The organism is Streptomyces sp. NPDC058674 (assembly GCF_042716505.1).
In the GTDB taxonomy this organism is placed as follows: domain Bacteria; phylum Actinomycetota; class Actinomycetes; order Streptomycetales; family Streptomycetaceae; genus Streptomyces.
The window spans coordinates 1-55,115 of record NZ_JBHXSC010000043.1; the positions used below are offsets into that span (position 1 = coordinate 1).

55 protein-coding genes, 1 rRNA gene and 2 pseudogenes (1 of these 58 running past the window's edge) are annotated in these 55,115 nt (G+C 71.8%); 36 read left to right on the forward strand and 22 right to left on the reverse strand.

Annotation, left to right across the window (positions count from 1 at the left end):
• The 9 genes from rrf to ACFWU6_RS21690 all read left to right on the forward strand — a co-directional run.
• Nucleotides 1-93, forward strand: a 5S ribosomal RNA gene (rrf, locus tag ACFWU6_RS21650); the annotation flags it as partial.
• A gap of 123 nt (nt 94-216) precedes the next feature.
• Nucleotides 217-870 carry an HAD family hydrolase gene (locus tag ACFWU6_RS21655; RefSeq protein ID WP_383803535.1) on the forward strand — a complete coding sequence of 218 codons (654 nt, stop codon included), beginning with the start codon at nt 217-219 and terminating at the stop codon, nt 868-870.
• Between the two features lie 102 nt (nt 871-972).
• Nucleotides 973-2,187 carry an MFS transporter gene (locus ACFWU6_RS21660; protein WP_383982508.1) on the forward strand — a complete coding sequence of 405 codons (1,215 nt, stop codon included), beginning with the start codon at nt 973-975 and terminating at the stop codon, nt 2,185-2,187.
• A complete protein-coding gene (locus tag ACFWU6_RS21665) occupies nt 2,138-3,307 on the forward strand; it encodes an acetoin utilization protein AcuC (protein WP_383982511.1) in 1,170 nt (389 codons plus the stop codon). The genes ACFWU6_RS21660 and ACFWU6_RS21665 overlap by 50 nt, the downstream gene beginning before the upstream one ends.
• 78 nt (nt 3,308-3,385) lie before the next feature.
• Nucleotides 3,386-4,216, forward strand: coding sequence for a phosphatase (locus ACFWU6_RS21670; protein ID WP_383803541.1), 831 nt, complete (start codon nt 3,386-3,388; stop codon nt 4,214-4,216).
• Nucleotides 4,217-4,330: 114 nt separating this feature from the next.
• Nucleotides 4,331-4,540 (forward strand): helix-turn-helix domain-containing protein, encoded by a 210-nt coding sequence (locus tag ACFWU6_RS21675; protein ID WP_008738568.1) that lies wholly within the window; start codon nt 4,331-4,333, stop codon nt 4,538-4,540.
• A 132-nt stretch (nt 4,541-4,672) separates the two neighbouring features.
• On the forward strand, nt 4,673-4,771 hold the full coding sequence (locus tag ACFWU6_RS21680; RefSeq protein WP_003948845.1) for a 30S ribosomal protein bS22: 99 nt from the start codon (nt 4,673-4,675) through the stop codon (nt 4,769-4,771).
• A gap of 102 nt (nt 4,772-4,873) precedes the next feature.
• Nucleotides 4,874-5,953 (forward strand): NAD-dependent epimerase/dehydratase family protein, encoded by a 1,080-nt coding sequence (locus ACFWU6_RS21685; protein ID WP_383982514.1) that lies wholly within the window; start codon nt 4,874-4,876, stop codon nt 5,951-5,953.
• Nucleotides 5,953-6,969 carry a lysophospholipid acyltransferase family protein gene (locus ACFWU6_RS21690; protein ID WP_383982516.1) on the forward strand — a complete coding sequence of 339 codons (1,017 nt, stop codon included), beginning with the start codon at nt 5,953-5,955 and terminating at the stop codon, nt 6,967-6,969. Before ACFWU6_RS21685 ends, ACFWU6_RS21690 begins: the two co-directional genes overlap by 1 nt.
• A gap of 88 nt (nt 6,970-7,057) precedes the next feature.
• Here the strand turns inward: ACFWU6_RS21690 and ACFWU6_RS21695 are convergent, their stop codons facing one another.
• From ACFWU6_RS21695 to ACFWU6_RS21705, 3 genes are all read right to left on the reverse strand, one after another.
• On the reverse strand, nt 7,058-8,272 hold the full coding sequence (locus ACFWU6_RS21695; RefSeq protein WP_383803525.1) for a DUF5667 domain-containing protein: 1,215 nt from the start codon (nt 8,270-8,272) through the stop codon (nt 7,058-7,060).
• A 231-nt stretch (nt 8,273-8,503) separates the two neighbouring features.
• Nucleotides 8,504-9,319 (reverse strand): ECF subfamily RNA polymerase sigma factor, BldN family, encoded by an 816-nt coding sequence (locus tag ACFWU6_RS21700; protein WP_383803523.1) that lies wholly within the window; start codon nt 9,317-9,319, stop codon nt 8,504-8,506.
• A 361-nt stretch (nt 9,320-9,680) separates the two neighbouring features.
• Entirely contained in the window at nt 9,681-10,649 is a 969-nt protein-coding gene (locus ACFWU6_RS21705) for an HAD family hydrolase (protein ID WP_383803522.1), read from the reverse strand.
• A gap of 106 nt (nt 10,650-10,755) precedes the next feature.
• Here ACFWU6_RS21705 and ACFWU6_RS21710 point away from each other — a divergent pair, with 106 nt between their 5' ends.
• The 5 genes and pseudogenes from ACFWU6_RS21710 to ACFWU6_RS21730 all read left to right on the forward strand — a co-directional run.
• Nucleotides 10,756-11,034, forward strand: a complete 279-nt coding sequence (locus ACFWU6_RS21710; protein WP_383803520.1) for a glutaredoxin family protein — start codon at nt 10,756-10,758, stop codon at nt 11,032-11,034.
• A gap of 295 nt (nt 11,035-11,329) precedes the next feature.
• The gene (locus tag ACFWU6_RS21715) at nt 11,330-12,136 is read left to right on the forward strand and encodes a redox-sensing transcriptional repressor Rex (RefSeq protein ID WP_383803518.1); all 807 of its coding nucleotides are present in this window, start codon (nt 11,330-11,332) and stop codon (nt 12,134-12,136) included.
• A complete protein-coding gene (locus tag ACFWU6_RS21720) occupies nt 12,133-13,833 on the forward strand; it encodes a glutamyl-tRNA reductase (protein WP_383803516.1) in 1,701 nt (566 codons plus the stop codon). Before ACFWU6_RS21715 ends, ACFWU6_RS21720 begins: the two co-directional genes overlap by 4 nt.
• The gene (hemC, locus tag ACFWU6_RS21725; RefSeq protein WP_383803514.1) at nt 13,830-14,795 is read left to right on the forward strand and encodes a hydroxymethylbilane synthase; all 966 of its coding nucleotides are present in this window, start codon (nt 13,830-13,832) and stop codon (nt 14,793-14,795) included. Before ACFWU6_RS21720 ends, hemC begins: the two co-directional genes overlap by 4 nt.
• Nucleotides 14,792-16,462, forward strand: a pseudogene (locus ACFWU6_RS21730) (uroporphyrinogen-III synthase); the annotation flags it as partial. The gene hemC and the pseudogene ACFWU6_RS21730, both read left to right, overlap by 4 nt.
• A 155-nt stretch (nt 16,463-16,617) precedes the next feature.
• Here the strand turns inward: ACFWU6_RS21730 and ACFWU6_RS21735 are convergent.
• A complete protein-coding gene (locus tag ACFWU6_RS21735) occupies nt 16,618-16,863 on the reverse strand; it encodes a DUF397 domain-containing protein (protein ID WP_383982519.1) in 246 nt (81 codons plus the stop codon).
• Nucleotides 16,860-17,684, reverse strand: a complete 825-nt coding sequence (locus ACFWU6_RS21740; RefSeq protein WP_383982523.1) for a Scr1 family TA system antitoxin-like transcriptional regulator — start codon at nt 17,682-17,684, stop codon at nt 16,860-16,862. Before ACFWU6_RS21740 ends, ACFWU6_RS21735 begins: the two co-directional genes overlap by 4 nt.
• Nucleotides 17,685-18,082: 398 nt before the next feature.
• Between ACFWU6_RS21740 and hemB the strand changes: the two genes are divergently transcribed.
• The 3 genes from hemB to ACFWU6_RS21755 all read left to right on the forward strand — a co-directional run bounded on the left by hemB (nt 18,083) and on the right by ACFWU6_RS21755 (nt 20,907).
• On the forward strand, nt 18,083-19,084 hold the full coding sequence (hemB, locus tag ACFWU6_RS21745; RefSeq protein WP_383803507.1) for a porphobilinogen synthase: 1,002 nt from the start codon (nt 18,083-18,085) through the stop codon (nt 19,082-19,084).
• Between the two features lie 197 nt (nt 19,085-19,281).
• Nucleotides 19,282-20,523, forward strand: a complete 1,242-nt coding sequence (locus ACFWU6_RS21750) for a S8 family serine peptidase (protein WP_383803505.1) — start codon at nt 19,282-19,284, stop codon at nt 20,521-20,523.
• Between the two features lie 111 nt (nt 20,524-20,634).
• On the forward strand, nt 20,635-20,907 hold the full coding sequence (locus ACFWU6_RS21755) for a DUF1876 domain-containing protein (protein WP_383803503.1): 273 nt from the start codon (nt 20,635-20,637) through the stop codon (nt 20,905-20,907).
• Nucleotides 20,908-20,955: 48 nt separating this feature from the next.
• Here ACFWU6_RS21755 and ACFWU6_RS21760 read toward each other — a convergent pair whose 3' ends face one another.
• Complete coding sequence (locus ACFWU6_RS21760) at nt 20,956-21,702, reverse strand: ABC transporter permease (RefSeq protein WP_383803539.1); 747 nt, start codon at nt 21,700-21,702, stop codon at nt 20,956-20,958.
• Between the two features lie 5 nt (nt 21,703-21,707).
• Complete coding sequence (locus ACFWU6_RS21765; protein ID WP_383982526.1) at nt 21,708-22,643, reverse strand: ATP-binding cassette domain-containing protein; 936 nt, start codon at nt 22,641-22,643, stop codon at nt 21,708-21,710.
• A 101-nt stretch (nt 22,644-22,744) separates the two neighbouring features.
• Here ACFWU6_RS21765 and ACFWU6_RS21770 point away from each other — a divergent pair, with 101 nt between their 5' ends.
• A complete protein-coding gene (locus ACFWU6_RS21770) occupies nt 22,745-23,503 on the forward strand; it encodes a TetR/AcrR family transcriptional regulator (RefSeq protein WP_383803499.1) in 759 nt (252 codons plus the stop codon).
• 131 nt (nt 23,504-23,634) lie between these two features.
• On the opposite strand, the gene ACFWU6_RS21775 is transcribed toward ACFWU6_RS21770, so the two are convergent.
• The 4 genes from ACFWU6_RS21775 to argS form a co-directional block, all read right to left on the reverse strand.
• A complete protein-coding gene (locus ACFWU6_RS21775) occupies nt 23,635-24,432 on the reverse strand; it encodes a VOC family protein (RefSeq protein WP_383982578.1) in 798 nt (265 codons plus the stop codon).
• 120 nt (nt 24,433-24,552) lie between these two features.
• The gene (locus ACFWU6_RS21780; protein WP_383982529.1) at nt 24,553-24,843 is read right to left on the reverse strand and encodes a hypothetical protein; all 291 of its coding nucleotides are present in this window, start codon (nt 24,841-24,843) and stop codon (nt 24,553-24,555) included.
• Entirely contained in the window at nt 24,840-25,187 is a 348-nt protein-coding gene (locus ACFWU6_RS21785; RefSeq protein WP_383803495.1) for a DUF6247 family protein, read from the reverse strand. The genes ACFWU6_RS21780 and ACFWU6_RS21785 overlap by 4 nt, the downstream gene beginning before the upstream one ends.
• Nucleotides 25,188-25,309: 122 nt before the next feature.
• Nucleotides 25,310-27,088, reverse strand: coding sequence for an arginine--tRNA ligase (gene argS / locus ACFWU6_RS21790; protein ID WP_383803493.1), 1,779 nt, complete (start codon nt 27,086-27,088; stop codon nt 25,310-25,312).
• A gap of 133 nt (nt 27,089-27,221) precedes the next feature.
• Here argS and lysS point away from each other — a divergent pair, with 133 nt between their 5' ends.
• A complete protein-coding gene (lysS, locus tag ACFWU6_RS21795; protein WP_383803491.1) occupies nt 27,222-28,985 on the forward strand; it encodes a lysine--tRNA ligase in 1,764 nt (587 codons plus the stop codon).
• Nucleotides 28,986-29,067: 82 nt separating this feature from the next.
• Here the strand turns inward: lysS and ACFWU6_RS21800 are convergent, their stop codons facing one another.
• The 3 genes from ACFWU6_RS21800 to ACFWU6_RS21810 form a co-directional block, all read right to left on the reverse strand.
• Nucleotides 29,068-30,534 (reverse strand): DUF2637 domain-containing protein, encoded by a 1,467-nt coding sequence (locus ACFWU6_RS21800; RefSeq protein WP_383982532.1) that lies wholly within the window; start codon nt 30,532-30,534, stop codon nt 29,068-29,070.
• A 179-nt stretch (nt 30,535-30,713) separates the two neighbouring features.
• Nucleotides 30,714-31,580, reverse strand: a complete 867-nt coding sequence (locus ACFWU6_RS21805) for a DUF3558 domain-containing protein (protein ID WP_383803487.1) — start codon at nt 31,578-31,580, stop codon at nt 30,714-30,716.
• Nucleotides 31,581-31,694: 114 nt separating this feature from the next.
• Nucleotides 31,695-32,555, reverse strand: a complete 861-nt coding sequence (locus ACFWU6_RS21810; protein ID WP_383982535.1) for a DUF3558 domain-containing protein — start codon at nt 32,553-32,555, stop codon at nt 31,695-31,697.
• Nucleotides 32,556-32,745: 190 nt separating this feature from the next.
• On the opposite strand from ACFWU6_RS21810, the gene ACFWU6_RS21815 reads away from it, so the two are divergent.
• On the forward strand, nt 32,746-33,939 hold the full coding sequence (locus ACFWU6_RS21815) for an RtcB family protein (RefSeq protein WP_383982538.1): 1,194 nt from the start codon (nt 32,746-32,748) through the stop codon (nt 33,937-33,939).
• 78 nt (nt 33,940-34,017) lie between these two features.
• Here the strand turns inward: ACFWU6_RS21815 and ACFWU6_RS21820 are convergent, their stop codons facing one another.
• Together ACFWU6_RS21820 and ACFWU6_RS21825 are read right to left on the reverse strand one after the other, a co-directional pair.
• Nucleotides 34,018-34,782, reverse strand: a complete 765-nt coding sequence (locus ACFWU6_RS21820; protein WP_383982541.1) for an SDR family NAD(P)-dependent oxidoreductase — start codon at nt 34,780-34,782, stop codon at nt 34,018-34,020.
• Nucleotides 34,783-34,835: 53 nt separating this feature from the next.
• Complete coding sequence (locus ACFWU6_RS21825) at nt 34,836-35,171, reverse strand: YnfA family protein (RefSeq protein ID WP_383982544.1); 336 nt, start codon at nt 35,169-35,171, stop codon at nt 34,836-34,838.
• Between the two features lie 125 nt (nt 35,172-35,296).
• Here ACFWU6_RS21825 and ACFWU6_RS21830 point away from each other — a divergent pair, with 125 nt between their 5' ends.
• The gene (locus tag ACFWU6_RS21830; protein ID WP_383803479.1) at nt 35,297-35,851 is read left to right on the forward strand and encodes a hypothetical protein; all 555 of its coding nucleotides are present in this window, start codon (nt 35,297-35,299) and stop codon (nt 35,849-35,851) included.
• Here ACFWU6_RS21830 and ACFWU6_RS21835 read toward each other — a convergent pair.
• Together ACFWU6_RS21835 and ACFWU6_RS21840 are read right to left on the reverse strand one after the other, a co-directional pair.
• Entirely contained in the window at nt 35,839-36,597 is a 759-nt protein-coding gene (locus ACFWU6_RS21835; protein ID WP_383982546.1) for a Mut7-C RNAse domain-containing protein, read from the reverse strand. The genes ACFWU6_RS21830 and ACFWU6_RS21835 overlap by 13 nt on opposite strands.
• A 165-nt stretch (nt 36,598-36,762) precedes the next feature.
• Nucleotides 36,763-37,434 carry a DUF4097 family beta strand repeat-containing protein gene (locus ACFWU6_RS21840; protein WP_383803476.1) on the reverse strand — a complete coding sequence of 224 codons (672 nt, stop codon included), beginning with the start codon at nt 37,432-37,434 and terminating at the stop codon, nt 36,763-36,765.
• A gap of 240 nt (nt 37,435-37,674) precedes the next feature.
• Between ACFWU6_RS21840 and ACFWU6_RS21845 the strand changes: the two genes are divergently transcribed.
• Nucleotides 37,675-38,409, forward strand: coding sequence for a helix-turn-helix domain-containing protein (locus tag ACFWU6_RS21845; RefSeq protein ID WP_383803474.1), 735 nt, complete (start codon nt 37,675-37,677; stop codon nt 38,407-38,409).
• A 61-nt stretch (nt 38,410-38,470) separates the two neighbouring features.
• Here ACFWU6_RS21845 and ACFWU6_RS21850 read toward each other — a convergent pair whose 3' ends face one another.
• Both ACFWU6_RS21850 and ACFWU6_RS21855 read right to left on the reverse strand, forming a co-directional pair.
• On the reverse strand, nt 38,471-38,995 hold the full coding sequence (locus ACFWU6_RS21850) for a GNAT family N-acetyltransferase (protein ID WP_383982549.1): 525 nt from the start codon (nt 38,993-38,995) through the stop codon (nt 38,471-38,473).
• 53 nt (nt 38,996-39,048) lie between these two features.
• Nucleotides 39,049-39,486, reverse strand: a complete 438-nt coding sequence (locus ACFWU6_RS21855; RefSeq protein ID WP_030161262.1) for a hypothetical protein — start codon at nt 39,484-39,486, stop codon at nt 39,049-39,051.
• A gap of 301 nt (nt 39,487-39,787) precedes the next feature.
• Here ACFWU6_RS21855 and hemL point away from each other — a divergent pair, with 301 nt between their 5' ends.
• From hemL to ACFWU6_RS21895, 8 genes and pseudogenes are all read left to right on the forward strand, one after another.
• Nucleotides 39,788-41,110, forward strand: coding sequence for a glutamate-1-semialdehyde 2,1-aminomutase (gene hemL / locus ACFWU6_RS21860; protein WP_383982551.1), 1,323 nt, complete (start codon nt 39,788-39,790; stop codon nt 41,108-41,110).
• A complete protein-coding gene (locus tag ACFWU6_RS21865) occupies nt 41,107-41,820 on the forward strand; it encodes a histidine phosphatase family protein (RefSeq protein WP_383982554.1) in 714 nt (237 codons plus the stop codon). Before hemL ends, ACFWU6_RS21865 begins: the two co-directional genes overlap by 4 nt.
• A gap of 215 nt (nt 41,821-42,035) precedes the next feature.
• Nucleotides 42,036-42,680, forward strand: a complete 645-nt coding sequence (locus tag ACFWU6_RS21870; protein WP_383803466.1) for a TlpA family protein disulfide reductase — start codon at nt 42,036-42,038, stop codon at nt 42,678-42,680.
• A 7-nt stretch (nt 42,681-42,687) separates the two neighbouring features.
• A complete protein-coding gene (locus ACFWU6_RS21875) occupies nt 42,688-43,470 on the forward strand; it encodes a cytochrome c biogenesis CcdA family protein (RefSeq protein ID WP_383803464.1) in 783 nt (260 codons plus the stop codon).
• A gap of 11 nt (nt 43,471-43,481) precedes the next feature.
• Nucleotides 43,482-45,194 carry a cytochrome c biogenesis protein ResB gene (locus tag ACFWU6_RS21880; RefSeq protein WP_383982557.1) on the forward strand — a complete coding sequence of 571 codons (1,713 nt, stop codon included), beginning with the start codon at nt 43,482-43,484 and terminating at the stop codon, nt 45,192-45,194.
• Nucleotides 45,191-46,276 carry a c-type cytochrome biogenesis protein CcsB gene (ccsB, locus tag ACFWU6_RS21885; RefSeq protein ID WP_383803460.1) on the forward strand — a complete coding sequence of 362 codons (1,086 nt, stop codon included), beginning with the start codon at nt 45,191-45,193 and terminating at the stop codon, nt 46,274-46,276. Before ACFWU6_RS21880 ends, ccsB begins: the two co-directional genes overlap by 4 nt.
• A gap of 262 nt (nt 46,277-46,538) precedes the next feature.
• Nucleotides 46,539-48,602, forward strand: a complete 2,064-nt coding sequence (locus ACFWU6_RS21890; protein WP_383982560.1) for a discoidin domain-containing protein — start codon at nt 46,539-46,541, stop codon at nt 48,600-48,602.
• Between the two features lie 83 nt (nt 48,603-48,685).
• Nucleotides 48,686-49,276: pseudogene (locus ACFWU6_RS21895) on the forward strand (TetR/AcrR family transcriptional regulator); the annotation flags it as partial.
• An 82-nt stretch (nt 49,277-49,358) separates the two neighbouring features.
• Here ACFWU6_RS21895 and ACFWU6_RS21900 read toward each other — a convergent pair.
• A complete protein-coding gene (locus ACFWU6_RS21900; protein ID WP_383803454.1) occupies nt 49,359-49,685 on the reverse strand; it encodes a PLD nuclease N-terminal domain-containing protein in 327 nt (108 codons plus the stop codon).
• 89 nt (nt 49,686-49,774) lie between these two features.
• Between ACFWU6_RS21900 and ACFWU6_RS21905 the strand changes: the two genes are divergently transcribed.
• From ACFWU6_RS21905 to ACFWU6_RS21920, 4 genes are all read left to right on the forward strand, one after another.
• Nucleotides 49,775-51,232 (forward strand): menaquinone biosynthesis decarboxylase, encoded by a 1,458-nt coding sequence (locus ACFWU6_RS21905; RefSeq protein ID WP_383803452.1) that lies wholly within the window; start codon nt 49,775-49,777, stop codon nt 51,230-51,232.
• Nucleotides 51,229-51,714, forward strand: a complete 486-nt coding sequence (locus tag ACFWU6_RS21910; RefSeq protein ID WP_383982563.1) for a hypothetical protein — start codon at nt 51,229-51,231, stop codon at nt 51,712-51,714. The genes ACFWU6_RS21905 and ACFWU6_RS21910 overlap by 4 nt, the downstream gene beginning before the upstream one ends.
• On the forward strand, nt 51,714-52,634 hold the full coding sequence (gene mqnP, locus ACFWU6_RS21915) for a menaquinone biosynthesis prenyltransferase MqnP (protein WP_383803448.1): 921 nt from the start codon (nt 51,714-51,716) through the stop codon (nt 52,632-52,634). Before ACFWU6_RS21910 ends, mqnP begins: the two co-directional genes overlap by 1 nt.
• A gap of 112 nt (nt 52,635-52,746) precedes the next feature.
• Nucleotides 52,747-53,418 (forward strand): UbiX family flavin prenyltransferase, encoded by a 672-nt coding sequence (locus ACFWU6_RS21920; protein ID WP_383982566.1) that lies wholly within the window; start codon nt 52,747-52,749, stop codon nt 53,416-53,418.
• Here ACFWU6_RS21920 and ACFWU6_RS21925 read toward each other — a convergent pair.
• Complete coding sequence (locus tag ACFWU6_RS21925) at nt 53,415-53,549, reverse strand: hypothetical protein (protein ID WP_267886500.1); 135 nt, start codon at nt 53,547-53,549, stop codon at nt 53,415-53,417. The two genes, ACFWU6_RS21920 and ACFWU6_RS21925, sit on opposite strands and share 4 nt — an antisense overlap.
• Before the next feature lie 121 nt (nt 53,550-53,670).
• Here ACFWU6_RS21925 and ACFWU6_RS21930 point away from each other — a divergent pair, with 121 nt between their 5' ends.
• Both ACFWU6_RS21930 and mqnE read left to right on the forward strand, forming a co-directional pair.
• Complete coding sequence (locus ACFWU6_RS21930; RefSeq protein WP_383803444.1) at nt 53,671-54,126, forward strand: Lrp/AsnC family transcriptional regulator; 456 nt, start codon at nt 53,671-53,673, stop codon at nt 54,124-54,126.
• Nucleotides 54,127-54,200: 74 nt separating this feature from the next.
• A protein-coding gene (mqnE, locus tag ACFWU6_RS21935; protein ID WP_383803442.1) for an aminofutalosine synthase MqnE crosses the window boundary here: on the forward strand, nt 54,201-55,115 show its 5' portion. It continues 249 nt past the right edge of the window; only the first 915 of its 1,164 coding nucleotides appear in the window; the start codon lies at nt 54,201-54,203; its stop codon lies off the right edge, out of view.

Below are 55,115 nucleotides of genomic sequence, written 5' to 3' on the forward strand. Positions count from 1 at the left end.
ACGCCCGGTTACATTCCGAACCCGGAAGCTAAGCCTTTCAGCGCCGATGGTACTGCAGGGGGGACCCTGTGGGAGAGTAGGACGCCGCCGAACAATTATTGTGGGAGAGCCCCGCACCTTATGGTGCGGGGCTTTTCTGCGTTCCGGGCCAGACTCCACCGGATGCCCGGCATGGGGTCGAGCCGGATTCGGGCCGGCGGCTCGTAGGGTTGGGGCATGGGCTATGACCTCGTCATCTTCGACAACGACGGCGTGCTGGTGGACAGCGAGCCGCTCGCCAACAGCATCCTCGCCGGATACCTGACCGAGCTGGGGCACCCGACCTCCTACGAGGAGTCCCTCCGTGACTACATGGGGTCCGCCGTGCACCGCGTGCACGACCTCGTGCTGGACCGGACCGGGCAGCGACTGCCGGCCGACTTCGACGAGACGTTGCACACCCGGACGTTCACCGCGTTCGAGCGCGAGCTGAAGCCCGTGCCCGGTGTGCAGGAGGTGCTCTACGGCCTGGTGGAGCAGGGGATCGACTACTGCGTGGCCTCCTCCGGGAGCCACGAGCGCATCCGCGTGGGGCACCGGGTCACCGGCCTCGACGAGTGGTTCGAGGACGAGTGGATCTTCAGCTCGCAGGACGTGGGCCAGGGCAAGCCGGCCCCCGACCTGTTCCTGCACGCGGCCCGGTCCATGGGCGTCGACCCCGCCCGGTGCGTGGTGATCGAGGACAGCCCGCTCGGGGTGCGGGCCGCACTGGCCGCCGGCATGGACGTCTACGGCTTCACCAGCATGATGCCTGCCGACCGGCTCGCCGGTGCCACCGGCTACTTCGGGGACATGAAGCAGCTCCCGGGCATCCTGGAACTGCCCGTGTGACGGTCCGTGTTACTGCCCGTGCGGTGGCCCGTGCGGTGGCCCGGGCGATTCCCGTGTGATCGCTCTACCCACCGGTAGTACCGGGGCCTACGCTGTGCCGCCATGACGGTTGACGTACGGCTGCGGCGCGGACGCGGCGCCCTGGGGTTCAGCTTCTTCGCGCAGGGGGTCGCCTTCGCGTTGCTCGTGACCCGGATACCGGCCATCCAGGACCGGTACGGGATATCCGACGGGCTGCTGCCCGCCTTCCTGGCCGCCGTGCCGATCCTCGCCGGCGCTGCGAGCGTCGCCACCGAGCACCTGGTGAAACGGGTACCGCCCAGCGCGGTGCTCAGGTGGGCGCAGCCCGTGGTGCTGCTGGCCCTGCTCGGCGTCGGCGCCGGTACGCGGCTGTGGCACGTGGCGGTGGCCCTGGGGGTGTTCGGGCTGTCGGTGGGGGCGCTTGACGCCTCGATGAACATGCTCGGGGTCAGCCTGCAGCGGGCGTACGGGCGCAGCATCATGCTGGGGTTCCACGCCGCGTACAGCCTGGGCGGGATCGTCGGTGCCTCGGCCGCCTGGGCCGGGGCGCACTGGCGGCTGGACCTGTTCGTGAGCTACCTGCCGGCCGTGGCCGTGCTGGTGCCGGGGGTCCTCCTCGCGAGCCGGCGCTACGCCGACGCCCGGCCCGTGCCCGTGGCGCAGAAGGAGGGGTGGCCGCCCAACGGCGGCAAGCTGCTGCTGCCGCTCTGCCTGGTGATGGCGTGCGCGTACATCGGCGATTCGACGGTGGCGAACTGGAGTGCCAAGTACCTCCAGGACGTGCTCGGGAGCTCGGAGCAGCTGGCGACCGTCCCGTACAACGTGTACATGGTGACCACGCTGATCGGGCGGGCCGTCGGCGACCTGGGAGTGCGGCGCTTCGGGGCGGCGGGCTTGGTGCGCGGCGGGACGGTGGTCGCGGCCGGAGGTTTCGCCGTGGTCGCCGCCGCGCCCGGAGCGTGGACGGGGATGCTCGGGTTCACGATGCTGGGGCTCGGCCTGTGCGTGATCGTGCCGCAGACCTTCGCCGCCGCGGGCCGGTTGTTCCCCGGGGCGTCCGACACCGCGATCGCGCGGCTGAACATCTTCAACTACGCGGGCTTCCTGATCGGGTCCCCGCTCGTCGGGGGGATCGGGGACGCGTGGAGCTACCGCGGGGCGATGCTCGTGCCGATGGTGTTGGTCCTGGTGACGCTCTTCCACGCCCGCTCGTTCGGCGCGGACGGCGCCCGATACGGTGTCGGGCATGAGCGGCCGCGGGTTGTTGATGTGGGACGAGGCGGTAACGGGGTATGACTTCGGACCGGGCCATCCGATGGATCCGGTGCGCCTGGAGCTGACGATGGGCCTGGTGCGCGCCTTCGGGCTGGACCGGGTCCTGGAGGTACGGGCGGCCCGCGCGGCCGGGGACTCGACGCTGCGGCTCGTGCACCGGGAGGACTACGTGGCCGCGGTGCGGGAGGTGTCCGCCGATCCCGGGGCGGCCGACGGGTCCTTCGGGCTGGGGACCGTGGACGATCCGGCCTTCCACGGGATGCACGAGGCGTCCGCGCTGATCGCCGGGCAGTCCGTGGCGGGCGCGGAGGCCGTGTGGCGCGGGGAGGCGGAGCACGCCGTGAACTTCTCGGGCGGGCTGCACCACGCGATGCCGGGCGGGGCGGCCGGGTTCTGCGTGTACAACGACGCGGCGCTGGCCGTGGCGCGGCTGCTGGAGCTGGGGGCCGAGCGGGTCGCGTACGTCGACGTGGACGTGCACCACGGGGACGGTGTGCAGGCGGCCTTCTGGGACGACCCGCGGGTGCTGACCGTCTCGCTGCACGAGCATCCGCGGACGCTGTTCCCGCAGACCGGCTGGCCGGAGGAGACCGGCGGGGCCGCCGCCGAGGGGTCGGCGGTGAACGTGGCGCTGCCCGCCGGGACGGGGGACGAGGGGTGGTTGCGGGCCTTCCACGCGACGGTGCCGGAGCTGCTGGCGGACTTCCGGCCGCAGGTGCTGGTGACGCAGCACGGGGCCGATACGCACGTCGAGGACCCCTTGGCGCACCTGGCGGTGTCGCTGGACGCGCAGCGGGCCGTGCAGGAGGCCTGCCACGGGCTCGCGCACGCGCACGCGGACGGCCGGTGGCTGGCGCTGGGCGGCGGCGGGTACGCGGTGGTGGACGTCGTGCCGCGGTCGTGGACGCACCTGGTGGCGATCGCGGGGCACCGGCCGATCGATCCGCAGACGGCGGTTCCGCCGTCGTGGCGGGACGAGGTGTACGCGCGGACGCGGCAGCTGGCACCGGCCCGGATGACGGACGAGCGGTCGGTCGGTTGGCAGGACTGGGAGGCGGGCTACGATCCGGCCGACCGGATCGACCAGGCGGTGCTGGCGACCCGGCGGGCCGTGTTCCCGCTGCGGGGCATGCTGGCCTGATGGTGCATCGTTACGCCAACGGTGGGGCTGTTCGCCGGAATTGATGAACCGCCAGATGCGTTGCGGGAGCATCGGGGGGTGTTGAGCACCGGCGCGCTGCGTGCGCATCTGCTGGCCGCCCGGTTGGCCGGGCCCGTCGCGACCTCGCGGGAGGAGAGCCTGCGCAGTTACCGGCTGTTCGCGGCGCGCGATCCGAGGGTACTGCTGGGGCTGGAGCCGGAGGGTCGCTGGGGCGGGAGCGACCTGCTGGGGCTGATGGCGCGCACGTGCGGGGTCTCGGCGGATCCGGCGCACGTGAGTGGACCGGACGTGATCGACCCGGAGCGCACGGTGGCGGCGCTGGAGGCCTTCGCGGGCCGGCTGGGCGAGGCGGCGCGGGCCGGTTCGCCGGTGCTGTTCGGCACGGGTCATCCGCACCGGCTCCTGGGCTTCTACGCCGCCTTGGCGGAGGCGGTGTCGGCGGCGGGATGTGTTGTCCTCACTCCTGCGCAGGGGGTAAGTGTCGACATGGCGACCCGGTTCGGCGTACGTCCGTACAGCATCGATTACGTACGGGGGGTCGCATTGGTGCGGGAACCCGGCGCGCGGGAGCCGGGGAGTGCCACCGGCGCGCACAGCCATTCGCCCCTGCCGGTTCGGATCGCGCTGGGGGCCCTGGCGGAGGCCGGGGGGCCGCTGCCCGAGCTGGTGGTGGGGGACCACGGATGGGTCTGCGGTGCAGGTCAGCTCGGTGTGGAGGCGATCGGGCTGGCGGACACGAATGACCCCGCGCTGTTCGTGGGGGAGGCCGAGGGGCGCGTCTCGGTGGTGGTTCCGCTTGATGACGCGGTACGCGCGGAGCACTACCGGCCGCTCACTCGCTATGTGCTCAATCGGGCCAGTCTGTCTCCGCGTCAGGAGTGGCTGTAGCTCCTCTTCCCCACTCGTATCACGCGCCCCTACTCTGGGGAGTGAGCGTGCGACGACGAGGAGTAACCGGAGGGGAAGCCGGTGCCCGTCATGCGCGGAAGGTCAAGGTGTGTCATGGCTGCTGGCGAGAGGCCTCTCAGTGAGGTTCAGTTCCTGACCGTGGCGGAGGTCGCCTCGGTGATGCGAGTGTCTAAGATGACCGTGTACCGCCTGGTGCACAACGGTCATCTGCCCGCGATCCGGGTGGGCCGGTCCTTCCGGGTCCCCGAGAACGCGGTTCACGAGTACCTCCGAGAGTCCTATGTGGGGGTGGAGTCGGCCTGAGACTGACGCTCCCGAAGCCCTCGCAAGCAGGCGGATTACAAGCTCAGAGCTCGGGCGGGTAGGCTAGGCCGACGTAGGTCGTGTGGGCCCAGACGCCCCGCACCGAGTGAAGAGAAGTGAGCGAGGGTAGTCGTGGGCTCTGTTATCAAGAAGCGGCGCAAGCGGATGGCTAAGAAGAAGCACCGCAAGCTGCTCAAGCGCACCCGCGTCCAGCGTCGTAACAAGAAGTAAACGGCAGCTGTACGTGTTTTTCCGCAGCCCCCCCACCATCCTGGTGGGGGGGCTGCGGTGCAGCCGGGGGCAGGTTGTTCCGACTAGGGAGGCGCTGATCTCGTGGGGAAGGTCGTACTGGTCACCGGAGCGTCCCGGCAGCTGGGGGGCCGCTTCGTGCGGCGCGTCCAGCGCGATCCGGACGTCGAGCGGGTGATCGCCGTGGACGCGGCGCCGCCGCCGCACCGGCTGGGATCGGCCGAGTTCGTCCGTACGGACATCAGGCAGTCGGCGATCGCCCGGGTGCTCGCCGAGTACGCCGTGGACACGGTGGTCCATCTGGCGGTCACCGGAGGCCGGGCCGGGACGGGCGGGGCGCACAGCGCCGTCAAGGAGACGAACGTCATCGGCACGATGCAGCTCCTCGGGGCCTGCCAGAAGTCCCCGACGGTCCGGCGGCTCGTGGTGAAGTCCAGCACCAGCGTGTACGGGGGCACCTCGCGGGACCCGGCCGTCTTCACCGAGACCACGGAGCCCAAGTCGCTGCCCGCGGGCGGCTTCGCCAAGGACGCCGCGGAGGTCGAGGGGTACGTACGGGGCTTCGCGCGCCGGCGGCCGGACGTCGCGGTGTGCGTGCTGCGCTTCGCCAACATCCTGGGGCCCTTCGCGGACTCGGCGCTGGCGGAGTACTTCTCCATCCCGGTGATGCCGACCGTGCTGGGCTACGACCCGCGGCTGCAGTTCGTCCACGAGGACGACGTGCTGGACGTGTTGCGACTGGCGGCGCAGGAGCCCAGGCGTGGGACGCTGAACAGCGGGACCTTCAACATCGCGGGGGACGGCGTGCTGCTGCTGTCGCAGTGCTCGCGGCGGTTGGGGCGGCCGACGCTGCCGCTGCCGCTGCCCGCGGTGACGTGGGCCGGGTCGGCGCTGCGGGCGGTCGGGGTGACCGACTTCTCGCCGGAGCAGACACGACTCCTCACGCACGGCAGGGTCGTGGACACCACGCAGATGCGGGAGGTGCTCGGCTTCGAGCCGGCGTACACGACGGCCGAGACCTTCGCCGACTTCGCACGGAGCCGGGGGAACGGGTTGCTGCCGCCGGAGCGGATGGCGCGGGCCGTCGGGCGGGTGGCGGCCGTGCTGAAGGTGGACGACGGCTCGGACGCCGGCGTCGACGAGGGTGAAGGAGCGAAGCGATAGTGGCGGACGCCAAGGTCATTCCGTTCGACGAGGACCGGCCGCGCCGGCGCCCTCAGGGGCGGCGCGTGCGGGTGGCCCCGCCGGCGCCTTCCGAGGCGGCTCCGCCGGTGGCGGAGCCGGTCGTCGAGCCGGCCCTCGAGCCGGTCGTGGAGCCGCCCGCGGGACGGGCGGGCGGCGGGGGCTGGGACCGGCGGATCGCCGGCGGCCTGTCCTTCCTGCGGCGGCGGATCACCGGGGAGTACGAGGTCGACGAGTTCGGCTACGACGAGGAGCTGACGGACCAGGTCCTGATGTCCCTGATGCGGCCCCTGTACGACAAGTACTTCCGGGTCGAGGTCAAGGGCATCGAGAACATCCCGAAGGAGGGTGGGGCGCTGATCGTGGCGAACCACTCCGGGACGCTGCCCCTGGACGGGCTGATGCTCCAGGTCGCCGTGCACGACCAGCACCCCGCACAGCGGCACCTGAGGCTGCTGGCGGCGGACCTGGTGTTCATGCTGCCGGTGGTGAACGAACTGGCCCGCAAGGCGGGGCACACCCTCGCCTGCGCGGAGGACGCGCAGCGGCTCCTGGAGGCCGGTGAGCTGGTCGGTGTGATGCCGGAGGGCTTCAAGGGGATAGGGAAGCCGTTCGGGGACCGGTACAAGCTCCAGCGCTTCGGCCGCGGGGGCTTCGTGTCGACGGCGCTGCGGGCGGGGACGCCGATCGTGCCGTGCTCGATCGTCGGGGCGGAGGAGATCTACCCGATGGTCGGCAACGCCAAGACGCTGGCACGGCTGTTGGGGATTCCGTACTTCCCGATCACGCCGACGTTCCCCTTGCTGGGGCCGCTCGGGGCGGTGCCGCTGCCGACGAAGTGGACGATCCAGTTCGGCGAGCCGATCCCGACGGACGGGTACGCGGCGGAGGCGGCGGAGGATCCGATGCTGATGTTCAACCTGACGGATCAGGTGCGGGAGCAGATCCAGCACACGCTGTACCGGCTGCTGGTGCAGCGGCGGTCCGTGTTCTTCTGACCCGGTTCTTCTGACCCGGTCCTCCGACCCGGGCGAAGGAGTGCGGAGCCGGCGGGGCGTGGTGTACCGCGCCGCCGGCTCCGCACTGCTACTCGGCGTCCTCCGCTTCGATGCCCAGGCCCGGGAGGAGTCCCGGGAGCAGGGGCGGGAGGGTGATGTCCGGCTTGGGCAGCTCCGGGACGCCCTGGGAGGGCGCCGGCGAGAGCCGGCTCTCCGGCGGGTCGAGCAGGTCGCCCGTACCGCCCAGGAGGCCGCCCGTGGGCTGTGGCTTGCTGCTGCCGCTGCCCGAGGGCGACGGCGCGGGGCTGCCGGAGGGCGGGGCCTGCGGGGTGGGGGCGGACTGCTGCTTGCCGCTGGGGGTGCCCGGCTTGGCGGAGGCGCCGGGCGAGCCGGAGCCCCGGGTCTGCTCGGGGGGCTTGGGGAGCAGGCCCTGGAGCGGCGCCACGTCTTCGTCTATGGCCCGGAAGACCGATTCCACCTCGCCGCCGACATCGGTGAGCTGCGCCGGGAGCTTCTCCCGCAGCCGGCCCCACGCGTCGCGGTGCGAGCGGGAGAACGACGACAGCGTCTGGATCGGGCCGAGCGAGCCGTCCCGCTGGTAGGCGGCCTGGAGGAGCCGGTGTCCCTGCTCCGCGTCGTGCTTCATGCCCGCGAGTGCTCGGCGGATCGCGCCGAGGGACTCGTGGTCCAGTACGCCCGTACGGCCGCGCTCCATCAGCCTGCGGGCCTCCGACAGGCGGTTCGAGGCCTGGTCGAGGTAGAGCTCGCCCCGGTCCGAATCCTCGTCGGCCATCCCCAGCTTCAGGTCCTCCATGCCCCGTTTGACGGGGTAGAGGGAGTCACCGGGCAGGGCGTCGGTGCTGGCAGCGGCCACTCCGCTGAAGGCCCCTGCGGCCACACCCACGGTGAGGCCGCCCGCTGCGATGCCCTTGGACCAGCGGGAGCGGGGCCGCAATTTCCGGAGCGAGGTCGCCCGGTGGGCGCCGCGGCCGGTCCGCTGTTCGGGCACCTGAGGGTCCGGGGCGGCACCGCCCCCGGCCCTCTCTTCGAGCACCATGGTCTCCATGGCGGCGACGAGTCTGGCTCGTTGCACCATTTTGACCTCGGGGTCCAGCACGGGGCGCGGCATTCTTTCGCCGAGCACGCTCGCCAGGGCCAACAACCGGTCGTGGTCAGCAGGTTCGGCAGGTGCCTCGGACTGCTCGGCCGCCGGGTCCGGTTCCGAAAGCTCGGACTGGGTCCGATCCTCCAGGGCCTGGGCGAAGGCGTTCGCCCGCCGGTGCGGGGTCACGTTCGCGATCACTGGCGGCACCTCCTCTCGTCATGACGATCGACTCCCCACAGTGTCCGGAAGGTTGCCTTCCTGGAGCACGTCCACCCGTTCGGGTGAGCGGCTTCGGGCGAAGCATGTCCACAGGGAGCCTGCATTCCGCACAACGAGCGTCGCGGCACTTGGGTTACGGACGAAGGATGATCGGACCACAGCGTCATCGGGGGGTCACCGGATGTATGTGAGTGAGGTGGGCGAAGGGGGTCAGCGGGCGTCGTCCGGGAGGAGCCGGGCCAGGGTGCGCACCGCCCGGTACTGGAGCGTCTTGATGGCGCCCTCGTTCTTTCCCATCACCCGGGCCGTCTCGGCGACCGAGAGCCCTTGCAGGAAGCGCAGGGTCACGCACTCCTGCTGCTGGGGGTTGAGTTTCCGTACGGCTTCCAGCAGGGCCGCGTTGGAGAGGGACTCCAGGACGGAGTCCTCGGGGCTGCGCTCGACCTCGTTGGCGTCGAGCATCTCGCCGGTGGTGACCTCCAGCCGGAAGCGGCTGGACTTGAAGTGGTCCGCCACCAGGTTGCGGGCGATCGTCACGAGCCAGGCGCCGAAGTCGCGGCCCTGCCAGGTGAAGGTGGAGATGCGGCGCAGCGCCCGCAGAAAGGTCTCGCTGGTGAGATCCTCCGCGGTCGCCTTGCCGCCGACGCGGTAGTAGATGTAGCGGTAGACCGTGTCGCTGTACTGGTCGTAGAGGCGGCCGAAGGCGTCGGCTTCGCCCGCCTGGGCGCGTTCGACCAGGTCCATCATGCGGGCCTGGTCGCTGTCCGCGGTGGGGCGGCGGTGGGTGGCCTGGGTGCTCGTGCCGGCGTTGCCGTTCGAGCCCCCGGCCGCGCGGCCGCGTCTGCCCACCGTCGCTCCGCCGTCGGTCAGGGCGTAGCAAGGGCCGGCCGGACCGAGTCCGGCCGGGACTGCGGTGGCGAAGGCGGGGACGGCGTACGCGGTGGGGACGAAGCCACGCAGGTGGTCGAGGACCGTTGCGCGCAGCGTAGCCAGGCCCGAGGCGTCAACCCCGACAGGTGGGTACACGGGACTCCCAGAGGCAGAGCTTCCATCACGTGCAGTGCGGGACCGTTCACCCGTCGTGGCGACAGATGACCGGAGGCATGCGTTTGAGGAGAATAACGCTTCGTACAGGCAGCGCTACACCCAGTTGCTCAAATCACCGGTTCCGACACTTCTGTTGCGTGTCGAGGGCGTATTCGGTCGCTGTTGGTGATCGGTTCTTGATCGATTGGGTGCGCGGAATGGCAGCTTCCCCGCTGGCTCGCGACCGACCGGGGCAGGCCGGAATGCCGCGCCGGGAGTGCGGGTAGAGGTGAGCGAATGCCCCAGGTCCGGCCTCGGGGCGGACGGGGGCGGGGCGGGGCCGTGCCTGGCCCCGGCGCCGCTACTTGCGGCGGCGGTGCAGGGCGATGGCGGCGGCCGTGCCGCCCGCGAGCGCGCCGACTCCGGCGGCGGCCGGGACGCCGACGCGCACGGCCTTGCGGCCGGTCCGATAGTCGCGCAGCCGCCAGTCGTGGTGGCGGGCATGCTTGCGCAGTTTTGTGTCGGGATTGATCGCGTACGGATGTCCGACCAGGGACAACATCGGAATGTCGTTGTGCGAATCGCTGTACGCGGCGCAGCGCGCGAGGTCCAGCCCCTCGGCCGAGGCCAGGGCGCGGACCGCCTCGGCCTTCGCGGGGCCGTGCAGCGGTTCGCCGACGAGGCGGCCGGTGTAGATCCCGTCGACGGACTCGGCGACGGTGCCGAGCGCGCCGGTCAGGCCGAGCCGGCGGGCGATGATCGTGGCCGTCTCCACGGGGGCCGCGGTGACCAGCCACACCTTCTGGCCGGCGTCGAGGTGGGCCTGGGCCAGGGCGCGCGTGCCCGGCCAGATCCGCTCGGCCATGTACTCGTCGTAGATCTCCTCGCCGATGGCCGTCAGCTCGGAGACCTTGTGGCCCTTGACGATGGACAGGGCGCTGTCGCGGGCGTCCTGCATGTGCTCGGGGTCCTCGACCCCGGCCAGCCGGAACCAGGCCTGCTGCCAGGCGAAGCGGGCGAGCTCGCGGCGGCGGAAGAACTCGCGCTTGTAGAGGCCGCGGCCGAAGTGGAAGATCGCGGCGCCCTGCATGACGGTGTTGTCGAGGTCGAAGAAGGCGGCGGCGAGGTCGTCGCCGGCGACCGGGAACGCGGGCTCCGCCGGCATGTCGGGGATCGCGGCGGACGCTGTCCCGGCGGCGTCGAGCGGGGAGTGGGGCGGGGTGTCGGTCAGCGCGGTCTTGCGGGCGGCCTCGGCCGAGGCCTCGCCTGCCAGGACGCTTCGCGCGGTGGCGGAGCGCCTACGGGGGGTGAGCCATCCCAGAGCGGCCATGACGCGAGCATAGCCATTGTGTTCGGGAGTTCCCGAACCGATGGGATGCGGGGGCGTGAACTCTTCGGGGCGCCGCCGTGGCGCGGGGGCGCGGGAGAATGGCGGCATGAGTCCTTTGTTGCGCCGCAAGGAGAAGAAGAGCCCCGGCGAGCGGCTGGTGACGCTCATCGGGAAGCCGGGGTGCCATCTGTGCGAAGACGCCCGGGGTGTGGTCGAGGAGGTGTGCGCGCAGACGGGTGCGCGCTGGGAGGAGAAGGACATCTCGCAGGACGAGGAGCTCTACCGGCTGTACTGGGAGCAGATTCCGGTGGTCCTCGTGGACGGGGAGCAGCACACCTTCTGGAGGGTGAACCCGGACCGGCTGCGGCGGGCGTTGGGGGGCTGACCCCCGGGAGTTGGGGGGCTGACCCTCTTCGCGGTTACCATCATGGGCGATTTATGGGGGCTCGACGGCGTATCTGTGAGGAGTGTGTGCGGTTATGCCCCCTTTGGGATTTGAACGGGTTCGGCGTGCCGCCGGTTCCCGCTCCGCGTGTCGCATGCGCGTGACCCCGGTCACTTTGGTCGGACAAAGCGGACACAATCTTTGTGCACGCGTTCACAAAGGCATAGCCTGCTGTCGACGGGGCGGTCCTGGGACAAGTGGCCGCCTGCAGCCCCGCTCATCCCGCAGGAGCATCGTGGCAACTGGCCGAACTCACCGACCGGCGACCCGCAGCCGAGGTATTCCCGAGGCCACTGTCGCCAGGCTTCCGCTGTACTTGCGCGCCCTCACCGGCCTCTCCGAGCGATCGGTGCCCACGGTGTCCTCCGAGGAGCTGGCGGCCGCCGCCGGAGTCAACTCCGCGAAGCTGCGCAAGGACTTCTCCTACCTGGGCTCCTACGGCACGCGCGGCGTCGGCTACGACGTCGAGTACCTCGTCTACCAGATCTCCCGCGAGCTCGGCCTGACCCAGGACTGGCCCGTCGTCATCGTCGGCATCGGAAACCTCGGCGCCGCGCTCGCCAACTACGGCGGTTTCGCCTCCCGCGGCTTCCGCGTGGCCGCGCTCATCGACGCCGACCCGGCCATGGCCGGCAAGCCCGTCGCCGGCATGCCCGTGCAGCACACCGATGACCTGGAGAAGATCATCGAGGAGAACGGCGTCTCGATCGGGGTCATCGCCACCCCGGCCGGAGCGGCCCAGCAGGTCAGCGAGCGGCTGATCGCGGCCGGCGTCACCTCCATCCTGAACTTCGCGCCCACCGTGCTGTCCGTGCCCGAGGGCGTGGACGTGCGCAAGGTCGACCTCTCGATCGAACTCCAGATCCTCGCCTTCCACGAGCAGCGCAAGGCCGGTGAGGAAGCGGCCGCCGCTGCCGCCGGCGGCTCCTCCACGGGCGGCGCCGCCCCCGCCGCGGCCGTGGTGCCGCCGGCCGGCCGTGCCGCCGCCGTGGCGCGCAAGGGCAACCCCGAGGGCGACGTCCCGGCGGTGATGCCGGCATGAGTCTGCTCGTCGTAGGGCTGAGCCACCGCAGCGCGCCCGTCAGTGTCCTGGAGCGGGCCTCGCTGTCCGCGGACGCCAAGGTCAAGCTGCTGCACGACACCCTCGCCGCCGAGCCGGCGACGGAGGCGGCGGTGCTCGCCACCTGCAACCGGATCGAGCTGTACGCCGACGTGGACAAGTTCCACGCCGGTGTCGCCGAGCTGTCCACGCTGCTCGCGCAGCACAGCGGCGTCGCGCTGGAGGAGCTCACTCCTTATCTCTACGTGCACTACGAGGACCGGGCGGTGCACCACCTCTTCTCGGTGGCGTGCGGACTGGACTCGATGGTCGTGGGCGAGGGGCAGATCCTCGGCCAGATCAAGGACGCGCTGGCCCTGGGCCAGGAGCAGCACACCGCAGGCCGGCTGATCAACGACCTGTTCCAGCAGGCGCTGCGGGTCGGCAAGCGGGCGCACTCGGAGACCGGGATCGACCGGGCGGGCCAGTCGCTGGTCACGTTCGGCCTGCAGCAGCTCGCGCCGGGGCTCCCGGTCGAGGAGTGGGCGGCCGGCAAGCGGGCGCTGGTGATCGGCGCCGGGTCGATGTCCTCGCTGGCTGCGGCCACGCTGGCGCGGGTCGGCGTCGCCGAGATCGTGGTGGCGAACCGGACCGCCGAGCGGGCGGAGCGGCTCGCCGAGATTCTGGTTGCCTCGGGCACCGGGGTGCGGGCTTCGGCCGTGCCGATGCGGTCCGTGCCGCAGGAGCTGACACGAGTCGACGTGGTCGTCTCCTGTACCGGGGCCACGGGGCTCGTGCTGACCGCCGACGACGTGCTCGCCGCCGTGTCCCAGGGGCTCCGCCCCCGCACCCCCGCGCCCCAGGCGCCGGACGTGCCGGCGGGCCCGGACACGGCCCCCGCGGGGCCGGGTGTGGACGCCGAGGTCGTGGCACGGCTCGTCGCCGCCGCCCGGGCCGGCGGCCGCCTGCCCGATGCCGGGGCCGCGCGGACCATCGCGCCCGTCGCCGAGCCCGAGGGGTGTCCCGTCGGAGCGGACGCGCCGGCCGCCGACGGCCGGTCCGCGCTGACCGGGGTCGACGCCAACGCCCTGGAACTGCACGGGACCTGGGCCGACCAGGGCGAGGCCGCCGCGCACCGGCAGCCCCGCAAGAGCCCCCGTACCCACACCGACGGGGCGGCCGTCCGGCTCGCCCTGCTGGACCTGGCCATGCCCCGTGACATCGACGCCGCCGCGCACCGGATCCCGGGCGTGCGGCTGGTCGACATCGAAAGCCTCGCCGAGACGTCCGCCGACGCCCCGATGGCAGCCGACGTCGACGCCGTCCGGGGGATCGTCGCCGACGAGGTGGCCGCCTTCGGCGCCGCCCAGCGGGCCGCGCACATCACGCCCACCGTGGTCGCCCTCCGGGCCATGGCGGCCGAGGTCGTGGCCATGGAAGTGGCACGGCTCGACGGCCGGCTGCCCGACCTCGACGACCGGCAGCGCTCCGAGGTCACCCAGACCGTGCGCCGCGTCGTCGACAAACTGCTCCACGCGCCGACCGTGCGCGTCAAGCAGCTCGCGAGCGAGCCCGGCGGCGCCGGGTACGCCGAGGCGCTGCGCGAACTCTTCGACCTCGACCCTCAGACGGTGGCTTCCGTCAGCCGGGCAGACGCGGCCGATCCGATGAACGACGACGACCCAGGACGGGCATCATGAACACACGTCCCGACCAGCCGCTGCGGCTCGGTACGCGGCGGAGCAAGCTGGCCATGTCGCAGTCGGGCCACGTCGCCGACGCGGTGCGCGCGGTCACCGGCCGGGCCGTCGAGCTCGTGGAGATCACGACCTTCGGCGACGTGTCGCGCGAGCACCTCTCGCAGATCGGCGGTACCGGCGTCTTCGTCACCGCGCTGCGCGACGCGCTCCTGCGCGGGGAGGTCGACTTCGCCGTGCACTCGCTGAAGGACCTGCCGACCGCGCAGCCCGACGACCTGGTGATCGCGGCCATGCCGCCGCGCCAGGACGCCCGGGACGCACTGGTCGCCCGTGACGGCCTGACCTTCGGGCAGCTGCCCGAAGGCGCCCGGATCGGCACCGGTTCGCCGCGCCGGACGGCTCAGCTCAACCACCTCGCGCTGTCCCTGGGCAAGCGCATCGAGACCGTGCCGATCCGCGGCAACGTCGACACCCGGATCGGGTTCGTGCACGACGGCGAGCTCGATGCCGTCGTGCTGGCGGCCGCCGGACTGAACCGGATCGGGCGCGGGGACGAGGCGACCGAGCTCCTGCCGGTCGACGCCGTACTGCCCGCCCCCGGCCAGGGCGCCCTCGCGGTGGAGTGCCTCGCCTCCGACGCGGACCTGATCGCGGCGCTCGGCGAGCTCGACGACCCGTACACGCGGGCCGCCGTCACCGCCGAGCGTTCCCTGCTCGCCCGCCTGGAGGCCGGTTGCAGCGCACCCGTGGGCGCGTTCGCCGATCTGCTGGCCGACGGCCAGACTGTCAATGAGATGCGCCTGCGCGGCGTCGTCGGAACGCTCGACGGCTCGACGCTGGTGCAGCTGTCCACCACCGGTCCCGTGCCCCAGTCGTACGACGAGGCCATGGCGCTCGGCCGCGAACTCGCGGACGAGATGCTGGCCAAGGGCGCGGCCGGTCTGATGGGGGAGCGAGCGTGAACCCCACAAGTCCGACCACCTCCGCTTTTCCGGCCATCGCCGCCCACGGACACGTCACCTTCCTCGGTGCCGGCCCCGGCGACCCGGGTCTGCTGACGCTGCGTGCCGTCGAGGCGCTGGCCGCCGCGGACGTGCTCATCGCGGAGCCCGATGTGCTCGACGTCGTACGCACTCATGCGCGCGGCAACGTCGACACGCCGCAGCTGACGGTAGCTGACGAGAAGTCAGCAGCCGCCGGTGTCCCCGTGATCCGGGACGCGGCCAATCTTGTCATGGAGGCCGCACGCTCCGGCAGGCGGGTGGTCCGTGCCGTCACCGGCGACCCGGGGCTCGACGGGAACACGGCCGAGGAGATGCTCGTCTGCGCCTCCGCGGGCATCCCCTTCGAGGTCGTGCCCGGCATTCCGACCGCCGTGGGCGTCCCCGCGTACGCCGGTGTGCCGCTGCGCGACAAGCGGGGCGACGACAACGGCGTGCGGTTCCTCGACGCGAAGAGCGCGTCGGCGCGCTGCTGGACCGAGGTCGGCGCCAGCGACGGCACGCTGGTGCTCTCCGCGACGCTGGAGACCGTCTCGGCCGCCGCCGCCGAGCTGGTGGGCGCCGGGCGCAAGCCCGACACCCCCCTGACGGTGACCGTCGCCGGCACCACCACGCGCCAGCGGACCTGGTCCGCGACCCTGGGCACGATCGCCCAGGTGTTCAAGCAGGGCAAGGTGCTGCCCTCGCCCGAGGGCGCCCGCCCGGTCATAGCCGTGGTCGGGGAGCACACCGCCGTCGCGCGCCGCGACGAGCTGGCCTGGTTCGAGTCGAAGCCGCTGTTCGGCTGGCGGGTGCTCGTACCGCGCACCAAGGAACAGGCCGCCTCGCTCTCCGACCAGCTGCGTTCCTACGGCGCGGTGCCGCACGAGGTGCCGACGATCGCCGTGGAGCCGCCGCGCACCCCGCAGCAGATGGAGCGGGCCGTGAAGGGCCTGGTCACCGGCCGCTACGAGTGGATCGCCTTCACCTCGGTCAACGCCGTGAAGGCGGTGCGCGAGAAGTTCGAGGAGTACGGGCTAGACGCGCGGGCCTTCGCGGGCATCAAGGTCGCCGCCGTGGGCGAGCAGACCGCGGCCTCGCTCGTGGAGTTCGGCGTGAAGCCGGACCTGGTGCCGAGCGGGGAGCAGTCCGCGGCCGGGCTGCTGGAGGACTGGCCGCCGTACGACCCGGTCTTCGACCCGATCGACCGGGTGTTCCTGCCGCGGGCCGACATCGCGACCGAGACGCTGGTCGCCGGGCTGATCGAGCTGGGCTGGGAGGTGGACGACGTCACGGCCTACCGGACGGTGCGCGCGTCGCCGCCGCCGGCGGACACCCGTGAGGCGATCAAGGGCGGCGGTTTCGACGCCGTGATGTTCACGTCGTCCTCCACCGTCCGCAACCTGGTCGGGATCGCGGGCAAGCCGCACAACGTGACCGTCATCGCGTGTATCGGCCCGGCGACGGCCAAGACCGCGGAGGAGCACGGGCTGCGGGTGGACGTGCTGTCGCCGGAGCCGTCGGTGTCGAAGCTGGCGGAGGCCCTCGCCGAGTACGGGGCCGCGCGCCGCGAGGCGGCCAGGGAGGCCGGCGAGAGTTTGTCGCCGCGCGCCGCGTGGCGGCCTGGGGGGCCGGGGCGACGGTCAACCTGCCGGGTGGGCGCCCTGCGCGGGCGGGCCCGGGCGCGATTCGCGCCCGGGCCCCCTCGTCGTACGGCCGGGGCCGGGGCCGCGGCTGGGTGCGGCCGTGCCCCCGGCGCCCCGGCCCGCGGGTTCCGCCGCCCGTCACCGGAGCTGGTGGGACCTCAGGCTCCGACCCACCGGGTGAGACCGGCCCAGACAGCGGGGGCGAAGGCGAGGGTCGGGCCGTGGGGGACCTTGGAGTCCCGGACGTGGACGGTGTCGGAGCAGGAACAGGAGCCGACCTCGACGCACTGGCCGCCTTCACTGCCGCTGTAGGAGGACTTCTGCCAGGCGACGGCCATCTCCAGGCACTGGCCGCCCTCGTCGCTGCTGTAGCTGGACTTGAACCACTTCAGTGGGGTGCTCATACCTCTCCTAGCAGCCGGTCCAACAGGCCTTTTGTTTCAGCGAAGTTCAGGGCCTGGGATCGCAGCATCGCATATTTCTGGGTGAGGATGCTGACCTCGTTCGGGTCGCGTACGAGGATGCTGCCGCGCTGGGTTTCCGAGTAGGCGAGGTGCTGGAACTCCGGGGTTTCCAGCAGGGTAAATGGGCCTGCGAGACCAGCGTGGGTGGTGATGCCGAGGGGCAGGACCTGGAGCGAGATCGCGGGACGATCGGCGCAGGCGCGCAGGTGAAGCAGCTGCTCCCGGTGCACCCCGTCGCCGCCGATCCGGTCGCGCAGAGCCGCCTCCCAGATCACGAAACTGAGGGTGGGAGGGACCGGCCGGTGCAGTATCTCCTGCCGCTCGATCCGGCGGGCGGTCTGGAGCTCGATCTTCTCCTCGCCGACGAACGGCACGCGGCAGCCGAAGACGGCCCGGGCGTAGGCCTCGGTTTGCAGCAAGCCCGGGATGATCATCGTGTCGTACCAGGACAACGCCAGCGCCTCCGCCTCCCGCTCCATGTACTCCTCCGCCCAGGCCGGGATCATGTCGACCTCCGGCATCCGGTTCGCGGCGACGCTGAGGAGGCCGGGGAGGCCGAGAATGCGGTCCATCCGTTCCGCGACGTCGGGCATGAGGACGCGCCTGCCCTGTTCGATCGAGGCCAGCGTCTCGACGTCGACGGCGATCTGTTCGGCCAGCGCGCGCTGGGTCATTGCTTTGGCGACTCGGCACACGGCGACCTGTTCGCCGACCATCTTCATCGCCGTCGAGTTGGGCCGGGCCCGCTTCCTTGGTGGCATGAACGTGAACTCCCCACCTGAGCACGAGAGATAGCCGTACCAACCCGTACTCCTCACGGAGTACGGGTGTCCGGCCCCGTCCACGTTAGTCACGCACCGCGACGATCGGCACGGGAATTCGGAAATTCAGGTAGCTCTCGTGCGGAAGCCATCCGGGCCGTGCGTCCGCCAAGTCATGGGCGCTGCCAGGCAGTTCGTATCGAGACACTTCACGTGTGGAGTGTGACATCCCGCCGTGGCGGCATGTTGCTCAGCGTGAGCGGAACCCCGGTCGATGGGGCGCCGGGCCGCGGGGACGGGTGCGGGCGGGGGAGCGCAGGGAGGGGCGTGCCCGCGCGCGGTCGGGGCGGCCCTACGCTTGTCCGGACTGCTGTCGATGCTCGAAGAGGCGACTGAAGATGAGCACGTACGGATCTTTCCCCGGCTCGCGGCCCCGTCGGCTGCGCACCACCCCGGCGATGCGGCGGATGGTCGCGGAGAACCGGCTGCACCCCTCGGACCTGATCCTGCCGGCGTTCGTACGGGAGGGCATCAGCGAGCCGCTCGCGATCTCCGCGATGCCGGGCGTCGTCCAGCACACGCGGGACACGCTGCGGAAGGCCGCCGTGGAGGCGGTCGAGGCCGGGGTGTCGGGGATCATGCTGTTCGGTGTGCCGGCGGACGAGAACAAGGACGCGCGCGGCACGGCGGGCACCGAGCCGGACGGGATCCTGCAGGTGGCGATCCGGGACGTGAAGGCCGAGGTCGGAGACGACCTGGTGATCATGTCGGACCTCTGCCTGGACGAGTACACGGACCACGGGCACTGCGGGGTCCTGGACGAGCACGGGCGCGTCGACAACGACGCGACGCTGGAGCGGTACGCGGAGATGGCGCAGGTCCAGGCCGACGCGGGCGTCCACATGGTGGGGCCGAGCGGGATGATGGACGGCCAGGTCGGCGTCGTCCGCGACGCGCTGGACGAGACCGGACACGAGGACGTCTCGATCCTCGCGTACACGGCGAAGTACTCGTCCGCCTTCTACGGTCCCTTCCGGGAGGCGGTGGCCTCCTCGCTGCAGGGCGACCGCAAGACGTACCAGCAGGACCCGGCGAACGCGCGGGAGTCCCTGCGGGAGCTGGCGCTGGACCTGGAGGAGGGCGCCGACATGGTGATGGTCAAGCCGGCCGGGCCCTACCTGGACATCCTGTACCGGGTGTCGCAGGCGGTGGACGTGCCGGTCTCGGCCTACCAGATCAGCGGCGAGTTCGCGATGATCGAGGCGGCCGCGGAGAAGGGCTGGATCGAGCGGGACCGGGCGATCCTGGAGACCCTGCTGGGCATCAAGCGGGCGGGCGCGGACACGATCCTGACGTACTGGGCCACCGAGGTCGCGGGGTGGCTGCGGGAGGCCCGGTAGGGGCGGCGGGGAGCCGGCCCCGGCCGCCCGCCGGGGGTCCGGGGGCGGCCTGACGGTGCCCCCCGACGGGCCCGGCAGGGCGGGGCCGGGGTGGGCCACCTGGTCGGCGGAGCGCATTACTGTGGTGCTCGGCGTGTCCGTGGGGACACGGGGGATGTCCTAGGCGGCCGTCGTTCCCGCGTGGTGCCCTCACCGGCATGAACACTCGCACGAAGACCGCACTCGCGACCGCCGTCACCGCCGCGCTGGCCCTCGCCGGCCCGTCGGCGACCGCCTCGTCGGTGACGGCCCCGTCGGTGACCGCCCCGTCGGCGACCGCCTCGCAGTCCGTCGCGGCCCCGGAGCCGACCCCCGCCCCGCTGCTCACCGCGGCCGACGCGGTGCCCGGCAGCTACATCGTGACCCTCGACGGGGCGGTGGACGCGGCCGGGGTCGCCCGGAAGCTGGGTGTGAAGCCGACGTTCGTCTACAGCAGGGCGATGAACGGGTTCGCCGCCCCCCTGACCGCGCTCCAGCTGGACATCGTCCGAGTCAGCCCGGGGGTGAAGACCGTCGAGCAGGACGCCAGGATCACCGCCCCGCCGCGGCCGGCCCCCGCGCCGGGGACCCGGGCGCCGGCCGATTCCTGGGGTCTGGACCGCATCGACCAGCGGGACCCGGCGCTGGACGGCGACTTCACCACCTCCGGCAACGGCGCCGGCGTCACCGCCTACATCCTCGACACCGGCGTCGACTACGGACACGAGGAGTTCGGCGGCCGGGCTTCCTTCGGTTTCGACGCGGTGGGCGACGGACGCCTGGGCCAGGACTGCAACGGCCACGGCACGCACGTCGCCGGCACGGTCGCGGGCAAGACGTACGGGGTCGCGCGCAAGGCGGGTGTCGTCAGCGTCCGGGTGCTGGACTGCGACGGGCGGGGATCGTACTCGGGGATGATCGCCGGCTTCGACTGGGTGGCGAAGAACGCCAAGCACCCGGCCGTCCTGAACGGCTCGCTGGGCGGGGACCGTTCGCAGGCCCTGAACAACGCCGCGAACGCCCTCTCCGACGCCGGCGTGCTGCCGGTGATCGCGGCGGGCAACGACGCGAAGGACGCCTGCCAGGTCTCCCCGGCGTCCGCGGAGCGGGTGCTGACGGTCGCGGCGTCCCACCGCCGGGACGAGGAGACGGACTTCTCCAACTGGGGCGCCTGCGTCTCCCTCTACGCCCCCGGCCAGGACATCACCTCCGCCATGCTGGGCGGCGGGGCGCTGTCCCTGAGCGGCACCTCGATGGCCTCGCCGCACGTCGCCGGGGTCGCCGCCCTCTACAAGGCGGCGCACCCGACGGCCGACGCGGCCGAGGTGGCCGGATGGATCGACCGGCAGACCACCAAGGACGTTCTGACGAGCGTCAGCCCGGGGACCCCCAACCGCCTCCTCTTCACCGGCGGCCTCTAGCCACTCCTGTGACCGGGACGGGAGCCGAGGGTCCCGTTGCGGTCCCGGTCGCGGCCACCGGGGGCCGGGCGCACCCTGGAGGGGAGGGTGACCCCCTGGAGGTGATGCACCGTGTCCACGCTCGTCGGTTGGCACGTGGAGCTCGAATTCACCGAGGAGGGCCACCGCACCAGTGCGGCGGCCCTGGTCAGGCTCGGGGACGGCTCCGAGATGAGGGCGCGCGGCTACGCCATGCGCCACCCCTCCGACCCGGAGCAGCTGAGGGTCGGGGAAGAGATCGCGGGCGCCCGCGCGCTCATGGATCTCGCGTCGCAGATGCTGCAGAAGGCCCACGCCGAGATCGACGAGGCGACGGGCCGTACTTCCTACCCGCTGGGCGGCTGAGCGAGCAGGCGCGTCATCGGCCCGTTGAGGGGCCCCGGCAGGGGTCCCTCAACGGGTCCTGACGCGGAAGAGCACGCCCGCGAGGGTGAGCGCCACGGCCGTGATGCCCGCGCACCAGGTCAGGGCGATCCACGGGGTGTCACCGGCGGGCTGTGCCAGGAGCAGGGCGCGCAGGGATTCGATCACCGGGGTCAGCGGCTGGTGGTCGGCGAAGCCGTGGAGCCAGCCGGGCATGGTCTCGATGGGGACGAAGGCGCTGGACGGGTACGGCAGGAACATCATCAGGAACGTGAACCCGCCCGCGGCCTCGGGCGATCCGGCGAGCAGCCCGAGTACGGCGGCCAGCCACGAGATCGCCGTGATGTACGCGAGGAGCAGCCCGGCGGCGGCGAGGAACGCGGCCGGCCCGGCCTGCGGCCGGAAGCCGATGGCGAGGGCGACGGCAAGGACCAGGGTGGTGGAGATCAGGTTGCGCACCACCGAAGCCGCGACGTGCCCGGCGAGGATGGGGACGGCGCCGATGTCGAGGGAGCGGAAGCGGTCGATGACCCCGTTCGTCATGTCCTCGGCGACGCTGACGGCGGTGGAGGCCGCGCCGAAGCCCGCGCACAGCAGCATGGCGCCGGGGACCACGTACGTCACGTAGGCGGTCCCGGTGTCGATGGCCCCGCCGAAGAAGTACACGAAGATCAGCATCAGCATGACGGGCAGCATCAGGGCGGCGATCAGCGCGTCGGGCCGGCGGCTGCTGATGCGCAGGCTGCGGCCGGCCAGGGCGAAGGCGCTCACGGGCATGGCGGTCATCGGTCGGCTCCCGTCAGGGCGAGAAAGACGTCGTCGAGGGTGGCACTGCGCAGGGTGAAGCGGTCGATCTCGGTGCGGTCCGGGTCGAGTTCGTCGAGCAGGGCCCGGACATGGGCGGCGGTGCCGTCCGTGGGCAGCCCGAGGGTGAGCTCGTCGGGAGCGAGGTGGACGGCGCGCGGGGCGAGGGCCTCGTAGGCGGCGCCGGTGGTGAGGGTCAGGTCCAGCCGGTGTCCGGCGACGCGGGACTTCAGTTCGGCCGGGGTGCCCTCGGCGGCGATGCGGCCGTCGGCGAGGACGGCGACCCGGTCGGCGAGGTGGTCGGCCTCCTCCAGGTACTGGGTGGTGAGCAGCACGGTCGTGCCGTCGGTGCGCAGTTCCCGTACGAGTTCCCACAGGTCCTGGCGGCTGCGCGGGTCGAGTCCGGTGGTCGGCTCGTCGAGGAAGAGCACCTCGGGCCGGGAGACGAGGCTCGCCGCGAGGTCGAGGCGCCGCCGCATGCCGCCGGAGTACGTCTTCGCGGTGCGGCCGGCCGCTTCGGTGAGGCCGAAGCGGGCGAGGAGCTCGTCGGCCCGGGCACGGGCCGCGCGGGGGGAGAGCCCGGCCAGACGGCCCATCATGCGCAGGGTCTCGGTACCGGTCTGCAGCTCGTCGACGGCGGCGAACTGGCCGGTGAGGGCGATGAGTTCACGCACCCGGGAGCGTTCGGTGACGGCGTCGTGCCCGGCGACGCGGGCGGTGCCGGAGTCGGCGGCGGTGAGGGTCGCGAGGATCCGGACGGTGGTGGTCTTGCCGGCGCCGTTGGGCCCGAGGAGGGCGAGGACGCTGCCGCGCGGGACGGCCAGGTCGATGCCGTCGAGGACGCGGAGCTCGCCGTAGGACTTGGTGAGGCCGGTCGCGTGGATGCCGAGGCCGCCGGAGGCGTGCGTGGTCATGAGGGGCGGTGCTCCCTTCGCCGTTTCTGCGTATGCCCTACGCTCTTCTGTGTAAGTAATACACAGAACTAGGATGGGGGTCAATCGAGGAGTGGGCGGACATGGCGGAAGAGGACAGCGGGACCGGGCTCCCGGCCAGCCTGGAGATGGCCTGGGGTCTGCGCGAACGCCCGGGCAAGGGTCCGCGTCCCACGCTCACGCTGGCGAAGATCGTGGAGGCGGCCGTGGCGCTGGCCGCGAGTGAGGGGATGGACGCCGTCTCCATGGGCCGGGTGGCCAAGGATCTCGGCGTCTCGACGATGTCCCTCTACCGGTACGTCGCCGCCAAGGAGGAGCTGTACGTCCTCATGTCGGACGCGGGGGTCGGCACCCCACCGGACCCCAAGGCCGGGGAGGGCGCGGACTGGCGGGAGCTGCTGACGGAGTGGGCGTACGCGCAGCGGGCCGTCCTGATGGCCAACTCCTGGATCCTGCGCATCCCGATCACGGCCCCGCCCGCGACCCCGAACCAGCTGGCCTGGATGGACCGAGGGCTGGCCGCGATGGCCGGTACGGGCCTGAAGGAGAGCGAGAAGCTCTCCACGATCATCCTGATCGGCGGCCTGGTACGGAACGAGGCCACCATGGCCGCGGACATGATCGACGCCATCATCAAGTCGGGCGTGGCCCCGGAACAGGCCCTGGCCCAGTACGTCCGCACGCTACGGCTGCTCGCCGGCCCGGACACCCATCCCGCGGTGACGCGGCTGCTGGACTCCGACGCGTTCAGCGGCGCCGGCGAGCCCGATTTCCAGTTCCGCTTCGGCCTGAACCGCATCCTGGACGGCCTTGCCCCGCTGGTCGCCGAGCGGTCGGAGTAACCGCTACCGGCTGTCACGGGGGGCCCGGCGATCGTGTTCCTGCCCAGCTTCACGCTGGGCCAGGCGGACCCCTTCGGCTTGCTGCCGGGGAGGAGGCGCACAGGGGGAACACTCCCTGTGCGCCGGTCACATCAGGTGGTCGGCTCCGGCACGGTCGCCGCGATCACGGCGAAGGGCGCGCCCTGCGGGTCGGCCAGGACGGCCATGCGGCCGGCCACCATGTCGAAGGCGGGGGCCAGGACGTCGGCGCCGGCCCGCGTGGCCGCGGCCTGGATCTCGTCGACGTCGTCGGCGTGGAAGTACGGCAGCCAGTTCGGCGGGGTGCCCGGGGGGAGGTTGCCCAGGTCCATCATCCCGGCCACCGCGCGGTCGCCGACCTTGAACTCGGTGTACCCCTCGGTGCCCGGCATGACGGACGCCGCCGTGGTGACCGGCAGCACGGCGGTGTAGAACGCGGCGGCGGCGGGGATGTCGCCGGTGCTCAGCTCGCTCCAGATCAGGGCGCCGTGCTCGTTGACGATGCCCGCGCCGTCGAAGGTGCCGGGCTGCCACAGGCCGAAGACGGCTCCGGTCGGGTCGGCGACGACGGCCATCCGGCCCAGGTCCATGACGTCCATCGGGCCCATCAGGACCGTGCCGTGGGCGTCGGAGACGGACTTGAGGGCGGGGTCGATGCCGTCGGTGGACAGGTACGTGGTCCACACGGCCGGCGGCATCGGGTCGGGGACGCTGCCGTCCGGGTTCATGGCCTTCATGATCCCGGCGACGGGCTTGCCCTTGAGGGTGCAGACCGCGTACCCGCCCTGCTCGGCGGGGCCGATCTCGCCCTGCCAGCCGAAGAGGTCACCGTAGAAGTCGATGGCCGCCCGCTGGTCGGGGACCGTCAGGTCGATCCAGCACGGGGTGCCGGGCTTGTAGGGGCCGTTCATGTCGGGCACGGATGCCTCCGGGGAGACGCTGGGGAAGGACGGGCCGTCCCCTACCCGGCCCGTACGGCCCCAACCGGACCGTACGGGTGAACGAGTGCAGCGCCGGCCCCCCGCCCGTTCCTACTGCCAGAAGATCTCCTCGACCACGATCTGCGGCTCGGCCACCCGGGGGAGGAACGTGAAACGGATCCAGCCGCGGAAGCCGTCGAAGTACGCGATGTGAGGGCCCCGGGGGACGGTGGACCGCGCGGGTTCCACATTCTCCGCGCGGTACGGGGTGTGCGACGTGCGCAGCTCGAAGAGGACTTCCCACAGCGCCTCGCGAGCAGCTTCGGGCAGGCCGAGCCGGTATTTCTCGGCGTCCTGGGTACAGTCCACGGCCCACGGCGGCCCGGTGAACTCTTCGCTCACTCGCCGGGCTCCCGCTTGCGCAGCTCGTGGCGGATGCGGGAGGCCTCGTCGAGGAGTTTGCGGGCCGCTTCGATGTCGTCGGCTTCGGCCGCCCGCTTTTCGAGATCGCTGACGTGGCGGTCCAGCTCGGGGTCGCGCGCAAGGGCGTACTCGCCCCACCAGCGAGCCATGAACGCGGGCACCGGCGCGATGTCGTAGGCGTCGGCGATCTGCCGCCGCCAGGTGTCGTCGAAGTCGGGCAGCAGATCCGGGGTGTGGGCGGCTATGGCAGCGCGCAACGCCTTCGGCGTGTACTCCGGCATCGGCGGTACGGACCCGCCGGGCTCAGGTGTCGCGGTCGTCATTTCCGGTTCCTCCTCGGATCGGACACGTCCACCCTAGCCGTCGGGGTCCGGCCACGGCCGGGGAACGCGATGGCCCCCGGGGCGGATGCGCCGGGGGCCATCGGGTGGAACAGGCGAGGAGGTCAGAGCTTCTCGGGGGTGCGGATGCCGAGGAGGGACATGCCCTTGGAGAGCGTCCGGGCCGTCAGGTCGCACAGGAACAGCCGGTTCTCGCCGACCACGAGCTCCGGCTCGGGCTTGATGACCGGGCACTCGGTGTAGAAGGTCGTGAACAGCGAGGACAGCTGGTAGAGGTACGCGGCCACCTTGTGCGGGGCGTACTCCGCGGCGGCCTCCTCGATCAGCTCGCCGAAGTGGTCCAGGTGCAGGCCCAGCGCACGCTCGGCCGGAGCCAGCTCCAGCTCCGGGTGGGCGGCCGGGGAGCGGTCGCCGGCCTTGCGCAGGATGGACCTGATCCGGGCGTACGCGTACTGGAGGTAGACGGAGGTGTCACCGGTCAGCGACACCATCTGGTCCAGGTCGAACTTGTAGTCGCGCGCGGCGGAGGTGGAGAGGTCCGCGTACTTCACCGCGCCGATGCCGACCTGGAGACCGTTCTCGACGATCTCCTCCTCGGTCAGCAGCCCGCGGTCCTGGTCCTTCTCCCGGACGACCGCGGTCGCCCGCTCGACGGCCTCGTCGAGGAGGTCCACCAGCCGCACCGTCTCGCCCTCGCGGGTCTTGAACGGCTTGCCGTCCTTGCCGAGCACGGTGCCGAAGGCCAGCTGGACGGCCTTGACCCCGTCGTTCAGCCAGCCCGCCCGGCGCGCGGTCTCGAAGACCATCTTGAAGTGGAGCGACTGCCGCGCGTCCACGACGTAGATGAGGGTCGAGGCGTGCAGCCCGCCGACGCGGTCGCGGATCGCCGAGAGGTCGGTGGCGGCGTAGCCGAAGCCGCCGTCCGACTTCTGCACGATCAGCGGGGTCGGGTTGCCGTCCGGGCCCTTGACGTCCTCGAAGAACACGCACAGCGCGCCGTTGGAGCGGACGGCGACGCCCGACTCCTCCAGCAGCTTGCAGGTCTCGACCAGCATGTCGTTGTAGCCGGACTCGCCGACCACGTCGGGGTCCTTGATGTCCATGTCCAGCTTGTCGAAGACGGAGTAGAAGTAGATCTTCGACTCGTCCACGAACCGCTGCCACAGGGCCAGGGTCTCCGGCTCGCCCGCCTGGAGGTCGACGACCCGCGCCCGCGCCCGCGTCTTGAACTCCTCGTCGGAGTCGAAGAGCGCCCGCGAGGCCTTGTAGAGGCGGTTCAGGTTCGACATGGCCTCCTCGCCGGAGACCTCCGCGCCGCCCTCGGCCTTGTGGTCCAGCTCGTGCGGGTGCTCGATCAGGTACTGGATGAGCATGCCGAACTGGGTGCCCCAGTCGCCGATGTGGTGGCGGCGGACCACCTTCTCGCCCGTGAACTCCAGGATCTCCACCATCGCCGCGCCGATCACGGCGGAGCGGAGGTGGCCGACGTGCATCTCCTTGGCCACGTTCGGCTGCGCGTAGTCGATCACCGTGGTGCCCGGCTTCGCCGCGAGCGGGACGCCGAGGCGGTCGTCGCCGGCACGCGCGGCGAGGGTCTCGGTGATCGCCCGGTCGGTGATGGTGATGTTGAGGAAGCCGGGCCCGGAGACCTCGATCTCCCGGATCAGGTCACCGGTGGGAATCGCCTCGACCACGGTCGTCGCCAGCTCGCGCGGGTTGGCCTTGGCCTTCTTCGCGAGTGCCAGGATGCCGTTGGCCTGGAAGTCGGCCCGGTCGCTTCGTCGCAGCAGCGGGTCGGCGGCACCGGCCTCCGGCAGCGCGGAGGCGAGGGCGTCCGCGACGCGCTGGTTGACGGAAGAAGCGAGGGAAGGGACCGAGGCCATGAGCTGCCGTTCCTGTGAGGTTGTGCCGGTGGGTGCACTTGGGTGTTCCGGCAAGGGCCGAGTATCCCACGTGGGGCCCCTTCGTTTCTCGGGAGAAAAAGCAACCCCGGAGTGACCCGCTCCGTCTGGGAGAATGGCTGAAGCCAGCATTCGAGCAGAAGGACGTGTCGTGGCTCAGAGCAGCACCGAGACCGACTGGGTCTCCCGTTTCGCGGACGAGGTCATCGCCGAGGCGGAGCGCCGAGCACCCGGCAAACCGGTCGTCGTCGCGTCCGGAATCTCGCCCTCCGGTCCGATCCACCTGGGCAACCTCCGCGAGGTCATGACCCCGCACCTGGTCGCGGACGAGATCCGCCGCCGGGGCATCGAGGTCAGGCACCTGATCTCCTGGGACGACTACGACCGCTACCGCAAGGTGCCGGCCGGCGTCCCGGGCGTCGACGAGTCGTGGGCCCAGTACATCGGCCGCCCGCTGACCTCCGTCCCCGCCCCGGCCGGTTCCCCGTACGCCAGCTGGGCCGAGCACTTCAAGGCCGCCCTGATCGACGCCCTGGACGAGCTGGGCGTCGCGTACGACCCGATCAGCCAGACCGAGCAGTACACCTCCGGCGTGTACCGCGAGCAGGTGCTGCACGCCATGAAGCACCGCGGCGACATCGACGCGGTCCTCGACCAGTACCGCACCAAGCAGAAGCCGGGCGGCAGGAAGCCGCAGCAGAAGCAGGCCGACGAGGCCGAGCTGGAGGCCGCGGAGGGCTCCGGCGCGGCCGCCGAGGACGACGGCAGCACCGGCGAGGGCGGGTACTTCCCGTACAAGCCGTACTGCGCCGAGTGCGGCAAGGACTTCACCAAGGTCACCTCGTACGACGACGAGACGACCGAGATGACGTACGTCTGCACCGAGGACCAGTTCACCGAGACGGTCAAGCTCAGCGAGTTCGACCGCGGCAAGCTCGTCTGGAAGGTCGACTGGCCGATGCGCTGGGCGTACGAGGGCGTGGTCTTCGAGCCCTCCGGCGTCGACCACTCCTCGCCCGGCTCGTCCTTCCAGGTCGGCGGCCAGATCGTGCACATCTTCGGCGGCGAGCAGCCGATCGGACCGATGTACGCGTTCGTCGGCATCAGCGGCATGGCGAAGATGTCCTCCAGCAAGGGCGGGGTGCCCACCCCCTCCGACGCGCTGAAGATCATGGAGCCGCAGCTGCTGCGCTGGCTGTACGCCCGCCGCCGCCCGAACCAGTCCTTCAAGATCGCCTTCGACCAGGAGATCCAGCGGCTCTACGACGAGTGGGACAAGCTGGAGGCCAAGGTCGCCGACGGCTCCGTCCTGCCCGCCGACGCCGCGGCGCACACCCGCGCCGTGCGCACCGCCGCCGCCGAGCTGCCGCGCACCCCGCGTCCGCTGCCGTACCGGACGCTCGCGTCCGTCGCCGACATCACGGCCGGGCACGACGAGCAGACCCTGCGCATCCTCACGGACCTGGACCCCTCGCAGCCGCTGGCCTCGCTCGACGAGGTACGGCCGCGTCTGGACCGCGCCGAGAACTGGATCACCACCCAGGTCCCGGCCGACCAGCGCACCCTGGTCCGCGAGGAGCCCGACACCGAGCTGCTGGCGTCCCTGGACGACGAGGGCCGCGAGTCCCTGCGGCTGCTCCTGGAGGGCCTGGACTCCCACTGGTCGCTCGACGGGCTCACCACCCTCGTCTACGGCGTGCCGAAGGTCATGGCCGGGCTGGAGCCCGACGCCAAGCCGACCCCGGAGCTGAAGGTCGCGCAGCGGACGTTCTTCGCCCTGCTGTACCGGCTGCTCGTGACCCGGGAGACCGGACCGCGACTGCCCACGCTGCTGCTCGCCGTGGGCGCCGACCGGGTGCGCAAGCTGCTCGCCGCCTGAGGCCGCGGACGGTACGCGCAAGGGCCCGCACCCCTCGGGGTGCGGGCCCTCGCGCATGTCCGTACCGGGACCGGCCGGCCGCTCACGCGGGCTCGGCCTCCCTGTCCTTGTGGTGCTGCTGCCTGAACGCCGGGACCATCCGGCGCAGCAGCGAAACGCTGCGCGGGTGGGTCACGCCGAAGCGGTCCGAGAGGTGTATGTCGAGCACCTCGGCCGACGGGTAGGTCTGCGTCTCCTGGACCAGCGCGCAGAACGCCTTGTACGCCGCCTCGGCGAACTCGGCCTCGTCGGGGGTCTCGGGGCCCTCGGGGTCCTCGTCCCGGCGGGGGCCGGGAAGCGGGAGGTCCGGCCGGGGGCCCTGGGGCAGGGACTCCTGCGGCGCCTCGGGGCCCGCCGGGGGCATCACCGGGATCGGCTCCAACCCCTCGACGTACTGGGGGTTGTAGCCGCCCTCGTACGCCGCCTGCGGGGCCAGCGGCGCCGCGAACCACGCGCTGTTGTGGGCCGCCGGCATGGCCGTCGGATCCACCGCGAAGGGCGGCGCGGCGTGGGCGGCGGCGGGTCCGGGCACCGCCGGCCCGCCGGGCGCGGGGGAGGCCGCCGGCTCCGGGTCCCGCTGCCGGTCGTGCGCCTGCGGGCGGCCCTGCTCCGGGCCGTGGTGCGGGGCCTGCTGCTCCTGGGCCGGGTGCTCTCGGGCCTGCTGCTCCTGGGTCCGGTGCTGCTGCTGCCGGGCCTCGGCCGGCTCCTGCGCCGCGGGCTGCTGCGCCGCCGATTCCAGCGCGGGAGCCTCCGGCACCGGCGCCGCGGCGGAGGCGGTCACCACCGCCGAAGCCGACTGCGCCACCGGGGGCAGCAGGGCCGGCTCGATGCCCGCCGCCGCCAGGCCCTCCGGGGCCGTGTGCGCCAGCGGCACGCCGATCCGGGCCAGTCGCAGCGGCATCAGCGCCGCCACCGGAGCCTTGCGCCGCCAGGACCGCCCGTACCGCGCCTGCAGCCGGGCCTGGTAGATCAGCCGGTCCTGCTCCATGCCGACCGCCTGCTCGTAGGAGCGCAGCTCCCACAGCTTCATCCGGCGCCACAGCTTGAAGGTGGGTATCGGCGAGAGCAGCCACCGCGTGATGCGCACCCCCTCCATGTGCCGGTCCGCGGTGATGTCCGCGATCCGGCCCACCGCGTGGCGGGCCGCCTCCACCGTCACCACGAACAGGATCGGGATCACCGCGTGCATGCCGACACCGAGCGGATCGGGCCACGACGCCGCTCCGTTGAAGGCGATCGTCGCCACCGTCAGCAGCCACGCCGTCTGGCGCAGCAGGGGGAAGGGGATGCGGAGCCACGTCAGCAGCAGGTCCAGCGCCAGCAGCACGCAGATGCCGGCGTCGATGCCGATCGGGAACACCAGCGAGAAGCTGCCGAAGCCCTTCTGCAGGGCCAGCGTGCGCACCGCGGCGTACGAGCCGGCGAACCCGATCCCCGCGATGACCACCGCTCCGGCGACCACGACGCCGATGAGTATCCGGTGCGTACGAGTCAGCTCCATCGCGGCCACCCGCGATCCCCTCCCCTTGGTCGAGCACTTACCGGGCCTTTACCGAGCCGCGGCAGGCACAGCGTACGGGTGACCGGATGTCAGCGCTCCGGTAGGCCCCGCTACGACGGCGGCCTCCGCCGCCGGGGCTGCCGCGGAGGCGGCCGCTCCTGCCGGGACCGCTCCTCCTGGGGCCGTTCCTACTGGGACTGGCCGGACTGCGGGTCCGAGCCCTGGCCCGAGCCCTGGCCCGCGGGCTGGGCCGAAGGCTGGCCCGCCTGCTGCTGGCCGGACTGCTGGCCGCCCTGTTGCGGCTGGCCCGACTGCTGCTCAGGGGCCTTCTGCTGGTTGGCCGCGTCCACCGAGGACACCGACTCCTTGGCCGCCGCGATGGCGTCCTGGAGCAGCTTCGCCTGGTCCGGAGCGCCCGCACCCTCGTACGCGGCGCCGTTGTAGTCGAGCGTGACCACCACGTTCTGGTGGCGCGCCACGATGGTGGTGTTGAAGAAGTCCACGTCCTTCTTCGACGTGTACACCACGGACGTGCCCTGGTCGCCGATCCCGCCCGCCGGCTCCGTCTTCACGTTCTGCGCGCCCTCGGCGGCCTTCGCGGTCTCGACCTGCTTGTTGTACTGGTCCTCCGCGCGCTTGTTGGCCGGGCCGAGCGAGGCGTGCGAGTCGTAGCGGAAGAAGGAGATCGAGAGCCAGCGGTACTGCGAGCCCTTCAGGCCGTCCTCGTCCAGACCGTTCCAGGAGCAGCTGGCACGGGTGGACAGGTCGTTCGACTTGGTCGCCGTACCGTTCTTGTCCTTCGCCTCCGGCACCAGCGTGCCGATCGTCGAGCCCTGGACCGCCTTGCACGGGTCCGGGAGCGCGGCGAAGGCGGCCTTCTCCAGGGTGGGCGAGGACGTGGCGTTCGGCTTGGCGGACGCGGAGGAGCCGGACTTCTTGTCGCCGCCCGAGCCCGAGGCCTTGCCCGAATCGGACGAGCAGCCCGCGACGGTGAGGATCACCGGGACGGCTGCGCAGGCGAGAACGCGGGTGAGGCGCGAGGCTGATCGGTGCATGTTTCCTTCAGTACGTTGATCGGACTTCTTCGGACGCGTGACCCGGGCAACGGTAGCCCGCCCCGGCGCCCGGCTGCTGTGCGCGCCGTCACGCCCCGCCGTCGCGCGCCCCTCTCACTCGTTGAACCGATCGACCAGATCCTGCGCCAACTGCCGTGCCCTGTCCTGGGTTTCGGTGCTCGGCGGGACCACGCCGGGCAGCGACGGCTGCACGCTGTACTCCACGGTGACGAGGACATTCGAGGTGCGGAACACAATCCGGACCGTGCGCGTCTGCGCCGCCGTGGCCCCCGCGGGGCTCAGCTTGTCGTCGAGGAAGGCCTCGTTCCCGAGCCCCGCCAGCACGCGCGACCCGAGCTCGACGGCACTGGGGCTGGGGCTGGGCGTGGGCGGGGCGGGAGCCGTGGCGCCGGGAGCCGGGGCGGAGGGCGACGCGGGCGGGGGCGCCGCCTGCGTCGGCGTGGTCGCGGCCGGGACGCCCGTGCCCGAAGGGGTGGGGATCGGCCCGGGGAAGGGCAGGTGCGCGTCGGTGAGCCGAGCGACGAACACCTGGCGCGCCTTGTCGTCGTCGCTGGCGGCACCGCGGTCGTACGAGACCACGCGCTCGAAGCCGACCGACAGCAGTCGGGTCTCCTCCGCGCTCTGGGCCGTCCAGCGGCAGCCGACGTGCCGGTCACCGTCGTACGAGGCGTCCGCGGTCCCGGCGTACAGCGGGCCGCGCTGCTCGGGCGGCAGGTTCTCGGCGGCCGGGAGCATGCCCTTGAGGCGCTTGCCGTCGACGGCCTTGCAGGGCGCGGGCAGGCTGCGGTACTTCCCGGGCTGTGCGGGTGCGGCGGCCTTGCCGCCGGCCTTGTTGTCGGTCGCGGCCCCGGTCTGGCCGCCGCTCGTGCACCCCGTGAGGCCGGCCAGGCCGGCCGCGAGTGCGGTCAGCATCGCGATGCCCGGCAGGAATTCCCGTACCGCCTTGCGCTGCACGTCCCATGACTCCCTTCGACCGGCGGTCCTCGACGGTCAGGAAAATACGTTGCCGCGCCGTGGACGCGGGTGGACACAATGTCTACCGCACACGCTGGTGCCGGCGCCGGTCCCGTGTCGTATGTGGGCCCAAGAGCGAGGCTTTTTGCGTATTTCGACTTTTCTGTGTTTTTCGGGGGATTGAGACCTTATGTCGTATGTAGAGGTGCCCGGAGCGAAGGTTCCGATCCGGATGTGGACCGACCCGGCGTCGGTCGAGGACAGCGCGATGCAGCAGCTCCGCAACGTCGCCACCCTCCCATGGATCAAGGGCCTGGCCGTGATGCCGGACGTCCACTACGGCAAGGGCGCGACGGTCGGCTCGGTCATCGCGATGAAGGACGCGGTGTGCCCGGCGGCGGTGGGAGTGGACATCGGCTGCGGCATGTCGGCGGTGAGGACGTCCCTGACGGCGAACGACCTGCCCGGGGACCTGTCGGGACTCCGCTCGAAGATCGAGCGGGCGATCCCGGTGGGGGCCGGGATGCACCGCGAGGCGGTGGACCCGGGGCGGCTGTACGGCTTCGGGGACAACGGCTTCGGGGACCTGTGGGAGCGGTTCGACCACATCGCGGACGCGGTGAAGTACCGGCGGGACCGGGCGATGCGGCAGATGGGCAGCCTCGGGCAGGGCAACCACTTCTGTGAGGTGTGTGTGGACACCTCCGGTTCGGTGTGGCTCATGCTGCACTCGGGGTCGCGGAACATCGGCAACGAACTGGCGGACTTCCACATCAACGTGGCCCGCGGGCTCTCCCACAACCAGGGACTCGTCGACCGGGACCTCGCGGTCTTCCTCGCGGCCACCCCGGAGATGGAGGCCTACCGCAACGACCTCTTCTGGGCGCAGGAGTACGCGAAGTTCAACCGGGCCGTGATGATGAGCCTCTTCAAGGAGGTCTTCCGCAAGGAGTTCCGGAAGGCGAAGGTCTCCTTCGAGCGCGAGATCAGCTGCCACCACAACTACGTGTCGGAGGAGCGCTACGACGGCATGGACCTGCTGGTCACCCGCAAGGGCGCGATCCGCGCCGGCAGTGGCGACTACGGGATCATCCCGGGCTCGATGGGCACGGGCTCGTACATCGTGAAGGGCCTCGGCAACGAGAAGTCCTTCAACTCGGCGTCGCACGGCGCGGGCCGGAAGATGAGCCGGACCGCGGCGAAGAAGCGGTTCTCGGCGCGGGACCTGGCGGAGCAGACCAAGGGCGTCGAATGCCGCAAGGACTCGGGCGTCGTGGACGAGATCCCGGGCGCGTACAAGTCGATCGAGCAGGTCATCGACCAGCAGACCGACCTGGTGCAGGTCGTGGCCAAGCTGAAGCAGGTCATCTGCATCAAGGGCTGAGGCGGTCGCCGTGCAGGACGGCAGGAGGGCCCGGACCGTGGCGCGCGGCGGTCCGGGCCCTCCCGTCGTCCTGTACGGCTACAGGTCGCGGTGGACCTTGGTGTTGGAGGCCTGGGCGCGGGGGCGGACCACCAGGAGGTCGATGTTGACGTGGCTGGGGCGGGTCACCGCCCAGGTGATGGTGTCGGCCACGTCGTCGGCGGACAGCGGCTGGGCCACGCCCGCGTAGACCTTCTCGGCCTTCTCGGTGTCGCCGCGGAACCGGGTGGTGGCGAACTCCTCGGTCTTGACCATGCCGGGGGCGATCTCGATGACGCGTACGGGCTGCCCGACGATCTCCAGGCGGAGGGTCTCGGCGAGGACGCGGGCGCCGTTCTTGGCGGCGACGTAGCCGGCGCCGCCCTCGTACGTGGAGTGGCCGGCGGTGGAGGAGAGCACGACGACCGTGCCGTCGCCGGAGGCGGTGAGGGCGGGGAGCAGGGCCTGGGTGACGTGGAGGGTGCCGATGACGTTGACCTCGTACATCGTGCGCCAGTCGGCCGGGTCGCCGGTGGCGACGGGCTCGGCTCCGAGGGCGCCGCCGGCGTTGTTGACCAGGACGTCGCAGCGGTCGAGGGCGGCGGCGAGGGCGTCGACGGCGGAGCGGTCGGTGACGTCGAGGGCGTGCGCGGAGGCGGAGTGCCCGGCGGCGGTGATCTCGGCGGCGAGGGCCTCGATGCGGTCCTTGCGGCGGGCGGTCAGGACGACGTGGTAGCCGGCGGCGGCGAGCTGCCGGGCGGTGGCCGCGCCGATGCCGCTGCTCGCGCCGGTGACTACGGCGGTTCGGGTGGCGGCCGTGCTCATGGCGGGCTCCTGGGTCGTTCGTACGGGCGAATATCCGCCAGCATAGGCGCGGCTCAGCGGCCGCGCGGGGCGTACATGATCAGGGCCATGCCGGCGAGGCAGACGAGTGCTCCGGCGATGTCCCAGCGGTCGGGGCGGTAGCCGTCGGCGACCGCGCCCCAGACGAGGGACCCGGCGACGAAGACCCCGCCGTAGGCGGCGAGGACGCGGGCGAAGTCGCCTTCCGGCTGGAGCGTGGCGACGAAGCCGTAGAGGCCGAGGGCGACGACTCCGGCTCCGATCCAGGCCCAGCCCCTGTGCGCCCGCACGCCCTGCCAGACGAGCCAGGCGCCGCCGATCTCCAGGAGGGCGGCCAGGGCGAAGAGGGCGGCGGAGCGGGCGATCGACATGGCTCAAAGGTAGGGGGCGGGGTCGGAGGGCGGGATCGGAGGGCGACGGGGCAGATGGGGGGCGGCGCGCCCTCGTTCGTGTGATGGTCCGACCGGCGGGGCGGGGGACTGGCTAGCGTCCGCGCGTGGAGGTGGTGGCGGTGCGCCGTGGTGCCGTACGGAGTGTGGTGGTGGCCGGGTTGCTGGTGCTCGGCGCGGGTGTGCCGGCGGGAGCCCGTGCGTGGGCGGGGCCGGAGGCCGACGTGGCGTACCACGGGCGGGTCGCGCTGAGGCATGTGCAGGGGGGCGGTCAAGGTCAAGGACAAGGACAAGGACAGGGGCAGGGGCAGGGGCAGGGCGAGGGCCGGCTGAGGATCTGGCTGGTCCCGGAGAACGACGGTCCGGCGGCGTTGCCGAACGCGACGCTGCGGGTGCGGTTGTCGGTGGACCTCGCGGACCGGCAGCAGCTGGCCGGGGGATGTGCGCGGGCCGGGCTGCGCGAGGTGGTGTGCGAGACGGGTCCGCTGCCGCTGCACGGGCGGGGCCGGCACATCGCGCTGGAGCTCGGGCTGCGGGAGCGGGCGGCGGAGGTGGTGGTGCGGGTCGACACGTGGTGGAACGGCGGGGCGACGGACCGGAACCTGGCGAACAACGAGCACGTGGTGCTGGCACTGGACACGGGGGACAGCTACGCGTTCTGAGGTCGGGATGCCGGGCCGGGATACGTGCCGAATTCGGCGACCGCTTCGTCGACGATGTTCTCCAGGCGGGCGTGGTGGGCGCCGCGCCAGTAGACGCGCTCGCAGTCGGCGCACTGGGCGAAGACGTCGTAGGAGCGCTGCGTGCCGTCCTCGATGCGGTTGCCGACGCTGTCCTTGTCGGCATCGCGGAGCGGGCCGTTGCAGGCGGTGCAGCGGGTCCAGGGGGCGAGCGGGGGTGCGAAGCGGCCGAGGACGTCGCGCAGTTGCTCGTCGGGGTTGTCGCTGTACACGTAGGCGCCGGCGAAGAGTTCGCGGCGGCGCAGCAGTCCGCGGTCGCGGGAGAGCAGGACGCGCCGTTCGGCGGCGGAGCGGGTGGCGAGGGCCGGGTCGCCGATGTCCTCGTTCTCGTAGGCGGCGTCCACGCCGAGCAGGCGCAGGCGGCGGGCCAGGGTGCCGAGGTGGACGTCGAGGAGGAAGCGCAGGGGGGCGCCGGGGACCTGCTGGGGGCGGTCGACGGCGAGCACCTCGACGCACTGGCCGTCCTGGGGCACGTAGGAGACGGGCACCTCGTGTCCGTCGACGAGGAGGCGGCCCACCTCGGTGAGCGGGACGCCGGCCGATTCGACGACGTGGCCGAGGCTGGAGGCGCCGTCGGTGGCGGTCGGTACGCGATCGGCGCGCCGGCTGGGCGGGGCGAAGAGGCGCAGCGCGGGGGCGAGGGTGAGCTGAATGCCGGGTCCGTTCACCTGGTCAGCATGCCATCGGGGAGGGGGTGGCCGCGGCCGAATTACGGGTCGGCGGTGGTCCCGCCGCAGGTCGTGCGCGGGCGTCGGTCTCCCCGAGCCGGTCCCGGCCACCGGCCCGGCCGGCCCGGCCGAACCGCCGGGCCGGTGGGGGATGCGGTGATCCGCTCACAGGCTGCGGGCGGTGATGTCGCCGTAGGCGGTGGTCGCGTGGATGGTCAGGGCGGCGGCGGAGCCGTCGGTGTTCCCCAGCGCGTTGTGGATGCGGCCGTGGCCGGTGCCGGCGTCCAGGGAGGCGGAGACTCCGCGGGCGGCGCCGACCGCGATGTCACCGGCCTCGGTGCGCAGCGTGACCGTGCCGTGGGTGGCCTCGGTGATCCGGATGTCGCCCTTCGCGGTGCTGATGCGGGCGGCGCCGCCCAGGCGGCCGACCGTGATGTCGCCGTCGAGGAGGGTGAGGCTGGCGCCCGCGGTCTCGTCGAGCTTGACCGAGCCCTGCGCGCCCTCGAAGGCGACCTCACCCAGCCGTCCGACGCCCCGCAGCTCGGCGGCGGCCGCCTTCGCCTCGACGTGGGAGCCGGCGGGCAGCTGGACGGTGACCTCGACGGAACCGCTTGCGCCGAGGAGCTGGTTCCCGGCCGCGGGAGCCGTGATCCGCAGGACTCCCTCGACGCAGGCGACCTCGGTCTGCTCGGCCGCCTTCACGTCGCGGCCCGTGGAGGCGTTCGCGGGGAGGACCTCGACCGTGGTGTCGGCGCGGTCGGCGGCGAGGAACCGGATGCGGCCGGCCGGGATGTCGAGGACGACGGAGACCGGGGCGGGGGTGACGAACTTCTGCATGGTGCTCTCCTTCTGCTCCAGCGGTGCGCGGTTGTCCGCCCGCTGTTTCCGATAAGGGAAAGCTACGTTGCCTTTACCGATACGGCAACGTCGTCGTTGCATCGGAATTGTATTAATGCAGTTCAGAGGCAATAAAACGTTGCAATGACTCAGGATTCAATGCAACGGACTGTCGGTCTTCGTTGCAATGAATCACGAGTGAACGCTATGCTGGTGCCACCGACCACGAAGGAGGCCGCAATGCCGGGAGGCAGGCTCACCCAGCAGGAACGCCAGCAGATCGCGCTCGGGCTGGGGGACGGCCTCGCCTACGCGGAGATCGCCAGGCGTCTCGACCGTCCGACCTCGACGATCACGCGCGAGGTGATGCGCAACGGCGGACCCGCCGCCTACCGCGCCGATCTCGCCCACCGCGCCACCGAACGCCGCGCCCACCGGCGCAGGCAGGCCGCACCCCGGGACCCGAAGGCGCTCCCGCAGGCCGGCGGGCGCGACACCGAGGCCGTGCGCGCCTATGAGGAGGTCTTCGCCACCGTCTTCATGCAGTCGGGGCTGCCCGCGATGACGGCCCGGGTCCTGGCCGGCCTCTACACCACCGATGTGGGCAGCCTCACCGCCTCCGAGCTCGCCGAGCGCCTGCAGGTCAGCCCGGCGTCCGTCTCCAAAGCGGTCGCGTTCCTCGAAAGCCAGGGCCTGATCCGCCGGGAGCGCGACGAGCGCCGCCGCGAGCGCTACATCGTCGACGACGACGTCCTCTACCAGTCGACGATGGCCGGCGCCCGCGCCACCGCCCACCTCGGTGAGATCGCGCGGCAGGGCGTCGGCGTCCTCGGCCCCGGCACCCCGGCCGCGGCCCGCCTGGAGAACATCGCCCGCTTCGTCGACTTCGTCTCGGAGAGCATCGCCCGCGCCGCGGACCAGGCCCGGGCCATCCTCCACACGAAGTCCGAAGCGGCGCAGGACGGCACCGCCTGAGCCGCGTCCGGGCCGCGGCCGGGCCCCCGCGGGCGGGCCCCCCGCCCGCGGCCGGCCCCGGTCACCGCAGCCGGTGGCACCAGTCGCTGCTGGGGTGGGGGACACCCGGCGGGTACTCGAAGTCGACGTCGCCGAGGTGGGTGAAGCCGGCGCGGCGGCAGACCGCGTTGGACGCCGGGTGGTCCGTGCCGGGGAAGGCGTGGACGGTATCGCGGGTGCCGTGGGCGCGGGCGTAGGCCAGCAGTTCCGTCAGGGCGGCCACCGCCAGCCCCCGCCCCTGGTACTCCGGCAGCACGCCCCAGCCGGCCTCGTACACCGGCTCGCCCCGCCACTCCCGCTCCCAGAAGCCGACCGAGCCGATGCCCTCTCCGGTGTCCGCGAGGCCCACCCGGAACATCCGTCCGGCGGCTGGCTCCCGGGCACTCAGCGCCTCGTACCGGCGCTGCCGGGCGACGAGCTTGTCCTCGCTCTCCGGCCCGCCGAGGAACCGCGTCATTTCGGCCGAATTCTTGCGCTCCAGCAGCCAGAAATCCGCCGCGGACCACGCGGTCAGCCGGACCCGGGGCGTGTCCTGTGCAGGTGTCATCCCGTGAGGCTACGGCCGCCCGCGCGCCGGCCGGAGGGGGCGGTGCCAGGAGATCAGGGCCAGACCAGGCAGTACGGCTGGTGGCCGGCCTCGTGGAGGCGGTGCGAGAAGTCCTGCCACTCGTGGAGCAGCTGGTAGACGTTGAACGCGTCGCGGGGGCCGCCGCGGTCCGGGACCGTGGACCAGATGAAGGCGGCCGCGCCCACCGACTCCTCACCGATGCCGCGCAGCGGGTCGACCACCGTCATCGGCAGCTTGACCACCGCGTAGTCGGGGTGGAGGACGACCAGCTCCAGCGGGGGCACCTTGTGCAGGGGTATGCCCTCGATGCCGGTCAGGACCATCGCCGCCACCGTCTCCGGCTTGATCTTCGTGAAGAGGCCGCCCATGCCGAGCTCGTCGCCGCCGAGCTCCTCGGGCCGCATCGTGACCGGCACGCGGGCGGCGGTCGCGCCGTCCGGGGCGCCGAAGTACTTGTACGTCACTCCCATGCCGCGCCCCCTGGGGAGGTCGTCCGGGGCTCCGGCGGGATCGGGGACCGCGTCGGCGGCCTCCGTGGAGCGGCGTCGGTGCTTGCCCCGGCGGCGCTCGCGGGCCTCGCGGGCGCGCTGCGGGTCCAGGCCGTCCGTGCCCTCGCCCGGTCCACCACCGCGTTGCATATGTCCACCCGACTGGTATTGCCTGCCCCGGCCCCGCGGCCCCCGCCACGCAGCCTGATCATCATGGCAGTGACCTCCCCCGCGGCGGCGTGGTGAAACGCCCGTCCGCAAGTCCGTCGCGGCCTCTGAGACCATGGCTGGTGTGAGCTACCCGTACCCGTATGAAGCCCCAGTTTCGCAGACGCTCTTCGAGCGTGCGTCCCTCGTGACCCCCGGCGGCGTGAACTCTCCGGTCCGCGCCTTCCGTGCCGTGGGCGGTACGCCCCGGTTCATGGTGTCCGGTACCGGTCCCTACCTGACCGATGCCGACGGGCGTGAGTACGTCGACCTGGTCTGCTCGTGGGGACCGATGATTCTCGGCCACTCCCACCCCGAGGTGATCGAGGCCGTCCACGCCGCCGTCGCCCGCGGCACGTCCTTCGGCACGCCGGGCGAGGGCGAGGTCGCGCTCGGCGAGGAGATCGTCGCGCGCATCGCGCCCGTCGAGCAGGTGCGCCTGGTGTCCTCCGGCACGGAGGCGACCATGTCGGCGATCCGGCTGGCCCGCGGCTTCACCGGCCGCGCCAAGATCGTCAAGTTCGCCGGCTGCTACCACGGCCACGTGGACGCGCTGCTGGCCGCCGCCGGTTCCGGCCTCGCGACCTTCGCGCTGCCGGACACCCCCGGGGTGACCGGTGCGCAGGCGGCCGACACGATCGTCCTCCCCTACAACGACCTGGAAGCGGTGCGGGCGGCCTTCGCCGCGCACCCCGGTGAGATCGCCTGCGTGATCACCGAGGCCGCGCCCGGCAACATGGGCGTCGTGACCCCCGCCGAGGGCTTCAACCAGGGGCTCGCCGACCTGTGCCGCGCCAACGGCGCCCTGTACGTCTCCGACGAGGTGATGACGGGCTTCCGCACCTCCCGCGCCGGGTGGTACGGCGTGGACGGGGTCCGGCCGGACCTGATGACCTTCGGCAAGGTCATGGGCGGCGGCTTCCCGGCCGCGGCCTTCGGCGGCCGGGCCGACGTGATGGGCCACCTCGCGCCCGCCGGCCCCGTCTACCAGGCCGGCACGCTCTCCGGCAACCCGATCGCGACCGCCGCCGGTCTCGCGCAGCTGCGGCTGCTCGACGACGCCGCGTACGCCAAGGTCGACGCCGTGTCACGGGAGATCCAGGGCCTGGTCTCGGCCGCGCTCGCCAAGGAGGGCGTGGCGCACCGGGTGCAGACCGCGTCCAACATGTTCTCCGTCTTCTTCACCGAGGACCGGGTCAGGAACTACGACGACGCGAAGAAGCAGGAGTCCTTCCGCTTCAACGGCTTCTTCCACTCGATGCTGGCGCAGGGCGTCTACCTGCCGCCGTCGGCCTTCGAGTCCTGGTTCGTTTCCACCGCCCACGACGAGCAGGCGGTCGAGCGGATCGCGGCCGCACTGCCGACCGCCGCCCGCGCCGCCGCGGAGGCCACCGCATGAGCGCCACGACGAACAGCGGCAGCGGCACGGCGGGCGTCCCCGACCTGACGGTCGTGCACCTGGTGCGCCACGGCGAGGTGCACAACCCGGACGGGGTCCTGTACGGGCGCCGGGAGGGCTACCACCTGTCCGAGCTGGGCCGGCAGATGGCCGACCGGGTCGCCGAGCACCTCAAGGGCCGGGACGTCACGCACGTGGTGGCGTCCCCGCTGGAGCGGGCGCAGGAGACGGCGGAGCCGATCGCCAAGAGCCACGGGCTGGACCTGGCCACGGACGCGCGGCTGGTGGAGGCGGGCAACGTCTTCGAGGGCAAGACCTTCGGGGTCGGCGACGGCGCGCTGCGCAGGCCCGGCAACTGGAAGCACCTGACGAACCCGTTCAAGCCCTCCTGGGGCGAGCCGTACGTCGAGCAGGTGGTCCGGATGATGAGCGCGCTGGAGGCGGCGCGCGACGCGGCCCGCGGGCACGAGGCGGTGGCGGTCAGCCACCAGCTGCCGATCTGGATCGTGCGGAGCTTCGCCGAGAAGCGCCGTCTGTGGCACGACCCGCGGCGCCGCCAGTGCACGCTCGCGTCACTGACGTCCTTCACGTACCAGGGCGACACGCTGGTGTCGGTGGGCTACAGCGAGCCCGCGCGGGACCTGGTCCCGGCGCACCTGCTGGCCGGGGCCAAGCCGGTCAAGGGCACGTCGAAGGCCTTCGGCGCCTGACCGCCGCGCGGTCCGGTGGTCGACGTTCCGTCATGGCGTCAGTCGAGGGGGAGTGCTCGGACTCGGACCCGGCGCCGCCACCGGCCCGCAGCCGAACCGGCCGCCCCGGCCCGGCCGGCGCCTGGGACGCCTACCCGGGCGCCGCCTGACCGGGCCGGCGGCGCCCCCGCGGGGGGCGGGGTAGATCGACATATCGCTCATGCGAAACTTTTCACATGAGCCTTGTCCGCGCACGTGCCCGTCGACGCAGCCGCCGCCCGGCCGGCGGCCGCGCCCTCCTGCTGACCGCGGCGACCGCCGCGGGCGTCATGGTCCTGGCGTCCTGCACCTCGTCGGACGGCGGCGCCAAGTCCACCGGCAACTCCGGCGGGAACTACGTCACCGGCCCGAGCGGCATCTCCACCGTCGCCCGGGGCGAGCGCGACGAGGCCCCCAGGCTCGACGGCGGGACCGTCGACGGGCAGAGCCTCGACACCACCACCCTCAAGGGCAGGGTCGTCGTCCTCAACGTCTGGGGCTCCTGGTGCCCGCCGTGCCGCGGCGAGGCCCAGTACTTCGCGAAGGTGTCGAAGGAGTACGCCGACACCGGCGCGGACGTCTCCTTCGTCGGAATCAACACCCGCGACAACAGCAAGCAGAACGCCACATCCTTCGAAGAGACCTACGGGATCACCTACCCGAGCCTCTTCGACCCCGACGGCAAGCTGATGCTCCGCTTCCCCAAGGGCACGCTCAACCCGCAGGCCATCCCCTCCACGATCGTCCTCGACAAGGAGGGGAAGATCGCCGCCCGCGCCCTCGTCGCGATCAACGCCGAACAGCTGCGCTCCATGATCGACCCGCTCGTCGCGGAGAAGTGACCCCGTGGTGACCGGTGTCTTTGACGTCCTCCTCGCCGCCGAGCCGACGGGCGTGAACACCACCGTCCTGAGCGGCGCGCTGCTGCTGGCGCTGCCCATCTCCGTCCTGGCCGGGCTCGTCTCCTTCTTCTCGCCCTGCGTGCTCCCGCTGGTCCCCGGCTACCTCTCCTACGTGACCGGCGTCAGCGGCGCCGACCTCGCCGAGGTCCGGCGCGGGCGGATGCTGGCGGGGGCGAGCCTGTTCATCGCGGGCTTCACGGCCGTCTTCGTCTCCACGGGCGCGCTGTTCGGCTACTTCGGCGCCACCCTCCAGGACAACAAGGCGCTCATCTCCCGGGTCCTGGGGGCCCTGGTCATCCTCCTGGGGCTCTTCTTCATGGGGGCGATTCCCGGCCTGACGATGCGGGAGTTCCGCTTCCACAGGAAGCCGACGGCGGGCCTGCTCGGCGCCCCCCTGCTCGGCGTGCTCTTCGGCGTCGGCTGGACCCCCTGCATCGGCCCGACCCTGGCGGCCGTCACCACGCTCTCCATGAACGAGGCGAGCGCCGGACGGGGCGCGCTGCTGACCGTCGCCTACTGTCTGGGCCTGGGCCTGCCCTTCATCCTCGCCGCGATCGCCTTCCGCAAGGCCCTCGGTACGTTCGGCTGGGTGAAGAAGCACTATGCATGGGTGATGCGGATCGGCGGCGGCATGCTCATCCTGACCGGCCTGCTGCTCGTCACAGGAACGTGGGACAGCATCGTCAGCGACATGCAGGGCTGGACCCAAGGCTTCACGGTGGGGATCTGAGGACGTAACGCATGAGTACGACAGACAAGGCGTCCACCGGGGCGCCGCAGCAATCCGAGGACTCCGCCGAGCCCGCGCTCGGCGCGGCCGGGGCCCAGCTGTCCACCGCCCCGCTGGAGGACAGCCCCACCGGGCCGGCCGCCGGCCTCGGCGTGATCGGCTGGGCCCGCTGGTTCTGGCGCCAGCTGACCTCCATGCGGGTGGCGCTGATCCTGCTCTTCCTGCTGTCGCTCGGCGCCATCCCCGGCTCCCTCATCCCGCAGACCGACGTCGACGCGATGAAGGTCGAGCAGTGGAAACGGGCCCACGACTTCTGGGTGCCGGCCGCCGAGAAGCTCCAGCTCTTCGACGTGTACACGTCGTTCTGGTTCTCCGCGATCTACATCCTGCTGTTCGTGTCGCTGATCGGCTGCATCCTGCCCCGCACCTGGCAGTTCGTCGGCCAGCTGCGCGGCCGCCCCCCGGGCGCCCCCAAGCGGCTCGACCGGCTCCCCGCGCACACCACCTGGCGCACGGAGACGCCCGCGGAGCAGGTGCTCGCGCACGCCGGGAGCCTGCTGGGCCGGCGCCGCTTCCGCACCCGCTCCGGCACGGACCACGTCGCCGCGGAGAAGGGCTACCTCCGCGAGGCGGGCAACCTGGTCTTCCACATGGCGCTGATCGTCATGCTGGTGGCGTTCGCCTGGGGCAAGCTCTACAAGTCCGAGGGCGGCAAGCTCGTCCTGCGCGGCAGCGGCTTCTCGAACACGCTCACCCAGTACGACGACTTCAAGTCCGGCAGCCTGTTCACCCCCGACGAGCTCCCGCCCTTCAGCTTCACGCTGGACAGGTTCGACGCCACGTACGAGGAGACCGGCCCGCAGAAGGGCACCCCGCGCGACTTCAAGGCGTACGTCACCCTCAGCAGGGGCGCCCACGGGGCGCCGGAGAAGACCGAGATCGAGGTCAACAAGCCCCTCGAAGTGGACGGCTCCAAGGTCTACCTGCTCGGCCACGGCTACGCGCCCGTGATCTCCGTGACCGACCCGGCCGGCAAGGTGGTCTTCCGCGACGCCGTGCCGATGCTGCCCCAGGACGCGAACCTCACCTCGGCCGGCGCCGTCAAGGTCACCGACGGCTACCGGAACCAGAAGGGCGAGAGGGAGCAGCTCGGCTTCTCCGCGCAGTTCGTCCCGACCTTCGCGGGCAAGGGCCAGGGCACGATGCTCTCGCAGTTCCCCGCCGCGAACTTCCCCGTCCTGGCCCTCAACGCCTTCCACGGCAGCCTCGGTGTGGACTCGGGCCTGCCGCAGAACGTGTACCAGCTGGACACCCGCAAGATGCAGCAGTTCAAGAAGGAGAACGGCGACCCGTTCGCCCAGATGCTGCTGCCCAAGGAGACGATGACCCTGCCGGGCGGCGCGGGTACCGTCACCTTCGAGGGCGTCGAGCGCTGGGCCACCTTCTCGGTCACCCAGCAGCCCGGCAGCGGGCTCGCCCTGGCGGGCGCGGTCGCGGCCATCGGAGGCCTGGCCGGTTCGCTGTTCATCCAGCGCCGCCGGATCTGGGTGCGCGCGGTGGCCGGCCCGGACGGCGTGACCGTCGTCGAGATGGCGGGCCTCGGCCGCAGCGAGTCCGCCAGGCTCCCGCAGGAGCTGGCGGAGCTGGCCGCCGTACTGCACGAGCGGGCGCCCTCGGCGCCCCACCCCGTCGAAGCAGAAGAAGCAGAAGGAGAGCGCGGATGACGCTGCTCGCAGCCGCGGCCAACGAGAGTCTGGCCGAGATCAGCAACAAGCTGGTCTACGCGTCGATGGCGGTCTACACCCTCGCCTTCTTCGCGCACATCACCGAGTGGGTGTTCGGCAGCCGCAGCAAGGTGGGCCGTACGGCCGCCGCGCTGACCGGATCACCGGCGGCCGCGGCCGCGGCCCCGGCCGTCCGGGTGCGGGGCAAGGGGGGCACCGCCGTCCTGGACGCGCCGAAGGTCGTCACCCGCTCCGCCGCGGGCACGCGTGACGTCCCCGACGGCCCCGGCGCGGCCGGCGGCACCGAGAAGGGCGACCTGTACGGGCGGATCGCGGTCTCGCTCACCGTGCTCGCCTTCCTCATCGAGGCGGCGGGCGTGGTCGCCCGCGCGCTGTCGGTGCAGCGGGCCCCCTGGGGCAACATGTACGAGTTCTCGATCACCTTCTCCACGGTGGCCGTCGGCGCGTACCTCGCCCTGCTGGCCCTGAAGAAGAACGTCCGCTGGCTCGGCCTGATCCTGGTCACGACCGTGCTGCTGGACCTCGGCATCGCGGTGACCTGGCTCTACACCGACAGCGACCAGCTGGTCCCGGCGCTGCACTCGTACTGGCTGTGGATCCACGTCTCCACCGCGATCTTCTGCGGCGCGGTCTTCTACCTCGGCGCGGCCGGCGCCGTCCTCTACCTCTTCCGCGACTCCTACGAGGCCAAGCTGGCCGGCGGCGGGAAGCCCGGGAAGTTCGCCTCGTCCGTGATGGAGCGGCTGCCCTCGGCGGGCTCGCTCGACAAGTTCTCCTACCGGATCAACGCGGCCGTCTTCCCGCTGTGGACCTTCACGATCATCGCCGGCGCGATCTGGGCCGGCGACGCCTGGGGCCGCTACTGGGGCTGGGACCCCAAGGAGGTCTGGTCCTTCGTGACGTGGGTGGCCTACGCCTGCTACCTGCACGCCCGCGCCACCGCCGGCTGGAAGGGCCGCAAGGCCGCGTACCTCGCGCTCTTCGCCTTCGCCTGCTGGATCTGGAACTACTACGGCGTGAACATCCTGCTCAGCGGCAAGCACTCGTACGCGGGCGTCTGACCCCGGGGACGCCGGTGCCCCGCCTCCCCGGAGGCGGGGCACCGGCGTCTTCGCGTACGGGTGGGGAATCCACGCGTACGGATGGCGAATCCGACGGACCGTCAGGTCATCCGTCCCGGACCCTTGACTCCGTACCCGGCGGTAGCCATTCTCGATGCACCGTTTGTGCGGGGCATGTCAATGCCATGGCCGGTGTTGCCCGCGTCCCCGGACGGTCCGGTACCTCGACCGCGCGCCATCCGCCGACCGAAGACATTGGGTGATGACCATGACCCGACGTGCCCGCCGCCGACCAGGGGTCATCGGCCTCCTGACGCTGTGCCTCGCCGTGGGGGCCCTGCTGCTCGGCCTCGCACCGGCCTCCTCCGCCGACCCGGGCTGGTGGAACCCGACCGCCCGTCCCGCGCCCGACTCCGGCATCGACGTCACCGGCGAGCCCTTCAAGGGCACCGACGCCCAGGGCCGGGTCCGCGGCTTCGTCGACGCCCACGACCACCTCATGTCCAACGAGGGCTTCGGCGGACGCCTGATCTGCGGCAAGCCCTTCTCCGAACAGGGCATCGCCGACGCCCTCAAGGACTGTCCCGAGCACTACCCCGACGGCACCCTGGCGGTCTTCGACTACATCACCAACGGCGGGGACGGCAGGCACGACCCGGACGGCTGGCCGACCTTCAAGGACTGGCCCGCACACGACTCGCTGACCCACCAGCAGAACTACTACGCCTGGGTCGAGCGGGCCTGGCGCGGCGGCCAGCGCGTCCTCGTCAACGACCTCGTCACCAACGGCGTGATCTGCTCGGTCTACTTCTTCAAGGACCGCGGCTGCGACGAGATGACCGCCATCCGCCTGGAGGCGCAGAAGACGTACGACATGCAGGCCTACATCGACACGATGTACGGCGGCGCCGGGAAGGGCTGGTTCCGGATCGTCACCGACTCCGCCCAGGCCCGCCGGGTGGTCGAGCAGGGCAAGCTGGCCGTCGTCCTCGGTGTCGAGACCTCCGAGCCCTTCGGCTGCAAGCAGGTCCTGGACATCGCGCAGTGCAGCAGGGAGGACGTCGACCGCGGCCTGGACGAGCTGCACGCGCTCGGGGTCCGCAGCATGTTCCTGTGCCACAAGTTCGACAACGCCCTGTGCGGGGTCCGCTTCGACCAGGGCGCCCTCGGCACCGCCATCAACGTCGGCCAGTTCCTGTCGACCGGCACCTTCTGGCAGACCGAGCGGTGCACCGGCCCGCAGCACGACAACCCGATCGGGCTCGTCCCGGCGGCAGCCGCGCAGAAGCAGCTCCCGGCGGGCGTGGCGGTGCCGGCGTACGCCGCCGACGCGCAGTGCAACACCCGCGGGCTCACGGACCTCGGCGAGTACGCCCTGCGCGGCATGATGAAGCGCAAGATGATGCTGGAAGTCGACCACATGAGCGTCAAGGCCGCCGGACGGGCCTTCGACATCCTGGAGTCCGAGTCGTACCCGGGCGTCATCTCCTCGCACAGCTGGATGGACCTCGACTGGACCGAGCGCCTGTACAAGCTCGGCGGTTTCGCCGCCCAGTACATGAGCGGCTCCGAGGCCTTCAGCGCGGAGGCGAAGCGCACCGACGCGCTGCGCGACAAGTACGGCGTCGGCTACGGCTACGGCACCGACATGAACGGCGTCGGCGGCTGGCCCGGCCCCCGCGGCGCGGACACCCCCAACCCGGTGCGGTACCCCTTCCGCAGCACGGACGGCGGGTCCGTCATCGACCGGCAGACCACCGGGCAGCGCACCTGGGACCTGAACACCGACGGAGCCTCCCACTACGGCCTGGTGCCGGACTGGATCGAGGACGTCCGCCTCACCGGCGGACAGGGCGTCGTGGACGACCTCTTCAAGGGCGCCGAGTCCTACCTCGGCACCTGGGGCGCATCCGAGAAGCACAAGGCGGGCGTGAACCTCGCCGCGGGCGCCCCGGTGTCCGCGAGCTCCGCCGAGTGGAACCCGTTCACGAGCTACGCACCCGGCCGGGCCGTCGACGGCAGCAGGGGCACCCGCTGGGCCAGCGACTGGAGCGACGACCAGTGGCTCCAGGTCGACCTCGGCTCCCCGACCCTGGTCGGGCGCGTCACCCTGGACTGGGAGCGGGCCCACGGGAGGGCGTACCGCATCGAGCTCTCCGCCGACGGTACGAACTGGCGGACCGCCTGGTCCACCACCGCCGGTGACGGCGGCCTGGACACCGCGCAGTTCACCGGGGTGCCGGCGCGGTACGTACGCGTCCACGGCGCGGGACGCGGCACCCAGTGGGGCTACTCCCTGTACGAGGTCGGCGTCTACAGCCGCTGACCGGAGCCGTCCCACCCACCGGACCGGCCGGGGCGGCCCCACCGCCCCGGCCGGACCGGCCCGTTCCCACGGAAGGGGACCGCATGGCGCGGACGCCGCTGCCCGAACGGCGCCGACAGCTGACCGAGGCGGCGATCCGCGTGATGACCCGGGACGGGGTGGCCCGGGCGACGACCCGGTCGATCGCCGCCGAGGCGGGCGTGTCGCTGAGCGTCTTCCACTACTGCTTCGACTCCAAGCAGGCCCTCTTCGAGTCCGTCATCACGGCGATCACCGACCACTGCGTCACGGTGGTGAAGGAGGCGATCCAGCCCCGGCCCACCCTGCGCGAGACCATCCGGGCGGGCTTCCAGGCGTACTGGGACCACGTGCGCGCGCACCCCGGGGAGCACATGCTCACCTACGAGCTCACCCAGTACGCCCTGCGCCAGCCGGGCTTCGGACACCTGGCCCGGCGCCAGCACGAGCTGTACGGGGACACCTACGCCGAGCTGATCGAGCAGCTGCGGCGCAGCATGGGCTTCGACCTGACGGTGCCGGTGCCGGTGCTGGCCCGCTACCTGGCCGCCATGACGGACGGCTTCACGCTGAGCCTGCTGGTCCTGGGCGACGCGCAGGGGCCGTCCGCGGTCCCGGTCGTCGACACCATCACCGACATGATCACCGGCCACGTGGTGGCCCTGGTCGACGCCGGCGACGGCACCGGCACCGCGGGGCAGGGCAGGGCCGGGACGGCTGAGCCGTCTCCCGCTCGCGCTAGTCCTGGTCCCGGTTCTTCTTCTCGTCCCGGTCCTTCTCGTCCTGCTCGTCGCGCAGGGACTTGAGGAACTCCGGGTTGTCGTCCGGCGCCACCCACTGCGCCCGGCGGGCCCGGCCGCCGCCGAAGCCGCCGCCGGCGACCGCCGTCCGCTTCTTGCCCGCGAACAGCCACACCACCGGTCCGACGATGGAGAAGAGCAGGATGATGATCACCCAGACCACCTTGGGGAGGTGCTTGACCTCCGCCTCCGGCGTGTTCAGGCAGTCGATGAAGGTGTAGATGGTCAGCGCGAGGATCAGCAGGAGGGGCAGAAGGCGCAGCACGGTGTGGGACCGACTCCCGGGCAGTGGCGGCGGGCCCGCGTGGGCCCCGGTGATGTCTCCAGGGTAGTTGGTGACGGATACTTGCCCCTATGGCTTACGACGATCTCCGCTCGCTGCTCCGGGCTCTGGAGCGGGAGGGCGACCTCAAGCGCATCAAGGCCGAAGTCGACCCGTATCTGGAGATCGGGGAGATCGTCGACAGAGTGAACAAGGCGGGCGGGCCCGCGCTGCTCTTCGAGAACGTCAAGGGCTCGGCGATGCCGCTGGCCATGAACGTCTTCGGGACCGACCGCCGGCTGCTCAAGGCCCTCGGCCTGAAGTCGTACGCCGAGATCAGCGAGAAGATCGGCGGGCTGCTCAAGCCCGAGCTGCCGCAGGGCTTCATCGGCGTCCGCGAGGCCTTCGGCAAGCTGGGCTCGATGGTGCACGTGCCGCCGAAGAAGGTGAAGGGCGAGTCCGCGCCCGTCCAGGAGGTCGTCCTCACCGGCGACGACGTGGACCTGGACCGGCTGCCGGCCCTCTTCACCTGGCCCAAGGACGGCGGGTCCTTCTTCAACCTCGGCCTGACGCACACCAAGCACCCGGAGACGGGCGTGCGCAACCTGGGGCTGTACCGGCTCCAGCGCCACGACAAGCGCACCATCGGCATGCACTGGCAGATCCACAAGGACAGCCGCAACCACTACGCGGTCGCCGCGGCCAAGGGCGAGCGGCTGCCCGTCGCGATCGCCTTCGGCTGCCCCCCGGCCGTGACGTACGCCTCGACGGCGCCGCTGCCGGGCGACATCGACGAGTACCTCTTCGCCGGCTTCGTCGCGGGCAAGCGGATCGAGATGGTCGACTGCAAGACGGTCCCGCTCCAGGTCCCGGCCCACGCCGAGGTCGTCATCGAGGGCTGGCTGGAGCCCGGGGAGATGCTCCCCGAGGGCCCCTTCGGCGACCACACCGGCTTCTACACGCCGCAGGAGCCCTTCCCGGCGCTGCGGATCGACTGCGTGACGATGCGCAAGCGGCCGCTGATCCAGTCGATCGTCGTGGGCCGTCCGCCGACCGAGGACGGCCCGCTGGGCCGTGCGACGGAGCGGTTCTTCCTCCCGCTGCTGAAGATCATCGTGCCGGACATCGTGGACTACCACCTGCCGGAGTCGGGTGGCTTCCACAACTGCGCGATCGTCTCGATCGACAAGAAGTACCCGAAGCACGCGCAGAAGGTCATGCACGCCGTCTGGGGCGCCCACATGATGTCGCTGACCAAGCTGATCGTCGTGGTGGACAAGGACTGCGACGTCCACGACCTGCACGAGGTGTCCTGGCGGGCGCTCGGCAACACGGACTACTCCCGCGACCTGACGGTCGTCGAGGGGCCGGTGGACCACCTGGACCACGCCTCCTACCAGCAGTTCTGGGGAGGCAAGGCGGGCATCGACGCCACGAGGAAGCTGCCGGAGGAGGGCTACACCCGCGACGGCGGCTGGCCCGACATGGTGGAGTCCGACCCGGCCACCGCGGCCCTGGTGGACAGCCGCTGGAAGGAGTACGGACTGTGAGCCCCATCGCCGTGGGCGGACCCGCCCTCTTCATCGGAAGCGACACCCCGTGCGTCGCCCTGGTGCGCCCCGAGATCGATCCGGCGCAGCCGGAGGTCCGGGCGGCGGCCGAACGCGCGGGCGTGACGCCCGAGGAGTTCGCCGGTCCCGCCGACCTGTGGCAGCTGATCGCCGACCGTACGGACGGGGAGGGCCGGGAGATCGCCCTGCCCGAGCTCGCCGACTCCGAGGTGGCCGCCTTCGCGGAGCGCCTGCTGGCGGCGAGCGCCGACCCGGAGGCGGAGTTCACGGCCGAGCTCACGGTGGCCGGGCACACCCTGCTGCGCCTCGACGCCCGCCCGGCGGGCGAGGGTTTCGCCTTCCTGGCCCGGGTCACCCCGCCGGCCTCCGAGGGCACGACCCCCCTGGACGTGGAGATCGGCCCGACCGCGGCCACGGACCTGCGCGCCGAACTCGAACAGTTCCGCAGGAGCCTGACGTGATGACCACCGCGGACGAACTGGTCGGACCGGGGCCGGCGCCGGCGGCGCCCGGCAGGATCAGGGCCTTCCTGCGGCTCGTGATGATCGAGCACTCGGTCTTCGCGCTGCCCTTCGCCTACATCGCGGCCCTGACCGCCATGTTCCGGCTCGACCGGACCGTGCACTGGGGCACCCTGCTCCTCGTCACCGTCTGCATGGTCGGACTGCGGACCTTCGCGATGGCCGCCAACCGGATCATCGACCGCGAGATCGACGCCCGGAACCCCCGCACCGCCGGCCGCGAGCTGGTCACCGGCGCGGTGTCCGTGCGGTCCGCGTGGACCGGGGCGGCGATCGCGCTGGCCGTCTTCCTCGGCTCGGCGGCGCTGCTGAACCCGCTCTGCCTGGTGCTGGCGCCCGTCGCGGTGGTCCCGATGGTGGTGTACCCGTACGGCAAGCGGTTCACGAACTTCCCGCACGCCATCCTGGGCCTGGCCCAGGCGATCGGGCCGATCGGGGCGTGGCTGGCCGTCACCGGCACGTGGTCCTGGGACGCGGTGGTCCTGGGCCTCGCGGTGGGGGTCTGGATCGGCGGCTTCGACCTGATCTTCGGCTGCCAGGACGTGGCCGCCGACCGGGCGGAGGGCGTCAGGTCCGTGCCCGCCCGCTTCGGCATCCCGGCGGCCCTGTGGGGGGCCCGCGGCGCGCACGTCGTGACCACGGCCCTGCTGGTCTGGTTCGCCCTCGCCACGGGCGCGGGCGCGTTCTTCTGGGCCGGTCTGGTGATCGTCGCCGGGGCGTTCCTCTACGAGCACACGATCGTGAAGCCGCACGACCTGTCCCGCCTGAACCGGGCGTTCTTCACGGTGAACGGCTTCATCGGGATCGCCCTCTTCGTGTGCGCCGTGCTCGACCTGGCCGTCCGGGGCCTGACGCTCTGAACGGCCGGACCGCGCCGTCCGCGGATCGGCGCGGACCGTGTCGCGGCGCCCGCCGGGACGTCCGGGAGCCTTGGCGAGTGCCCGCTCGCATTGGCCGGATAGTCTCGGAGGTATGACTGAGCGCAAGCGCACCCCGTGGGTGGTCGGGGTTTCCGGAGCGTCCGGGACGCCCTACGCGGCGGCGGTGCTCCGCGGGCTGCTCGCGGCGGGGGAGGGTGTCGACCTGGTGGTGAGCCGGGCCTCGCGCCTGACCCTGCTCGACGAGACCGGGATCGCCTTCCGCGACGCGCACTGGCGGGAGGACCTCGCCCAGTGGCTGGCGCGGGGGGCCGACGGCAAGCCGGACACCTTCGGCGACGTGCCGCTCGACGACGTGCGGTACTGGGGTGCCGGGGACCTGGCGGCCGGGCCGAGCTCGGGCTCGTACCCCGTGAAGGGGATGCTGATCGTCCCCGCGTCCACGGCGTGCGTGGCGGGGGTGGCGCTCGGGCTGTCGAAGGACCTGCTCCAGCGGGTCGCGAGCGTGACGCTCAAGGAGCGGCGCCGGCTGGTGGTGGCGGTGCGGGAGACCCCGTTGAACGGGCAGACGCTCAAGCACCTGGTGGCGCTGGACGAGGCGGGCGCCGTCGTGCTGCCCGCCTCTCCGGCGTTCTACGCGGGGGCGACGCACATCCAGGACCTGGTGGACTTCGTCGCCGGGCGGGTGCTGGACGCGGCAGGGGTGCCGCACCGGCTGTACCGCCGGTGGGAGGGGGAGCTCGGTGGCTCCCGCCCCCGTGGCTAGGCCTTCTTCGCGCGACCCGGCTTGCGGGTCTTGTCCACGCGGTGGGCGGCTGCGGGCTGGTGGGCACGGGATCGGTTGGCCAGCTCCTGGAGCTGTCGCATGTGTGCGTAGGCCATCTCGATCGTGTACACGGTGAACCACTCCTGAAGATCGTCATTGATCTGTTGAAAGATTCACAGGGTGTTGACCCTGTGTGCCTTAGATTCTATACCTAGACTTGCAGAATCGCCGAATAATGGAAGGCTCCACGTAATGGACACGGTGGACAGGCAGCTCATCCAGGCACTTCGTGAGAACGGTCGTGCCTCGTACGCGGAGCTGGGCCGTCTCGTGGGCCTCTCCGGCCCCAGCGTCACCGACCGCATCAACCGGCTGGAGTCGGCCGGCGTCATCACCGGCTACCGGGCGACCGTGGCCGCGGCCGAGCTCGGCCTCGGCGTCACGGCGCTGATCGGCATCTCGCTCTCCGACGCCGCCGACCACGAGGACGTGGCCCGGCGACTGCGGGACCTGGCGGAGATCGAGGACTGCTGGTTCATCGCGGGCGACGACTCCTTCATGCTGAAGGTGCGCGCCAGCGACGTGGACGGCCTGGAGAAGATCATCCGCAGGCTCTCGGGCACCAAGGGCGTCTCGCGGACCCGCACCACGATCGTGCTCTCGACGAAGTGGGAGAACCGGGTCGGGGAACTTCCCGAGGAAGCCTGAGAGTACGGTTGGTCGCGGTTGCAGGCAGCAGCAGGACAGGCACTGCGGGACACAGAGGAAGGCGGGCGACCGGCATGGACGCTGGGCTCAAGCGCGAGCTGGAGGAGAAGGTCCGCTCCGGCGAGCGGCTGACGCGTGAGGACGGCATCGCCCTCTACGAGTCGGACGACCTGGCCTGGCTCGGCGGCCTCGCCCACGAGGTGCGGACGCGCAAGAACGGCGATGTCGTGCACTTCAACGTCAACCGCCACCTCAACATGACGAACGTGTGCACCGCCTCGTGCGCGTACTGCTCGTTCCAGCGCAAGCCGGGCGAGAAGGACGCGTACACGATGCGCATCGAGGAGGCCGTGCGCCTGGCGAAGGCCATGGAGAACGACAACCTCACCGAGCTGCACATCGTCAACGGCCTGCACCCGAACCTGCCGTGGCGCTACTACCCGCGCTCGCTGTCCGAGCTGAAGAAGGCGCTGCCGAACGTCTCGCTCAAGGCGTTCACGGCGACGGAGATCCACCACTTCGAGACGATCTCGGGGATGTCGGCCTCCGACATCCTCGACGAGCTGATCGAGGCCGGGCTGGAGTCGCTCACCGGAGGCGGCGCGGAGATTTTCGACTGGGAGGTCCGGCAGCACATCGTCGACCACCGCACCCACTGGGAAGACTGGTCGCGCATCCACCGCCTCGCGCACGCGAAGGGCCTCAAGACCCCCTCGACGATGCTGTACGGCCACATCGAGGAGCCGCGCCACCGCGTGGACCACGTGCTGCGGCTGCGCGAGCTGCAGGACGAGACCGGCGGTTTCCAGGTCTTCATCCCGCTGCGCTACCAGCACGACTTCGTGGACATGAAGGACGGCAAGGTCCGCAACAAGCTCCAGGCGCGGACGACGATGGCGACCGGCGCCGAGGCGCTGAAGACCTTCGCCGTCTCGCGACTGCTCTTCGACAACGTGCCGCACGTCAAGGTCTTCTGGGTGATGCACGGC

Coding starts and splice junctions, on each gene's coding strand:
- ACFWU6_RS21930 (WP_383803444.1), top strand. CDS start 53,671: ATGGACACGGTGGACAGGCAGCTCATCCAGGCACTTCGTGAGAACGGT.
- ACFWU6_RS21890 (WP_383982560.1), top strand. CDS start 46,539: ATGACCATGACCCGACGTGCCCGCCGCCGACCAGGGGTCATCGGCCTC.
- ACFWU6_RS21845 (WP_383803474.1), top strand. CDS start 37,675: ATGCCGGGAGGCAGGCTCACCCAGCAGGAACGCCAGCAGATCGCGCTC.
- ACFWU6_RS21665 (WP_383982511.1), top strand. CDS start 2,138: ATGAGCGGCCGCGGGTTGTTGATGTGGGACGAGGCGGTAACGGGGTAT.
- ACFWU6_RS21865 (WP_383982554.1), top strand. CDS start 41,107: ATGAGCGCCACGACGAACAGCGGCAGCGGCACGGCGGGCGTCCCCGAC.
- ACFWU6_RS21785 (WP_383803495.1), bottom strand. CDS start 25,187: ATGACGACCGCGACACCTGAGCCCGGCGGGTCCGTACCGCCGATGCCG.
- ACFWU6_RS21765 (WP_383982526.1), bottom strand. CDS start 22,643: ATGACCACGCACGCCTCCGGCGGCCTCGGCATCCACGCGACCGGCCTC.
- argS (WP_383803493.1), bottom strand. CDS start 27,088: ATGGCCTCGGTCCCTTCCCTCGCTTCTTCCGTCAACCAGCGCGTCGCG.
- ACFWU6_RS21655 (WP_383803535.1), top strand. CDS start 217: ATGGGCTATGACCTCGTCATCTTCGACAACGACGGCGTGCTGGTGGAC.
- ACFWU6_RS21735 (WP_383982519.1), bottom strand. CDS start 16,863: ATGAGCACCCCACTGAAGTGGTTCAAGTCCAGCTACAGCAGCGACGAG.
- ACFWU6_RS21905 (WP_383803452.1), top strand. CDS start 49,775: ATGGCTTACGACGATCTCCGCTCGCTGCTCCGGGCTCTGGAGCGGGAG.
- ACFWU6_RS21770 (WP_383803499.1), top strand. CDS start 22,745: ATGGCGGAAGAGGACAGCGGGACCGGGCTCCCGGCCAGCCTGGAGATG.
- ACFWU6_RS21710 (WP_383803520.1), top strand. CDS start 10,756: ATGAGTCCTTTGTTGCGCCGCAAGGAGAAGAAGAGCCCCGGCGAGCGG.
- ACFWU6_RS21825 (WP_383982544.1), bottom strand. CDS start 35,171: ATGTCGATCGCCCGCTCCGCCGCCCTCTTCGCCCTGGCCGCCCTCCTG.
- hemB (WP_383803507.1), top strand. CDS start 18,083: ATGAGCACGTACGGATCTTTCCCCGGCTCGCGGCCCCGTCGGCTGCGC.
- ACFWU6_RS21760 (WP_383803539.1), bottom strand. CDS start 21,702: ATGCCCGTGAGCGCCTTCGCCCTGGCCGGCCGCAGCCTGCGCATCAGC.
- ACFWU6_RS21675 (WP_008738568.1), top strand. CDS start 4,331: ATGGCTGCTGGCGAGAGGCCTCTCAGTGAGGTTCAGTTCCTGACCGTG.
- ACFWU6_RS21850 (WP_383982549.1), bottom strand. CDS start 38,995: ATGACACCTGCACAGGACACGCCCCGGGTCCGGCTGACCGCGTGGTCC.
- ACFWU6_RS21840 (WP_383803476.1), bottom strand. CDS start 37,434: ATGCAGAAGTTCGTCACCCCCGCCCCGGTCTCCGTCGTCCTCGACATC.
- ACFWU6_RS21855 (WP_030161262.1), bottom strand. CDS start 39,486: ATGGGAGTGACGTACAAGTACTTCGGCGCCCCGGACGGCGCGACCGCC.
- ACFWU6_RS21750 (WP_383803505.1), top strand. CDS start 19,282: ATGAACACTCGCACGAAGACCGCACTCGCGACCGCCGTCACCGCCGCG.
- ACFWU6_RS21880 (WP_383982557.1), top strand. CDS start 43,482: ATGAGTACGACAGACAAGGCGTCCACCGGGGCGCCGCAGCAATCCGAG.
- ACFWU6_RS21705 (WP_383803522.1), bottom strand. CDS start 10,649: ATGGCCGCTCTGGGATGGCTCACCCCCCGTAGGCGCTCCGCCACCGCG.
- hemL (WP_383982551.1), top strand. CDS start 39,788: ATGGCTGGTGTGAGCTACCCGTACCCGTATGAAGCCCCAGTTTCGCAG.
- ACFWU6_RS21820 (WP_383982541.1), bottom strand. CDS start 34,782: ATGAGCACGGCCGCCACCCGAACCGCCGTAGTCACCGGCGCGAGCAGC.
- hemC (WP_383803514.1), top strand. CDS start 13,830: ATGAACACACGTCCCGACCAGCCGCTGCGGCTCGGTACGCGGCGGAGC.
- ACFWU6_RS21775 (WP_383982578.1), bottom strand. CDS start 24,432: ATGAACGGCCCCTACAAGCCCGGCACCCCGTGCTGGATCGACCTGACG.
- ACFWU6_RS21740 (WP_383982523.1), bottom strand. CDS start 17,684: ATGCCACCAAGGAAGCGGGCCCGGCCCAACTCGACGGCGATGAAGATG.
- ccsB (WP_383803460.1), top strand. CDS start 45,191: ATGACGCTGCTCGCAGCCGCGGCCAACGAGAGTCTGGCCGAGATCAGC.
- ACFWU6_RS21720 (WP_383803516.1), top strand. CDS start 12,133: ATGAGTCTGCTCGTCGTAGGGCTGAGCCACCGCAGCGCGCCCGTCAGT.
- ACFWU6_RS21815 (WP_383982538.1), top strand. CDS start 32,746: ATGTCGTATGTAGAGGTGCCCGGAGCGAAGGTTCCGATCCGGATGTGG.
- ACFWU6_RS21920 (WP_383982566.1), top strand. CDS start 52,747: ATGACTGAGCGCAAGCGCACCCCGTGGGTGGTCGGGGTTTCCGGAGCG.
- lysS (WP_383803491.1), top strand. CDS start 27,222: ATGGCTGAAGCCAGCATTCGAGCAGAAGGACGTGTCGTGGCTCAGAGC.
- ACFWU6_RS21660 (WP_383982508.1), top strand. CDS start 973: ATGACGGTTGACGTACGGCTGCGGCGCGGACGCGGCGCCCTGGGGTTC.
- mqnP (WP_383803448.1), top strand. CDS start 51,714: ATGACCACCGCGGACGAACTGGTCGGACCGGGGCCGGCGCCGGCGGCG.
- ACFWU6_RS21805 (WP_383803487.1), bottom strand. CDS start 31,580: ATGCACCGATCAGCCTCGCGCCTCACCCGCGTTCTCGCCTGCGCAGCC.
- ACFWU6_RS21870 (WP_383803466.1), top strand. CDS start 42,036: ATGAGCCTTGTCCGCGCACGTGCCCGTCGACGCAGCCGCCGCCCGGCC.